The 57,671-nt window shown below is 66.8% G+C and carries 49 protein-coding genes (1 of these 49 running past the window's edge); 29 read left to right on the forward strand and 20 right to left on the reverse strand.

What is annotated here, in order from left to right; all coding sequences use genetic code 11:
• The coding region (locus tag QM618_RS00500; protein ID WP_428093278.1) for a hypothetical protein at window positions 1-845 on the forward strand (845 nt) is incomplete at its 5' end.
• Window positions 842-2,158 carry a DUF5719 family protein gene (locus tag QM618_RS00505; RefSeq protein WP_428093281.1) on the forward strand — a complete coding sequence of 439 codons (1,317 nt, stop codon included), beginning with the start codon at window positions 842-844 and terminating at the stop codon, window positions 2,156-2,158. The genes QM618_RS00500 and QM618_RS00505, both read left to right, overlap by 4 nt.
• Here QM618_RS00505 and QM618_RS00510 read toward each other — a convergent pair.
• Window positions 2,140-2,544, reverse strand: coding sequence for a metallopeptidase family protein (locus QM618_RS00510; protein ID WP_428093284.1), 405 nt, complete (start codon window positions 2,542-2,544; stop codon window positions 2,140-2,142). The genes QM618_RS00505 and QM618_RS00510 overlap by 19 nt on opposite strands.
• Before the next feature lie 64 nt (window positions 2,545-2,608).
• Here QM618_RS00510 and QM618_RS00515 point away from each other — a divergent pair, with 64 nt between their 5' ends.
• From QM618_RS00515 to ahcY, 5 genes are all read left to right on the forward strand, one after another.
• Window positions 2,609-2,968 (forward strand): DUF3499 domain-containing protein, encoded by a 360-nt coding sequence (locus tag QM618_RS00515; RefSeq protein WP_428093287.1) that lies wholly within the window; start codon window positions 2,609-2,611, stop codon window positions 2,966-2,968.
• A gap of 220 nt (window positions 2,969-3,188) precedes the next feature.
• Window positions 3,189-4,592: a phosphomannomutase/phosphoglucomutase gene (locus QM618_RS00520; RefSeq protein WP_428093290.1), complete on the forward strand. Its 1,404-nt coding sequence runs from the start codon at window positions 3,189-3,191 to the stop codon at window positions 4,590-4,592.
• Window positions 4,593-5,558, forward strand: a complete 966-nt coding sequence (locus QM618_RS00525; protein ID WP_428093293.1) for a cation diffusion facilitator family transporter — start codon at window positions 4,593-4,595, stop codon at window positions 5,556-5,558. It begins immediately after the preceding gene.
• Between the two features lie 95 nt (window positions 5,559-5,653).
• Entirely contained in the window at window positions 5,654-6,046 is a 393-nt protein-coding gene (locus tag QM618_RS00530) for a hypothetical protein (RefSeq protein WP_428093296.1), read from the forward strand.
• A 57-nt stretch (window positions 6,047-6,103) separates the two neighbouring features.
• Window positions 6,104-7,543: an adenosylhomocysteinase gene (gene ahcY / locus QM618_RS00535; protein ID WP_428093300.1), complete on the forward strand. Its 1,440-nt coding sequence runs from the start codon at window positions 6,104-6,106 to the stop codon at window positions 7,541-7,543.
• Between the two features lie 133 nt (window positions 7,544-7,676).
• Here ahcY and QM618_RS00540 read toward each other — a convergent pair whose 3' ends face one another.
• On the reverse strand, window positions 7,677-8,501 hold the full coding sequence (locus tag QM618_RS00540; protein WP_428093304.1) for an RDD family protein: 825 nt from the start codon (window positions 8,499-8,501) through the stop codon (window positions 7,677-7,679).
• 39 nt (window positions 8,502-8,540) lie between these two features.
• Here QM618_RS00540 and QM618_RS00545 point away from each other — a divergent pair, with 39 nt between their 5' ends.
• Window positions 8,541-9,536, forward strand: coding sequence for a stage II sporulation protein M (locus tag QM618_RS00545; protein ID WP_428093308.1), 996 nt, complete (start codon window positions 8,541-8,543; stop codon window positions 9,534-9,536).
• A gap of 192 nt (window positions 9,537-9,728) precedes the next feature.
• Here the strand turns inward: QM618_RS00545 and QM618_RS00550 are convergent, their stop codons facing one another.
• From QM618_RS00550 to QM618_RS00570, 5 genes are read right to left on the reverse strand one after another with little or no spacing between them, the layout of a single operon-like run.
• Window positions 9,729-11,021, reverse strand: coding sequence for a DUF58 domain-containing protein (locus QM618_RS00550; RefSeq protein WP_428093311.1), 1,293 nt, complete (start codon window positions 11,019-11,021; stop codon window positions 9,729-9,731).
• A gap of 1 nt (window position 11,022) precedes the next feature.
• On the reverse strand, window positions 11,023-12,078 hold the full coding sequence (locus QM618_RS00555; RefSeq protein WP_428093314.1) for an AAA family ATPase: 1,056 nt from the start codon (window positions 12,076-12,078) through the stop codon (window positions 11,023-11,025).
• Window positions 12,075-13,262 (reverse strand): DUF4350 domain-containing protein, encoded by a 1,188-nt coding sequence (locus QM618_RS00560; RefSeq protein ID WP_428093317.1) that lies wholly within the window; start codon window positions 13,260-13,262, stop codon window positions 12,075-12,077. Before QM618_RS00560 ends, QM618_RS00555 begins: the two co-directional genes overlap by 4 nt.
• Entirely contained in the window at window positions 13,259-13,927 is a 669-nt protein-coding gene (locus QM618_RS00565) for a DUF4129 domain-containing protein (RefSeq protein ID WP_428093320.1), read from the reverse strand. Before QM618_RS00565 ends, QM618_RS00560 begins: the two co-directional genes overlap by 4 nt.
• Complete coding sequence (locus QM618_RS00570) at window positions 13,890-14,978, reverse strand: hypothetical protein (RefSeq protein ID WP_428093323.1); 1,089 nt, start codon at window positions 14,976-14,978, stop codon at window positions 13,890-13,892. The genes QM618_RS00565 and QM618_RS00570 overlap by 38 nt, the downstream gene beginning before the upstream one ends.
• An 88-nt stretch (window positions 14,979-15,066) precedes the next feature.
• On the opposite strand from QM618_RS00570, the gene mtrA reads away from it, so the two are divergent.
• The 7 genes from mtrA (at window position 15,067) to secA (ending at window position 24,418) form a co-directional block, all read left to right on the forward strand.
• Window positions 15,067-15,750, forward strand: a complete 684-nt coding sequence (mtrA, locus tag QM618_RS00575) for an MtrAB system response regulator MtrA (protein WP_428093326.1) — start codon at window positions 15,067-15,069, stop codon at window positions 15,748-15,750.
• Window positions 15,747-17,393 (forward strand): MtrAB system histidine kinase MtrB, encoded by a 1,647-nt coding sequence (mtrB, locus tag QM618_RS00580; RefSeq protein ID WP_428093331.1) that lies wholly within the window; start codon window positions 15,747-15,749, stop codon window positions 17,391-17,393. The genes mtrA and mtrB overlap by 4 nt, the downstream gene beginning before the upstream one ends.
• The gene (locus QM618_RS00585; RefSeq protein WP_428093334.1) at window positions 17,390-19,129 is read left to right on the forward strand and encodes an LpqB family beta-propeller domain-containing protein; all 1,740 of its coding nucleotides are present in this window, start codon (window positions 17,390-17,392) and stop codon (window positions 19,127-19,129) included. Before mtrB ends, QM618_RS00585 begins: the two co-directional genes overlap by 4 nt.
• Window positions 19,130-19,162: 33 nt before the next feature.
• Window positions 19,163-19,861: a ComF family protein gene (locus QM618_RS00590; RefSeq protein WP_428093337.1), complete on the forward strand. Its 699-nt coding sequence runs from the start codon at window positions 19,163-19,165 to the stop codon at window positions 19,859-19,861.
• Window positions 19,862-19,999: 138 nt separating this feature from the next.
• The gene (hpf, locus tag QM618_RS00595) at window positions 20,000-20,662 is read left to right on the forward strand and encodes a ribosome hibernation-promoting factor, HPF/YfiA family (protein WP_428093340.1); all 663 of its coding nucleotides are present in this window, start codon (window positions 20,000-20,002) and stop codon (window positions 20,660-20,662) included.
• Window positions 20,663-20,685: 23 nt separating this feature from the next.
• Complete coding sequence (locus QM618_RS00600; RefSeq protein ID WP_428093343.1) at window positions 20,686-21,576, forward strand: DMT family transporter; 891 nt, start codon at window positions 20,686-20,688, stop codon at window positions 21,574-21,576.
• A gap of 37 nt (window positions 21,577-21,613) precedes the next feature.
• Window positions 21,614-24,418, forward strand: coding sequence for a preprotein translocase subunit SecA (gene secA, locus QM618_RS00605; protein ID WP_428093346.1), 2,805 nt, complete (start codon window positions 21,614-21,616; stop codon window positions 24,416-24,418).
• Here secA and QM618_RS00610 read toward each other — a convergent pair.
• Together QM618_RS00610 and QM618_RS00615 are read right to left on the reverse strand one after the other, a co-directional pair.
• Window positions 24,415-24,825, reverse strand: a complete 411-nt coding sequence (locus QM618_RS00610; protein WP_428093349.1) for an Rv3235 family protein — start codon at window positions 24,823-24,825, stop codon at window positions 24,415-24,417. The two genes, secA and QM618_RS00610, sit on opposite strands and share 4 nt — an antisense overlap.
• A complete protein-coding gene (locus tag QM618_RS00615; protein ID WP_428093352.1) occupies window positions 24,822-25,559 on the reverse strand; it encodes a LysM peptidoglycan-binding domain-containing protein in 738 nt (245 codons plus the stop codon). The genes QM618_RS00610 and QM618_RS00615 overlap by 4 nt, the downstream gene beginning before the upstream one ends.
• A gap of 122 nt (window positions 25,560-25,681) precedes the next feature.
• Here QM618_RS00615 and QM618_RS00620 point away from each other — a divergent pair, with 122 nt between their 5' ends.
• Window positions 25,682-26,182, forward strand: a complete 501-nt coding sequence (locus QM618_RS00620) for a hypothetical protein (RefSeq protein ID WP_428093355.1) — start codon at window positions 25,682-25,684, stop codon at window positions 26,180-26,182.
• Between the two features lie 12 nt (window positions 26,183-26,194).
• Here the strand turns inward: QM618_RS00620 and QM618_RS00625 are convergent, their stop codons facing one another.
• A complete protein-coding gene (locus QM618_RS00625) occupies window positions 26,195-26,419 on the reverse strand; it encodes a helix-turn-helix domain-containing protein (RefSeq protein WP_428093358.1) in 225 nt (74 codons plus the stop codon).
• Between the two features lie 103 nt (window positions 26,420-26,522).
• Between QM618_RS00625 and QM618_RS00630 the strand changes: the two genes are divergently transcribed.
• Genes QM618_RS00630 through QM618_RS00640 form a run of 3 tightly spaced genes read left to right on the forward strand, consistent with a single transcriptional unit; the run spans window position 26,523 to window position 28,822 of the window.
• Window positions 26,523-27,140, forward strand: coding sequence for an SAF domain-containing protein (locus QM618_RS00630; RefSeq protein WP_428093361.1), 618 nt, complete (start codon window positions 26,523-26,525; stop codon window positions 27,138-27,140).
• 19 nt (window positions 27,141-27,159) lie between these two features.
• Window positions 27,160-28,380 (forward strand): hypothetical protein, encoded by a 1,221-nt coding sequence (locus QM618_RS00635; protein ID WP_428093364.1) that lies wholly within the window; start codon window positions 27,160-27,162, stop codon window positions 28,378-28,380.
• A 4-nt stretch (window positions 28,381-28,384) separates the two neighbouring features.
• Window positions 28,385-28,822, forward strand: a complete 438-nt coding sequence (locus tag QM618_RS00640) for a DUF6912 family protein (protein ID WP_428093367.1) — start codon at window positions 28,385-28,387, stop codon at window positions 28,820-28,822.
• Between the two features lie 6 nt (window positions 28,823-28,828).
• Here the strand turns inward: QM618_RS00640 and QM618_RS00645 are convergent, their stop codons facing one another.
• The 4 genes from QM618_RS00645 to QM618_RS00660 all read right to left on the reverse strand — a co-directional run bounded on the left by QM618_RS00645 (window position 28,829) and on the right by QM618_RS00660 (window position 32,663).
• Window positions 28,829-29,629, reverse strand: a complete 801-nt coding sequence (locus QM618_RS00645; protein ID WP_428093372.1) for an inositol monophosphatase family protein — start codon at window positions 29,627-29,629, stop codon at window positions 28,829-28,831.
• Between the two features lie 69 nt (window positions 29,630-29,698).
• The gene (gene rsgA, locus QM618_RS00650) at window positions 29,699-30,781 is read right to left on the reverse strand and encodes a ribosome small subunit-dependent GTPase A (RefSeq protein WP_428093375.1); all 1,083 of its coding nucleotides are present in this window, start codon (window positions 30,779-30,781) and stop codon (window positions 29,699-29,701) included.
• On the reverse strand, window positions 30,778-32,145 hold the full coding sequence (gene aroA, locus QM618_RS00655; protein WP_428093378.1) for a 3-phosphoshikimate 1-carboxyvinyltransferase: 1,368 nt from the start codon (window positions 32,143-32,145) through the stop codon (window positions 30,778-30,780). Before aroA ends, rsgA begins: the two co-directional genes overlap by 4 nt.
• Window positions 32,142-32,663 (reverse strand): hypothetical protein, encoded by a 522-nt coding sequence (locus QM618_RS00660; protein ID WP_428093381.1) that lies wholly within the window; start codon window positions 32,661-32,663, stop codon window positions 32,142-32,144. The genes aroA and QM618_RS00660 overlap by 4 nt, the downstream gene beginning before the upstream one ends.
• 103 nt (window positions 32,664-32,766) lie before the next feature.
• On the opposite strand from QM618_RS00660, the gene QM618_RS00665 reads away from it, so the two are divergent.
• Window positions 32,767-33,426 carry a sigma-70 family RNA polymerase sigma factor gene (locus QM618_RS00665; RefSeq protein WP_428093384.1) on the forward strand — a complete coding sequence of 220 codons (660 nt, stop codon included), beginning with the start codon at window positions 32,767-32,769 and terminating at the stop codon, window positions 33,424-33,426.
• On the forward strand, window positions 33,413-33,652 hold the full coding sequence (gene rsrA, locus QM618_RS00670; protein WP_428093387.1) for a mycothiol system anti-sigma-R factor: 240 nt from the start codon (window positions 33,413-33,415) through the stop codon (window positions 33,650-33,652). The genes QM618_RS00665 and rsrA overlap by 14 nt, the downstream gene beginning before the upstream one ends.
• A gap of 323 nt (window positions 33,653-33,975) precedes the next feature.
• On the opposite strand, the gene QM618_RS00675 is transcribed toward rsrA, so the two are convergent.
• Entirely contained in the window at window positions 33,976-34,050 is a 75-nt protein-coding gene (locus QM618_RS00675) for a 50S ribosomal protein bL37 (protein WP_428093473.1), read from the reverse strand.
• A gap of 158 nt (window positions 34,051-34,208) precedes the next feature.
• On the opposite strand from QM618_RS00675, the gene QM618_RS00680 reads away from it, so the two are divergent.
• Entirely contained in the window at window positions 34,209-35,294 is a 1,086-nt protein-coding gene (locus QM618_RS00680) for a type IV pilus twitching motility protein PilT (protein WP_428093390.1), read from the forward strand.
• On the opposite strand, the gene QM618_RS00685 is transcribed toward QM618_RS00680, so the two are convergent.
• The 3 genes from QM618_RS00685 to QM618_RS00695 all read right to left on the reverse strand — a co-directional run bounded on the left by QM618_RS00685 (window position 35,291) and on the right by QM618_RS00695 (window position 42,751).
• Window positions 35,291-38,164 carry a beta strand repeat-containing protein gene (locus tag QM618_RS00685; protein WP_428093393.1) on the reverse strand — a complete coding sequence of 958 codons (2,874 nt, stop codon included), beginning with the start codon at window positions 38,162-38,164 and terminating at the stop codon, window positions 35,291-35,293. The genes QM618_RS00680 and QM618_RS00685 overlap by 4 nt on opposite strands.
• A gap of 364 nt (window positions 38,165-38,528) precedes the next feature.
• Complete coding sequence (locus QM618_RS00690) at window positions 38,529-39,125, reverse strand: GDSL-type esterase/lipase family protein (RefSeq protein WP_428093396.1); 597 nt, start codon at window positions 39,123-39,125, stop codon at window positions 38,529-38,531.
• The gene (locus tag QM618_RS00695; RefSeq protein ID WP_428093399.1) at window positions 39,122-42,751 is read right to left on the reverse strand and encodes a multifunctional oxoglutarate decarboxylase/oxoglutarate dehydrogenase thiamine pyrophosphate-binding subunit/dihydrolipoyllysine-residue succinyltransferase subunit; all 3,630 of its coding nucleotides are present in this window, start codon (window positions 42,749-42,751) and stop codon (window positions 39,122-39,124) included. The genes QM618_RS00690 and QM618_RS00695 overlap by 4 nt, the downstream gene beginning before the upstream one ends.
• A 175-nt stretch (window positions 42,752-42,926) precedes the next feature.
• Here QM618_RS00695 and QM618_RS00700 point away from each other — a divergent pair, with 175 nt between their 5' ends.
• From QM618_RS00700 to QM618_RS00725, 6 genes are all read left to right on the forward strand, one after another.
• Entirely contained in the window at window positions 42,927-44,216 is a 1,290-nt protein-coding gene (locus QM618_RS00700; RefSeq protein WP_428093402.1) for a hemolysin family protein, read from the forward strand.
• A complete protein-coding gene (locus QM618_RS00705; protein WP_428093406.1) occupies window positions 44,213-45,232 on the forward strand; it encodes a hemolysin family protein in 1,020 nt (339 codons plus the stop codon). The genes QM618_RS00700 and QM618_RS00705 overlap by 4 nt, the downstream gene beginning before the upstream one ends.
• A gap of 152 nt (window positions 45,233-45,384) precedes the next feature.
• The gene (locus QM618_RS00710) at window positions 45,385-46,374 is read left to right on the forward strand and encodes a M15 family metallopeptidase (RefSeq protein WP_428093409.1); all 990 of its coding nucleotides are present in this window, start codon (window positions 45,385-45,387) and stop codon (window positions 46,372-46,374) included.
• A gap of 372 nt (window positions 46,375-46,746) precedes the next feature.
• Window positions 46,747-53,193 carry an RHS repeat-associated core domain-containing protein gene (locus QM618_RS00715; RefSeq protein WP_428093412.1) on the forward strand — a complete coding sequence of 2,149 codons (6,447 nt, stop codon included), beginning with the start codon at window positions 46,747-46,749 and terminating at the stop codon, window positions 53,191-53,193.
• A complete protein-coding gene (locus QM618_RS00720; RefSeq protein WP_428093415.1) occupies window positions 53,190-53,396 on the forward strand; it encodes a hypothetical protein in 207 nt (68 codons plus the stop codon). Before QM618_RS00715 ends, QM618_RS00720 begins: the two co-directional genes overlap by 4 nt.
• A 94-nt stretch (window positions 53,397-53,490) precedes the next feature.
• Entirely contained in the window at window positions 53,491-53,907 is a 417-nt protein-coding gene (locus QM618_RS00725; RefSeq protein WP_428093418.1) for a hypothetical protein, read from the forward strand.
• Here the strand turns inward: QM618_RS00725 and QM618_RS00730 are convergent.
• Together QM618_RS00730 and QM618_RS00735 are read right to left on the reverse strand one after the other, a co-directional pair.
• The gene (locus QM618_RS00730) at window positions 53,882-56,071 is read right to left on the reverse strand and encodes an alpha-galactosidase (protein WP_428093421.1); all 2,190 of its coding nucleotides are present in this window, start codon (window positions 56,069-56,071) and stop codon (window positions 53,882-53,884) included. The genes QM618_RS00725 and QM618_RS00730 overlap by 26 nt on opposite strands.
• 20 nt (window positions 56,072-56,091) lie before the next feature.
• On the reverse strand, window positions 56,092-56,715 hold the full coding sequence (locus tag QM618_RS00735) for a hypothetical protein (RefSeq protein ID WP_428093424.1): 624 nt from the start codon (window positions 56,713-56,715) through the stop codon (window positions 56,092-56,094).
• Window positions 56,716-56,794: 79 nt separating this feature from the next.
• Between QM618_RS00735 and ald the strand changes: the two genes are divergently transcribed.
• A protein-coding gene (gene ald, locus QM618_RS00740) for an alanine dehydrogenase (protein WP_428093427.1) crosses the window boundary here: on the forward strand, window positions 56,795-57,671 show its 5' portion. The gene runs 218 nt beyond the window's last position; only the first 877 of its 1,095 coding nucleotides appear in the window; its start codon is at window positions 56,795-56,797; the stop codon falls past the right edge of the window.

The raw sequence follows: 57,671 nt of genomic DNA on the forward strand, positions 1-57,671 counted from the left end.
CGGCCGTGGGCGCCGCGGCTGGTGCGGTGCTCGTGTCCGCCACCGCCTGGTCCTGGCCGGGCCGGCCACTCGCCGGCGACGTCGAGGGCACCGACGTCAATGTGCTTCCGCTCGTCGCGGCCCTCGAACTCGAACCGCCTGCCTCGGAGCGCGTCCTCACGCTCAGCGACATCGACGGCGGAGTGGCTTACTCCGTGCTGACCGCGGATGGCTCGGTGGTGGTGTGGGGCAACGCGGGCTTCTCATCGTCCGGCGCCCCCCTTGCGCGTCCCGCCGCCACGTCGCTGCCATCGCCAGACGACCTCGCCGAGGCCGTCGGGACGCTCGTTGCGGCAGGTATAGGGGCCGATTCCGAACTTGCCGCGTGGGGCATCGGCGTCATCGTTGTGACGCCGGACTCGAGCCGCGCCCTGGCAGGGCTGTCGCAAGTGGACTCCCTTGAGCTGATGGGCGCAAGCGGGCTCGGCACCGCCTACCGGGTTACGCGAGACGGGGACGCTGTCTCGCGCGCGTGGGTGACCACCGACGACGCGAGCGTTGCCGTGGCGTGGGACGGCGCTGAGGGCGCCGCGCGCCTCACCGCTCAACAGGCGGGCACGCTCGTCATCGCCGCGCCGGCGGACCGTGGCTGGGCCGCCACCCTCGACGGCCGCACGCTCGACGCCGTCGACGATGATCTCGGCAGGCAGGCCTTTACCGTTCCCGCAGGCGGTGGCGAGTTGGACGTGCGGTTCGACGACACCGAGTACCGACGCTGGTGGTGGGCAGCTGCCGTGGCGTGTGGGCTCTCGCTGCTCGCCGCGCTTCCTTTCTTCGACCGCCGCATGCTGGGGGGCCGAGCATGATCCGCCGCATCATCTTCTCCGTGATCGCGTTCGCCGCCGCGTTGGGCGCCGTGTGGTGGGGTGCCACGCTCGCTCCAGCAGAGGTGCCGCTCAGCGCGGGTGTGACAGTCCCCGTGACGCCCGCGCGGCTCGACACCGCGTGCCCCGGCCCGCTCGTGACGCCCGCGGGCGGCACGGGCGCCGATCCCGAACTCGGCGGTGCCGCCACCGGGGTCACTCGCAAGACGTACCTCGACGGAGACATCCGGAACGTCGACAACGGAAAGGCGTCTGACGCGGCGCTCGGCGCGCAGGTTGAGCGCGTCACGGGTGGTGACATCACGGGGCTTGCTGCACTGACGTGCGGCACTCCGCAGACGGATCAGTGGATCGTTGCTGGCGCCACCACGGTGGGGGCGAGCGCTCGCCTCGTGCTCACCAACCCCGCGGCGACGGCCGTGGAGGCCAAGGTGGTTGCTCACGGCGCGCTCGGCGAACTCGACTCTCGCACGGTGGCGATCGGCCCCGACTCTCAGCAAGAGGTGCTCCTCGAGGGAGTCGCGGTGGACGTCTCCGAACTCGCCGTTCACGTGACCGCAACGGGAACCGGAGTGGTGGCCGCGCTGCAGGATTCTCGCCTCGATGGGTTCCAGCCCGTGGGTACCGACTGGGGCGCTCCCTCCGTGCTGGGAGAGGAACTCGCGATCGCGGGAGTGGGCACCGATGGCTCCGCAGGGCAATCTGGCATCGTTCGGATCGTGGCCCCCGAGGGCGCTCGGGTGTCGATGACCCTAGCCACTCCTGATGGCCCCGCGACGTGGCGCGGAGTCGCCTCCCTCGAGATAGAGGCCGGGGTGGTCGTGGAAGTGCCTATCCCCGCGGTGGATGTGGGAACCGTCGTCATCTCGGCGAACGCGCCGGTTGCCGCTGCGGCGGTCATGACACGGACGCGAGCCGCGAGCGCCGGGGTAGCCGGCGCCACCGCGAGCGAGTTGCGATGGGTGCCAGCCCAAGCGGTAGGCGACGCGGAGGAACGAGCCGCCGTGGCCGTCGGCTATTCCCAGCACGTGGTGGTGTACGCCCCAAAGCGCGGCACGTTCACGCTGACCGACGGCGAGGGCAGAACCGTCGCAACCGCGGAAATCGCGGAGGGCGGGGTGGTGGAGCTCCCGGTGACCGCTGCGGCCGGAGCGGTACTGACCGCCCAAGGCCGGTTCGTGTGGTCCGTGCTCGCGGAAGACGGGGACTTCATCACGGCATTCGCGCCCGTGCGCACCACGATCGATGACGTGGACGTGACGGTGGTGCAGCGGCCCTACGTGCCCGCGCCGTAGTCGGGGTCGATGTCCTCCGGCGGTTTTCCCAGCAGGTAGCCCACGTGCTCGGCGAGCACGTCGCGCACCAACGACGGCAGTTCCTGCGGCTCGCAGCGCTGCTCGATGGGCCGCCGGTAGAGCACGATGCGCGCCGTCTGGCCAAGGTCAGCGGGGAACAGCCGTCCAAGCGGCACCCCGCGCTCCCACGGCGACGGCTCCGACGGCGGCACGTCTTCGGTGCCGAACTCGAGGCGCCCCCACTCGTTGCCCCAGCGGCCCTCGAGGCGCTCCGCGCCCTCCAGCACGAGGTCGTCAAAGATCTCGCCCCTGCTGAGCGATCCAGGCGAGCCGAGCGGATGAAGCGGGCGGCGCAGTCCGCGGTCGTGGCGGTCTCTGCGGGTCATGTTCGCCAGGCTATCGCGGCGTGGCACCCCCTCCCGCTCAAGGCCGCGAGGTAACGTCCACAGCGTGATCTCCGTACGCCAGTGTTCCCGTCCGTCATGCTCGCTTGCGGCCGCGGCGACCCTCACGTACGTGTACGACGATCAGACCGTTGTGGTTGGCCAGTTGTCCGCCCATGCGGAGCCCCATGCGTACGACCTTTGCGCCCACCACGCGGACCGCTTCACGGCCCCGCGCGGCTGGGACGTGGTGCACATTCACCAAGAGCTGGTGGAACGCGGGCCCAGCGACGATGATCTTGATGCGCTCGCGCGCGCGGTGCGCCAGGCGGGGACCCCGCCCATGGTGGAGGAGGTCGTGGTGCGCCCCCCGCTCGCGTCTGAACCCCGCAGAGGCCACCTCCGCGTAGTCTCCGCTGATTCCTAACCCCCTCGTGTGTGTGCGTGAGCACCACTTTCGGAGGTGGCAGCGCTCCTGTGTGTGCGTGAGCGCCAGTTCTCGGGGAGACGGCCGCGTGCCGTCCGGGTCGCGGCACGCCAAGACCGTGACGCTACGACACACATGCGGCCGGTGTGGAGCCCATATGTGGTGCTCACGCACACACAAAGGGGGGTGGAGGCGTGTGGCGAGCCGATAACCTTGAGCCGTGCACTCGGCCCCCGATCTTTCCCAGCTCATCAAGTCTTATGACGTCCGCGGCGTTGTTGGCGAGGACCTGACCGACGAGGTTGCGGTGGCCATCGGTGCCGCCTTCGCCGACGAGATCGTGATCCCTGACGGCGCGCGGCACGTGGCGATCGGCCACGATATGCGGGACAGCGGTCCGGGGCTTGCGGCGGCCGTTGCGGCGGGCCTCACGTCCCGCGGAGTGGACGTCGTTGACATTGGCCTGTGCTCCACCGACGGTCTCTACCACGCGTCCGGAGTGCTCGATGTACCAGGCGTGATGGTCACGGCGAGCCACAACCCGGCCAAGTACAACGGCATGAAGTTATGCCGTTCTCGAGCGCGCGCGGTTGGCGAGAACAGCGGCCTGGCCGACGTTCGCTCCAGGGCCTCGCAGTTGCTCGCCGAGGGCGTGGCTCAGGTGGAGGAGCCCGGCTCGGTGACCTCGCGCGAGATGATCGGCGAGTACGGCTCCTTCTTGCGCTCGTTGGTGCCCCTTGAGGGGATCCGGCCGCTTCGCGTGGTGGTCGATGCCGCGAATGCGATGGCCGGCTATACGGTCCCCGCAGTGCTCGGCACCGAGGCTGGCCTTCCGCGGCTCCCGCTCGAGATCGTCCCGCTGTACTTTGAACTCGACGGCACCTTCCCCAACCACGAGCCCAACCCACTCGACGCAGAGAACCTCCGCGACCTCCAGGCCGCGGTCAAGGAGCACGGCGCCGACATCGGCCTCGCCTTTGACGGAGACGCGGACCGCTGCTTCGTCGTGGACGAGCGCGGCGAGGTGGTGCCTGCGTCGGCGATCACGTGCCTCGTTGGCCTGCGCGAGGCCGCGCGCGATGACGCGCCCACGGTGATTCACAACCTGATCTCGTCACGCGCCGTCCCCGAGCTGCTGACAGCAGCCGGTGCCACGCCCGTCCGCTCCCGTGTTGGCCACAGCTTCATCAAGGCGGACATGGCGCGCCTCAACGCCGTGTTCGGTGGCGAGCACTCCGCCCACTTCTACTTCCGCGACTTCTTCTACGCGGACTCCGGGATGCTCGCCGCGATGCACGTGCTCGCCGCGCTCGGCGCCCAAACCCAGCCCCTCAGCGAACTGCTCGCCGAATACTCGCCGTACGCAGCGTCGGGCGAAATCAATTCTGTGGTGACGGACGCGCGCGAGGCGACCGCGCGCGTGGTGTCCGCGCTCGCGGACGGGAGCGCCATTGACGAGCTCGATGGCGTGACGATCGACCATTGGGACGCCGAGCCGCGCTGGTGGCTCAATGTGCGTTCGTCCAACACCGAGCCGTTGCTGAGGCTTAACGTCGAGGCCGCGGACCACGCGGTGATGGAGCAGATCAGGGATCGCGCGCTCGCGATCATCAGGGAGGGCTAAATGTCCACAGAGGGTGGCACCAAGGCCGTCGTCGCGGCGCTAAGCGCCAACATCGGCATCGCGGTGACGAAGTTCGCGGCGTTCGCGCTCACCGGCGCATCGTCGATGCTCGCGGAGGCGATTCACTCCGTCGCCGATTCCGGCAATCAGGTGCTGCTGCTCGTGGGCGGCAAGCGAGCGCGGCGGGTGGCGGATAGGGAGCACCCGTTCGGCTACGCACGTACGCGGTACCTTTACGCGTTCCTCGTGGCGATCGTGCTGTTCACCGTTGGTGGCCTGTTCGCGCTGTACGAGGCATGGCACAAGTTCCACGATCCCCACCCCATCGACTCGTGGCGGTGGGTGCCCATCGTGGTGCTCGTGGTGGCGATCGGCCTCGAGTCCTACAGCTTCCGCACTGCCATTCACGAGTCCAACAAGGTGCGCCGCGGGCTCTCGTGGCGGCGCTTCATCGAGAAGTCGCGCTCGCCAGAGCTGCCCGTGATTCTGCTCGAGGACTTCGGTGCGCTGCTCGGCCTCGTGTTTGCGCTGTTCGGCGTCTCGATGACGCTCATCACGCACGACGGCCGCTGGGACGCGCTCGGCGCGGCGATGATCGGCCTGCTGCTGTGCGCCATCGCGGCCGTCCTTGGGCGAGAGACCAAGAACATGCTGCTCGGCGAGTCCGCAACCGAGGAAGACGTCGCCGCGATCACGGCGGCCCTCGCCGCGGAAGGCTTTGACGACGTCATTCACATGCGCACGGTGCACCTTGGGCCCGAGGACATCCTGGTCACGGCAAAGGTGGCGCAACGGCCCGACGCTACGGTCGCCGAGCACGCCGCGCAGGCTGATCGTGCGGAGGCCGCGATCCGCGCCGCCGTACCGGCGGTGCGGTTGATCTTCCTCGAGCCCGACGTTCGCCGCGAGGCGGGCGTCGTTGGCCAGGACGCCGACGACCTTGGAGCGCCCCCGCACGAGGTGTGACAAATCCGCCAAAGCGGACCTCGACACAAAGTTCGCATTTCTGCCAGGCTGGCGAGAGGCGCGAGGACGCGCCACGCGAGCGCGACGGAGGGCACATGGACCTGGTGATCGACGAGGATGCCGCCACGGCGCTGCCGTTCCGCAGGCTCACCCCACCGGCCGCCCTCGCGTGGCCCGTGTGTGGCCGCGTGGTCGATGTCTCTGGAGGCCCGAGTGGCCGCCCACTTCGTTGTCACCTCTCCCATGGGCATCGCGGCAATTGTGATGACCTTGGGTCCTCCGAGCTCGAGCACTGGCAGGCAAGCTCCACCACCCCGGCAACATCCGGAGAGACCCTCGACGGGGTGAAGGTTCTTGCGCTTGCGCAGGCCCGCACCTACGAGGCCGTGTCCCAGTGGAAGCGCGAACGCGGCGCCGACGAAGAGGCGGGCCAGCTGCTCGCGATGGCTGACGCCCTGCGCCGCCTCGTGCTGGTGCTGGACCGCTAACTCGCGCGCGCCGAGCGCGGGGCGAAGACCTCCGCGCGCAATGGGAGACTTGTCCCCATGACCGAACACGTTGTCGCTGACCTGTCCCTTGCCGAGGCCGGACGCCACCAGATTCGCCTCGCCGAGCAGGAGATGCCGGGCCTCATGGCCCTGCGCCGGGACTTTGGCGAGGCGCAACCTCTCGCGGGTGCCCGCATCGCGGGCTCTCTGCACATGACGACGCAGACGGCCGTGCTGATCGAGACGCTCACCGCGCTCGGCGCCGACGTGCGCTGGGCTTCGTGCAACATCTTCTCCACGCAGGACGACGCAGCGGCGGCAATCGTCGTGGGGCGCGGCACGTTCTCGTCGCCCGACGGAGTGCCCGTCTTCGCCGTCAAGGGCGAGACTCTCGCCGAATACTGGGACTACACGGACCGCATCCTCACGTGGGAGGGCCACGACGGGCCCACGATCATCCTCGACGACGGAGGCGACGCCACCCTCCTTGTCCACGAAGGGGTGAGGTACGAGCGTGAGGGGGCCGTGCCGTCGGCCCTTGAGGAGGAGGACCCCAACTACAACGCCGAGCTCGAGGCGATGCGCGCGGTGCTGCGTCGCTCGCTCGCCGCAGACCCAACGCGTTTCACGCGCATGGCTGCCGGCATCGTTGGCGTCTCCGAAGAGACGACCACGGGGGTGCACCGTCTTGACCAGATGCACGCGCGCGGCCAGTTGCTGTTCCCGGCGATCAACGTCAACGATTCGGTCACCAAGTCCAAATTCGACAATCGCTACGGCATCCGCCACTCGCTTCCGGACGGCCTCAACCGTGCCACGGACGTGCTCATGGGAGGCAAGGTCGCGTTCGTCGCGGGATACGGGGACGTGGGCAAGGGTGCGGCGGAGGCGCTGCGCGGCCAGGGCGCCCGCGTCATCGTGAGCGAGGTGGATCCCATCTGCGCGCTGCAGGCCGTCATGGACGGCTACGAGGTGGCGCGCATCGAGGACTATGTGGACCGCGCGGACTTCTTCATCACCACCACGGGCAACAAGGACATCGTCCGCATCGAGCACATGGCGGCGATGAAGGACAAGGCCATCGTGGGCAACGTGGGCCACTTCGACAACGAGATCGACATGGCGGGCCTTGCGCGCTCCGGCGCCAAGCACCAGCCCGTGAAGCCCCAGGTAGACGAGTGGATTTTCCCTGACGGCCACAGCATCATCGTGCTGAGCGAGGGCCGCCTCATGAACCTCGGTAACGCCACGGGCCACCCCTCGTTTGTTATGAGCACCTCGTTCACCAACCAGGTGCTCGCGCAGATAGAGCTTTGGACCAACCTTGCCTCGTACCCGCTTGGCGTCCACCGGCTGCCCAAGGTCCTGGACGAGCATGTTGCGCGACTGCACCTCGACGCGCTGGGCGTGCGGCTCACGGAGCTCAGCAAGGATCAGGCCGACTACATCGGCATTCCGGTGGAGGGCCCGTACAAGGCAGACCACTACCGCTACTGAGAGACAACCAAGGGTCTCAGTGACGCATGTGACCTATGTGGTCCTGGTACGCGGATATGCCGTCACTTTGTGCAGATGAGCCCCAGAGGCCCTTGTTTGTCACGAGCATGGGCGGCCGACGCTGGGGCCGGGTCTATTTCTCGGCGTCCACCACGCCGTAGGGGAGCGCTCCTACTCGAGCCGTCTCAGCGTCGGCCCGGCGAAGCCGCGAGACCTCCTGTGCGTACTCACGGTCCCTGCGTGACGTGAGCACCGCGGCGAGGAAGTATTCGGGGTGGGTGCCAGGAGGCGGGGGAGGCGAGACGTACTGGCCAACTTGGGCTGCGATTTGGCGGCCGATGCGGTCGCGAGATTCGGGGCGCATGCTCGCCGCGCGACCAAGGAAGAGGCGGCCGGTGAGCGCGAGAGAATCGGGCAGGCGCGCTATGTCCGCGGTGTTGGCCCAATGGGCGAGGTGCGGCGGCATCATGAGCGGCGCGAGGCGCTGGCCCCCGCCACGGGTGCGCATGGAGTACGTGCCGGCGAGATAGTCGCCGATGCGTTTTCCGCGCGACGAGAGCATCGACGTACCAACGGCGAGCATGCCCGCGGTCATGTAGATCTCGACAACGCCAACGAGGGCGCGGATGAACGCGTGGCGCACCGTGATGGGGCCTCCGTCGTCGCGCACCGTGCGCAGCCCAACCGCGAGCCGCCCCAGCGACTTGCCGCGTGTGAGCGTCTCCACGGTCATCGGGAGGAACACGAGGCACGTGAAGGTGATGAGGATGGAGATGGCCCCCAACCAGGCGTCGTTGAGGTTGAACGGGATGGCGTCGAAGACCGCGAAGGCGAAGTAGAGCGCGGCAAACGTGATGGCGACGTCGAGCAAGCCAGACAGCATGCGCAGCGTGACGGGCGCCGCGCCCGACTCGAGCGCAACCCCCTCACCAATGAGAATCTCGTCCGCGTCGCTCAAGACCCCTCCATCTAGCGGTTGTTATGGCATCGTAGCGGCGTGGACATTGATTCCTTTAGCGCCGTGCGTGAAGAGCGCTGGGCGCAGCTGAAGCAGCTGTCCAGGAGTCGCAAGCTCACCGGGGCGGAGGCCGATCAGCTCACTCGCCTGTATCAGTCCACCGCCGGCGATCTCTCCGCGGTGCGGTCCGCGGCCCCTGAGCCAAGCCTCATCTCTCGCCTGTCCGTGCTCTTGGCGCAGGCGCGCGTGTGGCTCACCGGGTCCCATGGATCCGCCACGGGTGACTTCCGACGCTTCTTCGCGCGCACGTTGCCCGCCGGCCTCTATCGCGTGCGGTGGTGGGGCGTCACTGTCTCGCTCGTGGTGCTCGTGTGCTCGTTCATCGCGGGGTGGTGGACGCTCAACCATCCGGATTCGCTAGAGCTCGTCGGTGACGCGCAATCTCGCGCAGAGTTCGCCAACGAGGCCTTCGCGAGCTACTACACCGACTACTCCAACGAGTCTTTCGCCGCCCAGGTGTGGACCAACAATGCGTGGCTCGCGTTGCTGTGCCTCGCCTTTGGTATCACCGCGTATCTGCCTCTCATGCTCATGTACAACACGGTGATCCAGTTGGGCGTTGCGGGCGCGATCATGGCCGAGGCGAACGGCCTCGACGTCTTCTTCTCCCTGATCATCCCCCACGGCCTGCTCGAGCTCAGCGCGGTGTTCGTTGCCGCAGGTGCCGGGCTGCGGCTGTTCTGGGTGATGCTCGTGCCGGGGAAGCGCTCACGCGGCCAGGCGCTCGCGGAAGAGGGACGCGTGACGTTCGCGGTGGGGATTGGGCTGGCGCTCGCCTTGTTCGCATCAGGCCTCATCGAGGGATTCGTGACGCCGTCGTCGATGCCGTGGTGGCTCAAGATCGTGATTGGGATCATCGCGTGCGCGGCCTTCTGGGCGTACGTGTTCGTTGGGGGCCGTGCTGCCGCACGCGAGGGCGTCACCGGCGACGTCGAGGGCGACTTCGCCACAGAGCTCGCCCCGGTGGTGGGCTAGCTCTTCTCCCGATCACCCCTCCACACACGCCGAACGCCCCTCCACACAATCCTGACGCTTGCGCGCGTCAGGATTGTGACGTCCCTGGTAGATCACATGTGCCCCGCGGAGACTCCCGGAATTGTGTGGACAGGCATTGGCCGTGTGTGGACAGGTGTTCGCGGTGGGTGGGGTAGCGGGCGTCCCCCTCGCCTACAACTTCCCCGCGGCCTTGAGCGCGAGGTAGCGATCGGCAAGCACGGGGGCCAGGTCGTCGGGCAGGGCGGTGAGCACGTCGGCGCCAAGGGACCGCAGGCGAGCGCCAACCGCGTCCACCTCGATCCCAGAGCGCGCCGCCGCCGCGGCCCCGTAGACGGCCTCGACGGAGCCGCGAGTGAGCAGCAGGTCTTCGACATCCGGGTCCGCGACAGACGCCACCACTACCTGGTGCCGGTGCGCGAGCGCCGCGGTGGCCTCGAGCAGCCCGGAGTCGATGGCAGAGACCTCCACGGTGGTCAGCAGCACCACGAGCGCGCGCTGCGACAGCCGCTCGCGCGTGAGCCGCGCAACCGCGGGCCAGTCGGGTTCCACGAGCCGTGACTCCACGGGAGCCAGGGAGGTGGCGAGGCGCGTCATGAGTGCGGCACCCGTGGTGGCTGCCGCGCGAGCCTGCTCCTCGCGGTCGAACGCGGAGACCTGCACACGGTCGCCCGCGCGCGAGGCAAGCGCGGCCAGGAGCAGCGTCGCCTCGATGGAGGCATCGAGGCGCGGCATGCCACCCACGCGTCCTGCGGACATGCGAGAGGTGTCGAGAACGATGAACACGCGGCGGTCGCGTTCCGGACGGAACGTCTTGACCACCACGTCCGCCCTTCGCGCGGTGGCGCGCCAGTCAATGGTGCGGACGTCGTCGCCGATCACGTATTCGCGCAGCGAATCGAATTCCGAGCCAGCGCCCTTGAGCTGCACCGCCGTGCGCCCGTCGATCTCCCGCAAGCGCGCAAGCCGTGACGGCAAGTGCCGCCTGGACTTGAACTCGGGAAGCACCCGCAGCGTGTCAATGAGCGGCATGGTGCGCTGGCGGCCCGCGAGGCGCAGCGGGCCATAGGTGCGAATGGTCACGCCAACGCTCTTGCGGTCACCGCGCCGCGTGGGCGTGAGTTCGGTGGTGAGTGGCAGGGCCTCACCGGGAGCCAGTGAGAAAGCGTGCCGCGTGTCGCTGGCCCCCGCGGAGGGCTGCCACGCGTCGCGAACGGCCCCGCGCACGCGGCGCTTGCCGATGTTGATGAGGTCAAGCTTGGCCGTGGTGGACTCGGTGAGGCGCACGGACGCGGGCACGCGCCGCTTTGCCCCAATGCGCTGCGGCGACGGCGCGATCCACACGTCGAGAGCCACGAGCACCGCCACCCCAAGCACCCAGAACCACGCGACGTTGCGCTGTTGCGTCAACGCCGCCGGTATCGCTCCGAGTACCGCGAGCAGCACGGTCCAACCAGTGATGAACATGTCAGCGCGGCACCGGCACCGAGGCGAGCACGTTGGTGAGCACCGCGGTGGCCGTCACGCCCTCAAGTTCGGCCTCCGCCCGCACCGAGATGCGGTGCGCGAGCGTCCAAGCGGCAAGCGCCTTGACGTCATCGGGTGACACGAAGTCCCTCCCACGCATCCACGCCCACGCGCGAGAGGTGGTCATGAGGGCGGCAGCCGCACGCGGCGAGGCGCCGAGCGACACGGAAGGAGCGTCACGCGTGGCCCGGCAGATGTCCACGATGTACGCGACCACGTCGTCGGAGATCTCGACGGCCGCAACCTCCGCGCGCGCCGCCTCGATGTCCGCGGGAGACGCCACAACGGTGAGCCCGGCCGCCCGGAGGTCCCGCGGGCTGAAGCCCGATGCGTGCCTGCGCACCACCTGCGCCTCGGCCTCACGCGTCGGCAGCCCCACCACCACCTTGAGCAGGAAGCGGTCAAGTTGCGCCTCCGGAAGGGGATAGGTGCCCTCGTACTCCACGGGGTTTTGGGTGGCGATCACCACAAACGGATCCGGCAGTTGGCGCGTCTCGCCGTCCACCGTGACCGTGCGGTCTTCCATTGCCTCGAGCAGCGCCGCTTGCGTCTTGGGGGGCGTGCGGTTGATTTCGTCGGCGAGCAGCAAGTTGGTGAACACGGGGCCTTCACGGAACGAGAACGCGGCCGTGCGCGCGTCGTAGATGAGCGAGCCCGTGACGTCGCCCGGCATGAGGTCGGGCGTGAACTGCAGCCGCGTGAACTCCATGTCGAGCGTGTGCGCAAGCGACCGCACCATGAGCGTCTTCGCGGTGCCCGGTACGCCCTCCATGAGCACGTGCCCCTTGCACAACAGGGCGATAACCAGGCCGGTTACCACCTGGTCCTGGCCAACCACGGCCTTGCCTAGCTCGCTGCGCAAGGCGCCAAGTACGGCGCGCGGTCCCGTTGGCACGTCCGACGGCGTGGCTGGCTCCGGCTCGGCAGTTACCTCAGGCGCAGGCTCGGCCGCCGCCTCTGGTGTTGGCTCATCCTGCGGGGTGGGGTTCTCTGTCACGACGTGTGCACCTCTCCTTCAAGAGCATCGAGTTGGTTGACGATGTCAAGCATTTGCGCCTCGCTCGTGGGCGCTGGTCCGTACAGAATTCGGGCGATCTCTTGCGGCGAGCGCGTGGTGACGCGCTCGATTGCGGCGACCATGCCTTCGCGCTCCGTGGTGCGCGGCACGCCTAACCGGACGCCAATGCGCCGCGCCGCCGCCGCGCGCAGCGCGGCCGTTGCCCGGCCGTACGCGCGTGCTCGCCGGTACAGGCGCGCCCTGCCGCGCGTCGCTTCCGAGGCGCTCACCACCACAGGCAACGGCTCGACGGCAAGGGGACCGAAGCGTCGGCCCCTCCACAGGGCGGCAACGAGCGCGGCGAGGCCGAGCGCGTACACGGCGGTGCCGAATCCTGGGGGCAGGAAGTCGGGGAGGTTCTCCACACTGGTTGGCGCCTCGCCTCCGCCGCCAAGGAGCGTGGAGTCGTAGCCGTCCGCGATGTACCAGGCCACGTTCTCGTGGTGTCCCGCCGTGCGTAGCGCGAGCGCCGCGTTGCCGTCGTTGAGCAGGAACTCGTTTTGGTAGATGCGCGGATTGGTGACCACGGTGCGCGTGTGGTCACCCGCGGTGATCACGGCCATTCCTGCTACGTCGGAGCGGTTCAGGAAGCACAGCTCGGCGTCGGTGTCGTCAACCGCCTGCAGCCCCGTGTACTCAACCCGGGCCCGCTCCGCGGCGACCGCGTCAGGGTCAGCACACGCGGCATCGACCGTCTCGGGGAGGAACTCGTAGGAGACGGCGATCGCGGGATCCAGCGCGTCCATGAGCGAGGACGAGGCGCCGATGAAGAGGATGTCGCCGTCGTACTTGAGGATCGACGCCACTTGGGCGTCCGTGAGGTATTCCGCGCCGGCGATCACGAGCGTGGTGGTGGAGGGTTCCGCGACGAACACGCGCCCCAAGGCGTCGAACTGTCGCAGCGACACGCCCTGGTCGCCAAGGATCTGGGCGACGGCCCTGCTGCCGTTGTCCGTGGAGTTCTCGATGGACAGGTCCCGGTAGTCCGTTGGCCGGGACGTGAGCGCGACGATCGCGATGAGCACCACCACCATCCCGATCCCGATGAGCCACCACCGGCTCCTGGAGGCACGTGATCCGATGCTCTCCGTCTTGCCGGGGGCTGTGTACACGGACGTGGTCACGCGGGTACCTCCGCGCGGGCCTTGCGGGCGGCGTCGCGAGTAGCGAGCACGTGCTCGTAATGCTCGCGATTCGCCGTGAGGTGTCCGTAGCGCACGGCGTCAAAGACATCGGCGTCTTCGTGAATGTCGCGAGCCATCGCGGGCACCGCTTCTGACGTGACAAGCGCCGCCTCGAAGGCCGTCATGCCCGGCTTGGCGTCGATGATCTCGCGCTCGGCGAGCGAGCGGATGAGGGAGCGATACGCCTCGATGACCGCGGTGTTCCAGTCTCCTGCCCTTGCCGCCGCCGCAGCGGTTGCCAACAGGTCAGCGGCGGTGAGCGCGAGGTCACCGAGTTCCTCGTCCACCGCCCGCGCCCTGCGCGAGCGCCGCAGCGGGCCCACGACGATCCACACGATCACGGCGAGAAGTGCGATGCCGATGACCACGGCGATGACGGGACCCCACCCGCCGCCGGTTCCACCAAAGCCGTTGCCGAGGTTCTCGATGATGTTGTTGATCCAGTCGAAGAATCGCTGCAGGTAGTTGGTGCCGGTGCCTTGCGTGTACTCGGATTTGGCGAGCTCTTCCCGCGCCCACTCGCGAGCGGTCTCTGCATCCGGATCCACCGGCACGTCGAACCGCATGTCAGGAGTGCCGCGCCTCTGCTGCGCGCGCCAGGTCAAGGTCAAAGCCCTCATGGCGAATGCGCGCATCGATGTACACGAGCGCATACACGCTTCCCATGTAGGCATAGGTGAAGACGTAGGTCACCACGAGGCTCAGGACGATGACGCCAACGCCAACCGCGATGCCCACCCACTCGCCCGTGAAGCCAAGTACCAGGGCAATCATCGCCACGAAGGACATGAGCTGCTGCACCACACCGGTGATGAAGCCGATGATCATCCCAGTCACGAAGATGATCAGCACCGACCACCAGAACCGGCCCTTGATGAGTCCAACGGTGCGGCGCACGGAACCGATCGCCCCCGTGCGCTCGAGCATGATCACGCAGCGCGCGATCGCCGTGATGATGTACACGGGAAGGCCGACGGCGAGGCCGAGCACCATCATGAGCAAGAATCCGATGCCCATGAGCGCGTCGTCCCCAGCCTGGATGCCCAAGATCCACATGACCAGCCCGGGCCCCAAGGCGAGCGTCAGCACCGCCGTCGACATCAGCCACAAGAGCAACAGCTGCCCCACGCGGGGCCCCATCGCCTTGAATGCGTCGCCAACCGTGATGCGCTCTCCGAGCACCGCGCGCGCCACGCCCGGCGCCAGCAACGCGCACGAGAGCGCATCCGCGAGCACCACAGCAAGCAGCGCGATGATGCCAACGATGACCGTCGAGGACTGCACCCCAGAGAACTGATCCGTTGGCGACACGAGCCCAAGCGAGGGATCGGTGAAGGCGAGCCACAGCGCGGCGGCCGTGATGAGCATCGAGGCGCCAACACACAGCAACGGTCCGCCGAGCACCACGGCCCTGTTGTAGCGCATCGCCTTGAAGGGAACGGAGATGAACTCGCCAAAGCCCATCGGGCGCAGCGGGATGATTCCCGGTTGCCACGAGCGATAGGTGGGAATCGCTTGGGCCGGTGCTACCGCGGTGAGCACCGCAGGGCCTGGCGCGGAATACGGAGCTGAAACAGCGTCGGGCACCTGCCCAAGAGCGGGTTCGCTGGAGCCTCCCGGCATGGCCCAATCCTGACCGCCTGCGGCGTCGTTCACGCTGAGTCCTCCCTGACGCGGCCCTTGCTGCCAGGCCCCCGGTTGGTGCACGAGCCTATTGCCGTGCCTTGCTGGGCATAATATCCGCATGACGGCACGAATCTTGGTGGTCGACGATGACCCGGCAGTGGCGGAGATGATTGGCATCGTTTTGCGAGCCGACGGCTTCGAGACGGAGTTCTGCGATCACGGCGACAAAGCGCTCGACATCTTCCGTGAGACGCATCCCGATGTGGTGCTGCTCGACCTCATGTTGCCTGGGCGCAGCGGCATCGACATCTGCCGTGACATCCGCGCCGAGTCTGGGGTGCCCATCATCATGCTGACCGCGAAGTCGGACACGGTGGACGTGGTGCTTGGGCTCGAGTCCGGTGCCGACGACTACGTGCCAAAGCCCTTCAAGCCGCGAGAGCTCATTGCCCGGGTGCGTGCTCGCCTCCGCCGCAACGACTCCGCCGCCCCTTCCGTAGTGCGCATTGGAGACCTTGAGATCGACGTCACCGGTCATCGCGTCACGCGAGACGGCGAGGTCATTCAGCTCACCCCGCTCGAGTTCGATGTGCTCGTCACGCTCGCGCGCTCGCCCGGCCAGGTGTTCACGCGCGAAGTGCTGCTCGAGGACGTGTGGGGCTACCGCCACGCGGCGGACACGCGGCTCGTCAACGTCCACATTCAGCGCTTGCGCGCCAAGATCGAGCGCGACCCCGAGAACCCTGAGATCGTCGTGACGGTTCGCGGCGTTGGCTACAAGGCCGGTGGCGTGTCGTCGTGAGTGCGCGCAAGCGCTCGGTGGGAGCTGCGGCGGCCGCGCAGCCGCGCCGCTTCGCCGGGCGGTGGCGCCGATCGCTCATGTTCAGGGTGGTCGTCACCACCCTCGTGATCGGCCTCGGCACCGTGGCCCTGCTCGGTGCCTACGTGACCTCGCAGATCCGCGATGGCCTCGTAGAGACCAGGGTTGACCGCATCCTGCAACAGAGCGCGCAGGACGTCGCGAGCGCACAGGCGGATATTGACGCCTCGCCTGCCGAGGGCCCTGCAGACCTCACCCAACTGGTGGTCGATATCGCCGCCAAGTTCTCCGTAGCGGGCGGCGAGGACCGCTACACGGTGCTGATCGAGAATCCGCAGAACAGCTCGGACGTGCCCATCGGCACTCAGGCTCCCAACCAGGAGATCGTGAACGTCATCACGCCTGAGATGCGGGACGCGGTGCAGGAGGGCGTCACACAACCGTGGCAGTTCGTGGCGCTGCCGGATGGCACCCCGGCCGTCACCGTGGGCAGCACGCTCGACATTAGGGCTGCAGGGGAGTGGGAGCTGTACTTCATCTATTCGCTCGCGGACGAGGAGCAGACCCTCACGCTTATCCAGCGCGTGCTTGGGCTTGGTGCGGGCATGCTCGTTGCTCTCGTCGTGTTCATGACCTGGTGGGTTGGCCAGCAGGCGGTGCGGCCCGTCCGTGACGCCGCGCGCGTGGCATCGCGCCTGGCAGAGGGCCGTTTGAGCGAACGCATGACGGTGCGCGGCAATGACGAGATGGCCACTCTTGCTCGCACCTTCAACGAGATGGCGGAGTCGTTGCAGCGCCAGATCACGCGCATGGAGGAGCTCAGCCGTCTCCAACGGCGCTTCGTTTCCGACGTCTCCCACGAGCTGCGCACGCCCCTCACCACGGTGCGCATGGCGTCGGACGTTCTCTATGACGCTCGACAGGACTTCCCGCCTGAGGTGGCTCGCTCTGCTGAACTGCTGAGCGGGCAGCTTGACCGCTTCGAGACCCTCCTCGCCGACCTTCTCGAGATCAGCCGCATCGATGCTGGCGCCGCGCGCCTTGAGTTCGAGGACATTTCCGTTGCGGACGTGGTGCGCGACGAGGCAGACGCGATCGCACACGCCGCCGCCAACGTTGGCGTGGAGGTGCGCCTGTGGATCGCCGAGGGCGAGCACGTGGCCTCGATCGACCGCCCCCGCGTTGGCCGCATCGTGCGCAACCTGCTGTCTAACGCCGTAGAGCACGCGCAGGATCACCCGGTGGACGTTGCCGTGGGCTCGAACGGGCGCGCTGTGGCCGTGGTGGTGCGCGATTACGGAATCGGCCTCACGGCCCAACAGGTGGATCGCGTCTTTGACCGCTTCTGGCGCGCCGACGCCGCCCGCGCGCGCACCATGGGCGGCACAGGTCTTGGCCTGTCCATCGCACGCGAGGACGCCCGCTTACACGGCGGCAAGCTCGAGGCGTGGGGTCGCCCCGGCAAGGGCGCCAGCTTCCGCCTGCTCTTGCCGCGCACCTCTCGCGGCCTTGGGCAAGACGCGCCGCTCCCGCTCGCCATGCGCGAAAGCGAGTTCGAGGCGCTCGGCACCGCAGAGGGCCTCGCGGTTCGCGACGACGAAGAGTTCACGGAGACCAGCTCATGACGGCCCGACGCTACGCGGCCTTGGTCGCTACCCTCACCGCCGCGGTGCTCGGTTTGGCGGCGTGCACGTCCATTCCTTCCTCGGGACCGGTGAACGAAGGCGATGGCGTGGTCTCGTCGTCCGATCCCGTGGTCCCCATCGCTGAGGGCCCGCGCAAAGACGACACCCCGTCAGGCATCGTCAACGGCTTCGTCATCGCCTCATCCGCGGGCTTCGACAGCGACTTCACCGTGGCTCGCGAGTATCTGACATCGGAGGCTGCGGCCACGTGGGACCCAACCGCCAACGTCACGGTCTTCGATTCCGGCGCCGTCGAGACCAACTTTGACGTGGACACAAACACGATGACGTACGACGTCCCCGTGCTCGCCACTCTCGATGATTCGGGCCGTCTCACCGAGGCCGCTGACGGCACGCGCGAGACGCTTACCTTCACTCTTGCTCAGGACTCCAACGACCAGTGGCGCATCGCGGAACTCGCCGATGGCGCGATCCTCGCGAAGCCCAACTTCGAGCGCCTCTTCACCCCGGTGAGCCTCATCTTCGCGAGCGTCGATGAGACCACGCAGGTTCCTGAGTTGCGGTGGCTCCCAGAGAAGAAGGCTGCCACCCTTGCTGCCCGCGAGCTCGTCGAGGGCCCGTCAGAGGCCCTCGCACCTGCCGTTCACACCGGCTTCCCCGCTGCGTCCGCCTTGGAAGTGGACTCGGTGATCGTGACCGACGGCGTCGCGGCCGTGCAGCTCACGGCCGGCTCCGCCGGTGACGCCGCCCAGCGCAGCCTTGCGGAGCAGCAGATGACGCTCACGCTTGCCTCCATCCCCGGCGTGCGCACGGTGACCGTGACGGTGGGTGGCGTGGCGCTCGGCGGCGACAACTCCGCCGATCTTGCGCCCGCGCCGTTGCCAGGGCCGGATGCTGCGGCGTTCGTCAATGACCGTCTTGGGCTGTGGGACGGCGAGGACGTGTGGCAGGCGACGGGCGACGCCGGTGGCCTGCCGCCCAACTCGCGGGGCCTCGCGCAGAGCTTTGACACCTCTCAAGCGGCCTGGGTGGTCGACGATTCGCGGCTCGTTGCTTCATCGCTTCTCGAGGACAGGGTGGGTTCGCTCGAGCCGTATGACGAGGAGGCCGCCGCCCCCACCTCACAGATGGAGACGGACTCGCTCTACCAAGGCACCAACCTGGTGGCACCCTCTGCGGATCGTCACGGGTGGTTCTGGACCACCGAGGTCTCCGACGCCACCGAATTGGTCGCCGTCACGCGCAAGGGAGAGGTCACCAAGCTCCCGGTCGATTGGCTGCGCGGAACGTCGGTTCAGGGACTCTCCGTCTCTCGCGATGGCGCCCGCATCGTCGTGCTCTCCCAGTCGGGAGGAAAGCAGCTGCTCGAGATCGCCTCGGTGGTGCGCGGCGAGGACGGCACGCCGCTGTCCGTTGGCGATCCCGTTGCCATTGGTGCGGACCTTGGCCCCGCGATCGATGTCACCTGGGTGGATGACCTCACCGTCGCCGTGCTCGGCGCGGGCGGCAACGAGGTGCCGAGCGAGCTGTGGTTCGTCGAGGTTGGCGGCCTCACCACCGCCATGAAGTCAGTCACTGACGCTGTGGACATCACGGCCCGCGAGCAAGAGCGCTCGCTCGTGGTCGTGGATACCGAACACGAGGCCTTCACGCGCTCAGGCGCCGTGTGGTCAAAGGTAGCCACCGGGCCAAGCGAGCTCGCGTACTCGGGCTGAGTTGTCCACAGGGGTGCCACGCGGGCGCCCCGCATGCCCGACGCTGGTGTCATGTTTGTCGCCGACCTCGCCAGGGATGCCGCTCGCCTTCTGGTGCCCGTTGCGTGCGCGGGATGCGGGCTCGAGGACGAGCCTCTGTGCGAGTCGTGCGCCGCGCCGTGGTGGGATGAGCCGTTCCGCGCGGAGGAGGGAGCGGGCAGGCTCGACGTGGTGGGCCGCGTGCCGCTCCCTGTGTGGGCCGTGCAGCCTCTCGACGGGCCCGTGCACCGAGCCATCGGGGTATGGAAGGACGGTCGCCGGCGAGATCTGGATGCGTTCTTCGCGAAGGCGGCCGCTCGCGCGGCCGCGCACCTTCGCGCGCACCTCCCGCCAAGCGTCACGGTGGTGCCCGTTCCCTCAAAGCGTCGCTCTGTCCGCAAGCGCGGAGTGGCGCTCAGTACGCTCCTTGCCACGGCCGTCGGGCGGGAACTGGGTGCTATCAGCAGCGATGCCCTGCGAGCCGCGGGCGCCAAGTCCAAGGGCCGTTCAAGCGTTGGCCGGTGGGACGCAGCCGGGGTGAAAGTGGCGCGTGCCGTGGGGCCCCAACCGGTGCTGCTTGTGGACGATGTGATGACAACGGGGGCCACGTTGGCGCGTGCCGCGGACGCCCTCGAGGCCGCGGGCACACCCGTCATCGGGGCGCTCGTGTTGGCCGCGACACCTCGGCGTGACGTGGGCGCAAACCGGGGCTAGGGTGGGGGAAAGGACGGCAACGTCACTCACTCTTCGATGCCGGGGAGGTGATGCTGAAGGCGCGCTGAACGCGCCGCAATCACCAACGCCGGGTCCACGCGGCCCGGTTCCCCTAACGAGCGTTGAAGGAGCATCGCCATGGACATCGCAATTGTCGGACGGCACACCAAGGTCTCGGAGCCACTGCGCACCCGCATTGAGGAGCGCATGGAGAAGATCACAGAGCTTGCACCGCGCGCCACGCGCGCAGAGGTGCATGTGTGCCACGAGCGCAGCCCGCGGGTAGCGAACGAGAAGGAGCGCGTGGAGATCACGCTGCACGGCCGCGGAGTAGTTCGCGCCGAGGCCTCCTCTACCGATCGCGAGGCGGCGTTCGACACGGCGTATGCGAAGCTCACCGCGCAGTTGCGGAAGATGCACGAACGCAAGGTTCACCGACACCAGGGGAAGCAGGGCCTGCGCGCGGTGCCAACCCCAGCGTCGGGCGTGCCGATTGTTACCGGGGACGCGCAAGCGAGCGACGCCGTGGAGAACGTGGAGCGTTGGGAGGGCGCGCCGGAGGGGGCCACGCGCGAGGTGCCCATTGACGGCACTCCCATCGTGATTCGCTCCAAGACGCACGAGGCCGCGCCCATGACGGTTCCCGACGCGATTGACCAGATGGAGCTCGTTGGACACGACTTCTTCCTGTTCCACGACGTTGAGAGCGACCTGCCATCCGCGGTGTACCGGCGTCGCGGCTGGACGTACGGCGTGATTCACCTCGCCGCCGAGGGTGAGCAGTCTAGGGAGACCGCATAAGTACCGTCGGCGCATCCTCAGGGATGCGCACTCGCGACTTTCTCTTCGCCGTCGCCGCCGCCTGTCTTTGGGGCGGCGGCGGTGTTGTGGGCGTGCTCTTTGGCGAGCGCGAGCACCTCGAACCCGTAGGTATCGCCACGTGGCGCATGGCGCTCGCGGGCCTATCGCTGCTGCTCGTGGTGCTGTTCATTCGCGGGGCGGGGCCGCGCTCGTGGACCAGGCCCATGTGGGTGCGCATGCTCGTCACGGGCGCGCTCACGGCGGGGTTCGAGTACGCGTTCTTCACGTCCGTGACCCTGGCGTCCGTTGGGCTTGCCACGCTCATTGGGATCGGCTCGGCGCCCGTGGTGGTGGCGGGGTACGACGCTGTGGTGACCCGGTCGCGCCCGCCAGCGCGGTCGGTGGTTGCTTTGGGGCTATCGCTTTCTGGGCTACTGCTGCTCGTTGGCGGGAGCATCGGGCAGGGGTCTTCGATGATCGCGGGCTCTCTCGTGGCCCTTGTGTCTGGCGTGACGTTCGCGGCGATCACCATTGTCAATCGCACGCCCGTGCCACGGCTGCATCCGGTGGCGCTCACAGGAGGTGCGTTCACGTCTGGTGCGATCATGCTCTTGCCTTTCGCGATCATGGCTCACACGGGCATGCCCGACGACGTGGCTGGGTGGGCATTGGCGGTGGCACTTGGGGTGGGGATTACCGGGCTGGCGTATGTGCTCTTCCTCACCGCTTTGCAGACCGTGCCGCCGTTTGTGGCCACGATAGTCACGCTGTTGGAGCCGCTGCTTGGCGCGATTCTGGGGGCTATCGTGTTCGGCGAGCGACTAGGCGTGCTCGGTGTGATCGGTGGCGCGCTCATGGGAACGGCGATTCTGCTGTTGCGCCCACAGCGTGACGAACCAGAGACCATCCACTGACCGCCTACGATGGTTCCCGACCCAAGGAGGAGTACCAGTGGCTGTCATCGACCGCATCATCCGCATCGGCGAGGGGCGAGAGCGTCGCCGTCTCGAGAAGGTCGTCGCCCTGACCAACTCCCTCGAGGACGTCTACCGCGACTTCAGCGATGAGGAACTGCGCGCGCTCACGGACGAGTTCAAGCAGCGCCACGCGGACGGTGAGAGCCTCGAGTCCTTGATGCCGGAGGCGTTCGCCGCGGTGCGCGAGGCGTCTGCACGCACCCTTGGCCTTCGACACTTCGACGTGCAGATCATGGGTGGTGCGGCGCTGCACTTCGGCAACATCGCGGAGATGAAGACCGGTGAGGGCAAGACCCTCGTCGCCACGTTGCCCGCGTACCTCAACGCGCTCAGCGGCAAGGGCGTGCACGTCGTCACGGTGAACGACTACCTGGCCTCGTACCAGTCCGAGCTCATGGGCCGCGTGTTCCGCTTCCTTGGGATGGAGACCGGCTGCATCCTCGTTGGCCAGAACCCCGCCCAGCGTCGCGAGCAGTACGCCGCGGACATCACGTACGGCACCAACAATGAGTTTGGCTTTGACCACCTGCGCGACAACATGGCGATGGAGCCGGAGCAGCTGGTGCACCGCGACTACAACTTCGCGATCGTTGACGAGGTGGACTCGATCCTCATCGACGAGGCCCGCACGCCGCTCATCATTTCCGGCCCCGCCTCTGGTGACAACAACCGCTGGTACGTCGAGTTCGCTCGCCTCGTCGACGGTATGAAGGTGGACGAGGACTACGAGGTTGAGGAGAAGAAGCGCGCCGTTGGTGTGCTCGAGCCCGGCATCGAGAAGGTGGAGAAGGCGCTCAACATCGAGAACCTCTACGACCCCGCCAACACGCCGCTCATCGGCTTCCTGAACAACGCCATCAAGGCAAAGGAGCTCTTCAAGCGCGACAAGGACTACGTGGTGCAGGGCGGCGAAGTGGACATCGTCGACGAGCACACGGGACGCCTGCTCAAGGGCCGCCGGTACTCCGAAGGCCTGCACCAGGCCATCGAGGCGAAGGAAGGCGTGGCAATCCGCGCCGAGAACCAGACCTACGCCTCGATCACGCTGCAGAACTACTTCCGCCTCTACGACAAGCTGGCCGGCATGACCGGTACGGCGCAGACCGAGGCCGCGGAGCTCAACGGCACCTATGGGCTTGGGGTCATCCCGATCCCCACGAACAAGCCCATGATCCGTGAGGACCAGCCCGACCTGTTGTACAAGACGGAGGCCGCCAAGTACGACGCCGTCATCGAGGACATCCTCGAGCGCAACCAGAAGGGGCAGCCGGTGCTCGTTGGCACCGTGTCCGTCGAGAAGTCCGAGCGGTTGTCGAAGGAACTGCGCAAGCGCGGCATCCGCCACAACGTCCTCAACGCCAAGCAGCACGCGCAAGAGGCCACCGTGGTGGCCGACGCTGGGCGCAAGGGAGCGGTGACGGTCGCCACCAACATGGCTGGCCGTGGAACCGACATCATGCTTGGTGGTAACCCCGAGTTCCGCGCGGTGGCAGAGATGCAGGCGCGTGGCCTTGATCCGCACGAGAACCCGGAAGAGTACGAGAAGGTTTGGGACTCGGTGTTCGAGGCGGCCCAGGAGGCCGTGAAGGCCGAACACGACGAGGTGCTCGCCGCCGGCGGCCTGTACGTGCTTGGCACCGAGCGCCACGAGTCTCGCCGTATCGACAACCAGCTCCGCGGCCGCTCGGGCCGTCAGGGCGACCCCGGCGAGTCCCGCTTCTACCTGTCGCTCGAGGATGACCTCATGCGCATGTTCCAGTCCGGACTTGCCGCGTCGGTCATGAACTCCTCTGCGCTCCCCGATGACCTGCCGATCGAGTCGAAGGTGCTCACGCGCGGAGTGCGCAGCGCCCAGGCGCAGATCGAGGGCCGCAACCACGAGATCCGCAAGAACATCCTCAAGTACGACGACGTGATGTCCGATCAGCGCCTCGTCATCTTCGCCGAGCGCCGCCGCGTGCTCGACGGCGAGGAGATGCGTGACCAGGTGGTCCAGTTCGTCGACGACGTGGTGTCCTCCTACGTGCGCGCGGCAACGCTGGCGGGCTCCCCGGATGACTGGGACCTCGACGCCCTGTGGAAGGACCTCCGCACCATCTACCCCGTGTCCCTCACGGTGGACGAGATCATCGCGGAGGCAGGCGGCCTCTCTGGTGTCTCGCAGCAGTTCCTCATCCGCGAACTCACCGCAGACGCGCGAGTGCAGTACGAGGCCGTGGAGCAGCGCATCGATCCCGAGATCATGCGCCAAGTGGAGCGCCAGGTGCTGCTGCAGGTGCTGGACTCCAAGTGGCGCGAGCACCTCTACGAGATGGACTACCTCAAGGAGGGCATTGGCCTGCGCGCGATGGGCCAGCGCGACCCCCTCACGGAGTACCAGCGCGAGGGCTACCAGCTGTTTGAGGCGATGACCGACTCCATCAAGGAGCAGTCCGTACAGGTGCTGTTCCGGGTGGAGAAGCGTCTTGTTCCCGCCGACGGCGAAGAGGCGCCGGCTGCTCCCGCTGGCGCCGCGGGCCCCGCCCAGCGCGTGCCCGCCGCGAGCGGTGCCACGTCAACCGGTGGTGGCGGCGGCATGACCATGAACATGGGCGCGCTGACCTATTCGGGGCCGTCCGAGGACGGCTCCGGTCAGGCGGCCACCAAGAAGACGCCCGCGAAGAAGGCCGCCCCTGAGGCCGACGGCGGCACCTTCCCCGGTACGCCTAAGAACGCACCGTGCCCATGTGGATCCGGCAAGAAGTACAAGATGTGCCACGGCAAGAACGAGGCCGCCTAGACAATCTCGATCACGGTCGCGAGCCAGCGACCGTGGATGTCCTCGAGCCGCATCGCGATCGCGAGCGCTCTGCCGCGCACGAGCGCGACGATGCTCACCTCCGCCGCGCGGTGCGAGACCCTGCATACCCGCGCGCGCTCGATGCGTGCGGTGGCGCCCCGGTGTCCGGCCCTGCGCGAGAGGCTGCACTGCGCAGCGAGCGAGTCGCGCACATCCTGCGCCACCCACGGCGTCAGCGTCGTGAGGCCTTCCCCACCCATTGCCACCTCCGCCGCTGTCTTCGCGACCGTGCACGCGAGCGCGGTGGGATCGCCAAGCTGCTCGCGCTTCACCCCGTAGCGCGGTACTTGCTGACCGCCGGGTATTGCCCTCAGACCGCCCGACGCTACCGCGGCTTCCGCGCTCATGCCGCCACCTCCTTGGGGATGGTGAGCTGCTGGCCGGGCAGGATGAGGCCGGGATCGTCGCCGATGGTGGAGCGATTGGCCTGGTAGATGAGCGGCCAGGCATCTGCGATGGCGGCGTTGCTCGCATCAGGTCCCAGCAGCTCGGCGGTGATGCGCCACAGGGAATCGCCGCGCTCCACGGTGTGGGATCCGGCGCTCAGGCGTTCTGCATGCGACCCGTCTGAGTGCTGCGCTGGCGGCGTCGATTGCTCCGGCTCCTCGTCGATCGGACCCGCGAACGACTCGTCGTGGAGCTCCACAACGGGCTCCTCGGTGACCACGGGAGAAGGTGAGGGCGACGGCGCGGGTGCGGTGGCCGTCGGGCTGGGGGACGCGGAGGCAACCGGTACCGCTGGCGCCCAACCCGGATATGACTCTTCCGCGGTGGCCGGTGCCGCCATGCCAGCCAGCACTGCGGCCGCCACCGAGCCCACGAGGAACCGACGCAGGGGAGCAGGGAGCGCGCCCAGGGCGCGGGGACGCCAGCCAAGCGTGGATTCGGCAAGTGCCGCGAGCGCGAGCACTGCGAGCCCAAGGCACGCGGCGGCGCCGGTAAGCGTGACGGCCGCGACCACCACGCCGTCGAGCGTGACGGCGGCCGCTTGCGTGGCCCCAAGAGTCGCGAGCCACCACCCGGCGCCGCCGCTTGCGCCGGCAAGGGCAGTGGCCCTCAGTGGATTGACCGGAACAGCCATTGTCAGACCCCCTTAATAGCGTTTGACCTACTTTGATGAAAGAAGGTCTACATGAAGATAGTTAGGTTGTCCAGCGCTAGAGGGGGATTCTGTGGAGGAACGCCTGCCGCTACGGTTGGCGCATGCGGTGGCACAGGCTCTTCGACGATCTCGAGGCGCAAGTGACGCGCGCCGAGAGGGAAGAGTTCGAAGACGAGGTCCGCGAGCGGGCCCACGGAGAGCGGGCCGCGGTCACCTTGGGGGCCGTGCTAGCTGCGAGCGAAGGCGCGAGGGCGCGCGTCACGCTGCGCGATGGCGCCGTGCTGGCCGGTACGGTCGTTGACTGCGCCGCGCAGTGGCTGCACCTGGGCGATGGTCCGCGCGAGTGGCTCGTCCCTGCGAGCGCGATCTCCACGATCGAGGGCCCAGCGCCCGCAGCTCCGGAGCCAGGGGTCATTGCAAGCCGACTCACGCTGGGGCACGCCTTGCGCGCGCTCGCGGAGGATGGGGGCGATGTGGTGGTGAACGCCTCAGGCACTCAGGCGCGCGGGCGCATCACCGCGGTGGGCGCGGACTATCTGGTGCTCGGTGACGCACACGTCATCCCGTACGGCGCGGTGCTTTCAGTAGCCCCGGCCCCATGACCGGGTGAGGGGCTACGAGGAGGCGTGTTCGCCGTCGGGCAGGGAAAAACGCTCCCTGGTGGCGACGTATTGGCGCTGAATGTAGGCCTCAAGTTCGGTGGCCTCAATGCGCCACTGGTTGCGCCCGCCAATCTGAATAGCAGGCAAATCGCCGTTGCGAACCAGCGAGTACGCCTGCACCTGAGAGATGTTGAGCGCCTCTTGGACGTCGGGGAGGGTGAGGAATCGCTTGGCCACGTCCCCATTCTGGCACGCGCCACTGACAGGGCGCAGTTATCCACAGCGGTAGCGCTCGCGGCGCTCTCGCGGCATGATGGGCGCAACCTCAAGGGGGTGGGTGATGGCAGCGTCGACCGACGCCGTGGTTGGCAGGGTGAAGCGGCCCTCGTGGCGAGACCCGCGATTGCTGGTGGGGCTCGCGCTGATCGCGATTGCCGTGGCGGCCGTGGTGGCGATCGTGCAGCGCGCCGACACCACGCAGCCGTTCTACGCCGCCGCGCACGACCTCGCGCCTGGGACGGTGCTCACTGACGACGACCTTGTGGTGGTGCACGTTCGGGTGTCCTCTGGCGAGTACGTGCCGCAGTCCGACGGCGTGGCCGGCAAGGTTCTCGACCGCGCCGTTGGCGAGGGGGAGTTGGTTCCCGCGTCGGCTTTAGTGAGCGCCGACGGCTTTGGCGCGCGGGCTATCGCGGTGGAGAGTTCTCTGCCGCTCGCCGACGGCGTTGGGGTGGGTTCCCGGGTGGACGTGTGGGTGACGACCCCGGGTGACGCAGGGCCGACGTCTGTGCTTGTTGGGTCCGACCTCGCCGTGACGGACGTGCGGGAGGCGAAGGCGTCTCTTGGGTCCGATGGCGGGCAGACCGTGTATGTAGCGGTGCCCCTCGCGGACGTGGCGGATGTGCTCAACGCCGTGTCGTCTGATGGCGATATCGCGATAGTCGCGGCGGGGAGCTGAGCGTGGCGGGAGCGCGGCCGTGACGGGCGTTGTCATCGCGGTCTCATCGCAAGCGGAGGACGCGATCGCTGCGGCCATCGCGGCGCATCCGGATCTGACTCTGGTGCGCAGGTGCGCCGACCTCGCGGAGGCGCTCGCGGCTGCTTCCGCAGGGGTCGCTGGGGTGGCGGTGGTGTCGCCGCAGCGGCACCTCGACCGGGTGACCTTGGGCGAGTTGGCGCACATGCGGGTGCGCGTGGTGGGGGTTGCGGGGGACGATCGCGAAGAGCGTGCGCTTATGGCGCTGGGGCTGAACGTGGTGCGCGCCGATGACCCCGCGGGAGTGGCCGAGGCGGCGGCAACCGCGCGGAATGCCGTGGTGGTGGAGACGCCTGATCCGGAGCCAGTTGTGGCCACCGGACGGATGGTTGCTGTGTGGGGGCCAACGGGAGCTCCGGGACGCACGTCGGTGGCGGTGAACCTCGCGGCTGCCGTTGCGCGGGAGCGATCGGCATTACTCGTGGACCTCGACACGTACGGCGCGGCGGTGGCGCAGACGCTCGCCATCCACGACGACGCGCCTGGTATTGCTGCCGTTGCTCGCGCGGCTGCGCAAGGCGAGGCCGATGCCGCGACGGTGCGGAGGCACTCTCACATGGTTCACGAGAACCTCGCGGTGCTCACGGGACTTCCGCGGCCCGGTCGCTGGGCCGAGATCCCCGCGGCAGCCCTCGAGGCCGCCTGGCCCGCCATGCGGGCCGCCGCGGCGGTGACGGTCATCGACTGTGGCTTTGGGCTAGCGGGGGCGGAATCCGCCTCAAGGAGAGACGCAGCAACGATTGCTGCGCTCGCGGAGGCGGACGTGGTGGTGGCGGTTGGTACAGCGGAGCCGGTGGGGATGCAGCGCCTCGTGGATGCGCTCGGCGATGTGCGTGACGCGGTCCCTGGGGTGCGCGAGAAGACCATCGTGGCGGTGAACAGGGTGCGGCGCTCGGTCGCGGGCCCAAATCCGGAGCGCCAGGTAGCGGATGCGCTCGCCCGCTACGCGGGCGTTGGTCAGGCCTGGATGATCCCGTGGGACCCGCGCACCGCCGACCTCGCGGCGCTGCGCGGCGCAACCTGGCGTGAAGTGGCGCCTAGGGGAGCAGCCAGCCACGCCGTCGGGCGGCTTGGTGAGGCGCTGCTCGTGGCCCTTGATGAGCGTGACCTTGGCGACACTCCGGCGCGGTCGAGCGAGGCAGAGCCCGCGCTGACAGACTGAAGGCATGCGAGTTTTTGTGCCGGGGGTTGTCGCGGACATCGCGCACTACACGTCTGGCCATTGGGAGCCCGAGCGCGGCTACGCGGTGACCGAGCGGCTCATGGACATCAGCGCATATGACGACCCCGATGAGCTTGCCGAGCAGGCGCGGGATGCGGCGGCCGAGGACTCAATCGTGGAGCTGGGATCGCCGTTGCGGCTGGTGGTGGCGATCGATGTGTCTCGCGCCGATGTCGCGGCCGTGCCGGATGCGCACCCTGCGGCGGTGACGGTCTCTGGGCGCGTGATGCCCGACTCGATCGCGTGTGTCTTCTTGGATGAGGCTGAAGCGGCGGATGACGCGCGCGCGGCGGCCGGGGGTGACGAGGACGCGCTCGAGCGGCTCGAGGAGCGAGACCTGCTCTGGTACGACGTCAGCGAGCTCGATCGCTTGCCGGTCTAGTCGCTGCTAGACGTCCGCCGTGCCAATGATCTCGAGCGCGGCCTCGTGCAGGATCCCGTTGCTCGCGATCGCGTCAACGCCCCACGGACCCGGCGCTCCCGTGAGCGAGGTGAACACCCCGCCGGCCTCTTCGATAATCGGCACCAGCGCCGCCATGTCGTAGAGCGCGAGCTCGGGCTCGGTCGCCACCTCCACCAGGCCCTCGGCCACCATCATGTAACTCAGAAAGTCACCAAAGCCCCTGGTACGCCACATGCGGCGGGTGAGTTCGAGGAAGTCGGGAAGTAACCCACGCTCCTCCCAACCCGAGAGCGAAGAATAGGAAAGCGTAGCGTCGGACAGCGGTTGGCGAGCCGAGACGTGGATGCGCTCCGCGCGGCGAAGCGAGAAGCCCTTCCACGCGCCGTCGCCCTTCGCGGCGAACCAGCGCATGCCAAGCGCGGGCGCGCTGACCACGCCCACGGCGGGCGCGCGGTCGTCGTAGAGCGCGATGAGGGTGGCCCACACCGGGATGTCGCGGATGTAGTTCTTGGTGCCGTCAACGGGATCGATGATCCACTGCCGCGCCGAGCCGCCCTTGGAGCCGTATTCCTCGCCATAGACCGCGTCGGTGCGGCGCTCCTCATCGAGGAGGGTGCGCACGATCCGCTCGGCCTCGCGATCCACCGCGGTGACCGGGGTCTCGTCGTCCTTGAGTTCCACGGTGAGGTCCTCGCCCTGGAAGCTCTTGAGCGTGTACTTGTCCACCGCGTCGGCGATGCGCATGGCGAGTTTGAGATCGTCCGCGTAGGGGCCGGTTGGTTGCATGGTTCCAGGGTAGTGCGGCCCGACGCTGTGGCTGGCTAAGGCAGGAGCCTCGCCGTGGACGGAGAAGGGTCAGTAGGTCTCGCCCGCGGCTCGCGAGGCGAGCAGGCGGCGGATCGAGTCGATGCGCGCGTGGCGGTCGGGATCGTCGGAGGCCCAGACGTCGAGCTCGCAGCCCAACTCCGCGGACTCATGCGAGCACCCGCGCGGGCACAACTCATCTGCGGCTGCGGCCACGTCGGGGAAGGCCAAGATGAAGTGCGCCGGGTCCACATGCGCGAGCCCAAACGACCGCACACCAGGGGTGTCGATGATCCACCCGCCGCCAGGCAACTCGAGCATGACGGAAGAGGTAGACGTGTGTCGCCCCCGGCCCGTCACGTCGTTCACTCGCCCAACGGCCCTGTCCGCGTCCGGCACCAAAGCGTTCACGAGAGTCGACTTGCCAACCCCGGAGGGTCCAACAAACACCGTCGTCTCATCGGCAACAGCCGAGCGCAAGAGTGCAACGCCCGCATCGGCACCCGGCCCTCCGGAGCGCCTGACCGAGGTCTCGATCACCACCACCCCCAACGGCTCATACATGGCGCGCAACGCATTCGCAGAAGCCAGATCCGCCTTGGTGAGCACCAGCAGCGCGCGCATGCCACCGTCGAACCCGGCGACGAGGCACCGATCGATGACCCGCGGGTTCGGCTCGGGATCGGCAACCGCCGCAAAGATCGCCAGCTGGCCGGCGTTGGCCACCACCACGCGCTCGGCGATGTCGGTGTCATCCGCCGTGCGCCGCAGCGCCGTCACGCGCTCCTCGCGGCGCACGATCCGCGCTAGCGTGTCCGGCGCCCCCGAGACGTCGCCCACGAGCCCCACCCAGTCGCCAACAACGAGCCCTCGCCGCCCCAACTCGCGCGCCTTGACGGCCATCACTACGGCGTCGGACGCGCCGACAGCGCCGGCCGAGCCGCTCGTCATGCCCGCCACGCCCGCGTCGGCCGCGCCGCCCGTCACGCGAACGGTGTATCGCCCACGGTCCACCGCGATGACCACACCAGCCACCGCGTCCGCGTGGGTGGGCCGCACCTTGGAGCGCGGGCGGGATCCCCGGCCGGGACGCACCTTCGCGTCGGACTCGTCGTAGCGGCTCCAGTCCGTCACTCGGGTGCGGTCTCCGAGAGCATCGTCGCCCACATCGCGGGGAAGTTCGGCATGGTCTTTGACGTGGTCGCGATGTCACGCACCTGCAACCCAGGGATAGCAAGCCCAAGGATTGCCGCAAAGGTCGCCATCCGGTGATCGTGATAGGTCTCCATCACCGCCGGCCGCAAGCCCTCAGCAGGCATACCGCCAAACTCCAGCCAATCCTCACCCTCGTCGCACACGCCACCAAGACGCTCTACCTCGGCCGCGATCGCCGCAAGACGGTCCGTCTCATGTCCGCGCAAGTGCCCAATGCCCGTCAGCTTCGACGGCCCAGAGGCCAGCGCGCACAGTGCCGCAATGGTGGGCGTGATCTCGCCCGCGGCGCCCAAATCCGCCTCAATACCAGCGATAGCGCCAGTTCCCGTTACCGTCAGCACATCACCCTCAAGCGACACGGAAGCCCCCATCCGCTCCAGGATCTCGGGGAAGAGCGCCCCAGGCTGCGTGGTCGCGGACGGCCACCCAGGAATCGACACCGAACCGCCCGCCACCAGGGCAGCGGCGAGGAACGGGCCGGCATTCGAGAGGTCGGGCTCCACGCGAACCGAGCCCACGTGCAGCGCACCGGGGTGCACAATCCACGTGCGCTCGTCCGGCTGATCCACCCGCACCCCGGCGTCCCGCAGCGTCGCCACCGTCATGTCGATGTGCGGAAGCGACGGCAACGTCTCCCCGGTATGCCGAATCTCAAGCCCATGCGGCAGCCGCGCCGCCACCATCAGCAGCCCCGTCACAAACTGCGACGACCCCGACGAATCGAGCGACACCGAGCTGATCACCGGAGGCGCCACGTCCGGCAAAGCAGTGAAGATTTCGCCCGACGCTGTGCTCGCCTCTGGCACGGGCGTCACTGTGAACGGCAGGGTTCCGGTCCCGCCGTCATCCACGGTGGCACCGATGTCGCGGAGGGCGCCAAGCAGCGGCCCCATGGGCCGCACGCGAGCGCCCTCGTCCCCGTCGAAGGAGACCGGCCCGTCCGCGAGCAGAACGAGCGGCGGCACAAAGCGCATCACCGTGCCGGCGAGCCCGCAGTCGATGCGGCCGCCACCTTCGAGCGGGCCGGGCGTGACCACCCACGCGTCGGGGTCCGCGGTGGACACCCCAATGCCGAGCGCGTCGAGAGCGCCAATCATGAGGGAGGAATCGCGAGAGGCAAGGGCGCCGCGAATGGTGACGGGGCCGTCGGCCAGTGCGGCAAGTACAAGGAACCGGTTGGTCAAAGACTTAGAGCCGGGAACCGAGACGGTGGCTGCCAGGGGGCCGGTGGCGGGCGGCGCGTTCCAGATTTCGCCCGGTGCCGTGCCGGGCGCGGCCGTCACCTGAAGTACTTCTTCAGTTGGGCTGACGCGGTCTTCTGAGCCTTCTCCACCTTGGCGTGGTGGGCGGCCTTGTGCGCCTGGTGAGCTTTGTCCTTCTTGGCCTTGGCGTGCTTCTTGTGGCGCGCAGAGTGGCCCGCCGTGGACGCGATGAGCACGCCTCCGATGAGCGCCACGCCCTTGAGGAACTGCTCAAGACCCTCGCGACGCTTCGCCGGGTCCGTTTCCTTCCAGAAGGGATAGTCGACGGACACGGTGCCGGCCGACAGTGCGGCAAGTACCAGGGCGGACGTGCGAGGCGTGCGGGACAGCGCGAGCGACGCGGCCGCTCCCGTGGTGGCGATCGCGTGCGCCTTCACTACGTCCGTGGCGCTGAGGTCCGGGACACCAAGATCGGTGAGCGCGGGCTCGAGGTCCGGTGCAACCTTCGCCGCGCGCCCTTCGGGAGCGAGGTAGTTCGTCACGCCCTCGTAGATGAACCACGATGCCAAGAGGGGCCTAGCCAGATGCCGGAAAACCATAGCCCCAGGCTATCAAGCGATGCGCGCGGTGGTGAGGGGGCCGTCGGGCAGGAGCGAACGCAACACAATACTTAGCCGGAATGCCCCGCGAAGGGAAAGTGTTATGCCCACCATGACGCTCACGCTCGAACGAAACCCGGGGGTACCCTCTGAGGTGATGACTACCGAGCAACTCACCTTCGAAACCGAAGCGTTGTCCTACATGGACCAGCTTTACGCCGCGGCCCTGCGCATGACGCGCAACCCCGCCGACGCCGAAGACCTGGTTCAAGAGACGTACGCCAAGGCCTTCGCGGCCCAAGACCAGTTCCAGATGGGCACAAACCTGAAGGCGTGGCTGTATCGCATTCAGACCAACGCCTTCATCAACACGTATCGCAAGAAGCAGCGCGAGCCCAAGCGCTCCGACGCCGAACAGGTGGAGGATTGGCAGCTGGCCGCCGCCGCGGAGCACACCAGTTCCGGCCTTGCGAGTGCCGAGGATGCGGCGCTTGACGCACTTGGCGATGACGACATCAAGCGAGCCCTCATGGAACTGTCTGAGGACTTCCGCATGGCGGTGTACCTCAGCGACGTCGAGGGATTCGCGTACAAGGAAATCGCGCAGATCATGGACACCCCGGTTGGCACGGTGATGTCCCGCCTGCACCGCGGGCGAAAGCTGCTGCGCGACAAGCTGAAGGACTACGCGGCGGAGCGTGGTCTCTATGAGAAGGGCGCCGGCGAGTGCTCAACTGGGGAGCAGTGCAATGGCAAAGCATGAATGTGAAGAGGCGCTGGACCGCCTCTTCGAGTACATCGACGGAGAGCTGACGCCCTCAGAGTTGGAGCATGTGGCGGAGCACCTCAAGGAGTGCCCACCCTGCGAGGCCGAACACAAGCTCAACGAGAAGATCAAGACGCGTGTTTCCGCCACCGGCGGCGAGTGCGCCCCAGAGACGCTCAAGCTCAAGGTCCTTGAGACCCTTCGCACCGCCCGCGAGGGCTAAGAGTTCCACCTGGCAGCCCAGCCCGGCAGCCCACCCGGCAGCCCACCCCGGCAGCCCCCGAATCACCCCTCCACACACGGTGAACACCCCTCCACACAAGATCCGCGATGGTGTCCGGTTTGACCCGGTTTGAGAGCCTTAATCACCCGATTGACAAGAGAGTTGTGTGGAGAGGCGTTGCGCGTGTGTGGAGAGGTGACCCGTAAACCCGCCGCCGTCATGCTGCGCGAAGCCGCAGCACACAGCAAAGCCCGCTTCCCGGGTGATCTCTCACAACAGTGAGATCTCACCGCACGGGATGCGGGCTTACCGGTGACGCTGGCTTAGGCGTTGGGACGCTTGCCGTGGTTGGCGCCGGACTTTGCACGCGACTTGCGCTTGCGGCCCTTCTTGCTCACGGGGATCCCCTTTCTTGTGACGCTGAATCATGCCCTGTGGACATGTGAAGACCATCAATCATCCCACACGCGCCGGATTAGTCACACCGGCTTTGTGCGGGACAAGGCGGCCCGTACCCTTCCTCAAGAGACATAGCGGACATGCCGATGGAGGAACCGTGAGCGATCAGCCGGCTTCTGTGATCCCGTTCCTGCACGCCCTGGCTTCCACGGGCGGCTCCGACCTGCACTGCAAGGTGGGCTCTCCGCCGCGTGTGCGCGTCAACGGCCGCCTGCGCAAGCTGCAGGTGCCGCCGCTGCGCCCGGAGGACACCCGCAACATGGTTGCCCAGGTGCTCCCCGAAGATCTCGTGGCGAACTTCCGCGACACCCACGAGGCCGACTTCGCCTTCTCGTTGAGCGGCGTTGGCCGCTTCCGCGTCAACGCCTACGTGGCGCGCGGCACGGACTGCCTGGTGTTCCGTCGCGTTGCCGTTGGCGCCCAGAGTTTCGAGGAGCTTGGCGTACCCGGTGTTATCGCTGACCTTGCGCTCGAGCCGCGCGGCCTGGTGCTGGTCACCGGCCCCACCGGTTCCGGAAAGACCACCACGCTTGCCGCGATGATCGACCTCATCAACACATACCGCGAGGTCAACATCATCACGATCGAGGACCCCATCGAGGTGCTCCACGCGGACAAGAAGGCGATCATCTCGCAGCGCGAGATTCGCTCTGACACTCTCGACTTCACCAACGCGCTCCGTGCCGCGATGCGTCAGGACCCTGACGTCATCATGGTGGGTGAGATGCGTGACATCGAGACGGTGCGCGCCGCGCTCACCGCCGCCGAGACCGGCCACCTGGTGCTCGCGACGCTCCACACCGTGGACGCACAGGACACGATCAACCGCATCGTCGACTTCTTCACTCCGCACGAGCAGGGCCAGGTGCGCGCCACGCTCTCGCAGACGCTCCGCGGCATCGTGTCGCAGCGCCTCGTGCGCAAGTCCGACGGCACGGGCCGCACCCTCGTCGCCGAGGTCATGGTCAACACGGGCCGCACGCAAGAGGCGATCGTCGACCCCGCGAGCCAGCCGCCCATCACGGACCTCATCGCCGAGGGCGAGTACTACAAGATGCAGACGTTCGACCAGCACTTGTTCCAGCTGGTCCGCGACGAGGAAGTCACGTTCGACGATGCCCTCGCGATCGCCTCGCGTCCGCACGACCTCTCGGTGGCGCTGCGCACCTCAGGCGTCGTCTAGCGCTCGCGGGTAAGCCTGGCCCGTCGCGGCGTCCCCGCCGCGAGCAGCGCAGCGCCCAAAACCGTCAGTGCGAAGGCGGCAGCCAGTTGCTGTGAGATCGGCGCTCCCGTCCCGGCGAGCTCCCCGTCACCGCCACCGTCGCCACCGTCACCTCCGCCGCTCGGATCGCAACCCTGCGGATAGAGCACCTGCGTGGCGCGAACCTCGTAGATCCACGCACCACCACCGTCGTAGTCATCGGTGGGCACTCGCGCGAAGCACGGCGACCCCCAGTCGTTGTCTCCCCGCGCATCGACTGCGGCATTGCCGTTCGTGAAGGTGCCGCTCGCATCCGCGTCCAGCCCGGTCTCGGCGTCGTCAACCGTGACGATTGCGGTGGAGTTTTGCGGAAACACATTGCGGGAGACCTCGACGGTGGAGCGGAGCGCACGCATCGCGGCGGGGTCGTCGGGTGCGTTGGCGCTTCCCACATCGACGTCGCTCACGCTTCCCACCCCGATGAAGGGTCCATCTCCAGAGAAGTCGTTGTCCAGCACGGCGATGGCATCGCTCGATGCCGACTGCGTATCCAGGTTGAACCACGTAGGCGTGATCCAGATCGCCGAGGCCGCCGAGGGCGGAGGGTCCTCTCCGTCAATGAATGCCGCCGCAAAGGCCACCGACTCGATATCGGGAGGCGGCAGGATTTCCCACGGTGGCTCGTCAGGCGGATCGCCGAGCGGGGGCAGAGCGCCCAGCTCGAGGGCAAGGTCGAGGCCGCTCGGATCGTGCGTGTAGTCGATGACGTTTTTGGACACGTTGACGTCATGAGCGGGGGCCGCGTACAGAACGAAGGTATGTGTGCCGGTGACCGTATTGCCGGTGAAGTCGAATCCGAACGCTCCCAACGGCAAGTAGACGCCGGCAAAGTTGTCGACGAAGCGGTTGTTTCGGAACGCGATGTCGCTCGAGACCTGCCTGTGGTCAATGGCATCTAGCGACGACGGGTTGATAGTGAGGTTCGCTATCCCGGCGTTGTCGTGGAAGTACGAGTCTTGGAGCGTGTAGCCCGTAATCGACTCTGCATACGTGCCGTACCAAGTGGCTCCGGAGACATCGAGCCCGGTCGCGACGGCGTCGTACGACATGTCCAGGTAGAGGCCAGTGGAGCCACCGACGGTGGTTAGGTCGTCCACGGTCATGCCGTCGGTGTAGTAGAACCGAACCGCGTTGGTGCCGGAACTTTGGTTGCCGGTGCCGTTGTGCCCGGTGACTGTCGCCCCCGAGAGCGTGAAGTCCGCATCCTCGTGCCCGGCGATGCCTTCTCCATAGGCGTCGACCACCACGTCCTGGACCGTGGTCCCCTGGGTGTTGGCCGTGTAGATGCCGATCCCTACGTCCTCAATCTGCGCATCGGTGATGAGGTGGCCCGCTAGAGGAGTTCCACTGAGCCGCACCCACGTGCCCGTGATGCCCTGTCCCACGTCGCTGATCACCGCGCCATCGATCACGGCACCCTGCGCCCGTGAGGTCGTGATGCCGATCTTGGAATCCGAGCGCCCAGCGCCCGTGATGTGGGGGTCTGTCACCACGGGCCCAACCGTGCCGCCGAGTTCTATCGCCGACGTTGCCGCGCCCGCAGGAACCGTGAACTCGCCCCTGACAATTCGCAACCCGGTCGACGTGTTCGCGGGTGCGACGACAATGCCCTTCCGCGGCCCGTCCGAGACGAGGTCCGTGATCGTGGCACCGGTTGCGTTGAGCACGTTGACGCCTGTGGTCGCTACCACGCCAAGCCTCTGCTGGCCCCTAACGGTGGTTCCGCTCACAGTGGGCGCGGCCGCCGCACCAAGCGTGATGGCATTGCTGACGGCAGCTATGTCGCCACCGACCACAGCGATCCCGCTGGCCGTGCTCGCATTGGTCACGCCGATGCCGGTGGCGAATCCGGAAGCCACCACATCGGTGACCGTCACATTGCTCGCGTTGTTGATGTTCACCCCCACAGCGGCGGCGTTGTTGGTGGGCACCTCGCACGTCAGTTCCGTGCCCGTCACCCTCGCGCCCGTGGTGGCAGCCAGGTTGATGGCGTTGCCGGTTGCGGTGATGGAACCGCGCAGGATGGTGGGTCCAGCGTTGGCGTTGGTGAGAGTCCCCGTGCTGATGCCAGCAAGCACACCCGAGATCTCTGTGTCGGTGATCGATGCGCCGCTACCTCCGCCATAGTCAATGCCCATGGTCCCCGAGCCGCCCGGCCCGGTGAGTTCGCTGCTTGAGACGCTCGCACCGGAAGAGCTGCCAAGCGCGATCCCCTTGGCCAGAAAGTCGATGGTCACGCCGCTGATCTGAGGCCCCGCACCGGTGTTGCCCGCGGCCACGGCAATCCCCGTGGACATCTTCGTTATCAGCGAGTCCGAGACCTGGGCGGCGGCCGACGACGCCAGATTGACGCCGATGAGATTGGCCCCGGTGCGGTTGTCGGGATTCGCTATCTGCAGATCGGTGAGCACGGCGCTCGACGCTGTGGTCACCGTGATGACCGATTGCTGGTTTGCGCTTGGGCTGAGCACGATTCCACTCGTGGTCAACGACGTTCCCGAGAGCGTCACTCGACCAAAGATCTGTGTTGTGCTGGCCGCAGTGAGCGTCACCGCCTTGGGCACCGTGAGAATGCTCGTGAACTGATACGCGCCGGGCGTGACGTGCACGGTGCCACCAGCGGGGGCATTCGTCAGCGCTTGCTGCAAGGTGATCTTGGTGCCTGGCTCGGGCTCTCCGATCCATGCGATGAGCGCACTGTCCGATACCGGAGCGGCGTCGAGGCCCACTAGACCTGCCTCGTCGATAGGGGCCGCCAGCAGCGACACTGGAGCCTCAAGATCCGCAGCCACTTCTGGCGGCTCAGGTGAAACTGAAGGTAACGCCGAAGGGGATGCTGCAGGCGATGGATCGGGCGTGGGCGTCACTCGGGCGACGGACTCCGCGGCTGTTGGTGGCGAAGCAGACGGGGAGGGCGACGGTGTTGGCGTCGCCGATGGGCTGACCGACGCGCTCGGATCGGCGGGGTCCTGCTCGGCGGCTAGCGCGGGCGCGGTAAGAAGTGCGCCGGTCGCGATCACGGCCCAGACTGTCGCGATCGTGCGCCGTCGGCGCATTGCACGTGTCCCCCCGGACGGCAACATGGATCCTCCCCCTGTAGCCCGTTCATTTGAGGCTACTCCCCGTAGCGGGCGCACGCTAGGGGGAACTCGAAAGCTAGACCGCCGGGGCTTCGATCCCCAGCCAGTCGTGCCACGCGGAGTTCAGCACCAGCCACGCCATGAGCCCGTATCCGGCCTGCAGCGGCAACGATCCGTCACCCAGAGTCATGTCATGCAGCCACTGCTCGTGGCGCGCAAGCGGCCCGTACATGTCCACGTAGGGCGCGCCCCTGCGCGAGGCTGCGTCATCGCACAGCGCGGCAAGCTCGGCGATCGCCTGGTTCTCATCTCCGCTCGTTGGCGGCGGCCCCACCACAAGTGCGGAGAAGCCAAGCGCCTGCGCGCGGTCAAGCGCGTTCGCCAGGTTGAGCCGCGTCATCGTGGGGCTCACCCCCCGCCGCAGGTCCGCCCGTCCCACCGCGAACACCACGTAGCGAGAGCTGCCGTCGTCTGACGCCAAGCGCCGCAGCGCCTCGTCGTCCCACCGCGCCGTCATCTCCCCGGTGGTCTCGCCGGGAACGGCGAGCGTGTGGAAGCGGCAATCGGGCGCCACGGCGAGCGTGCGCGCCGCAACGCGCCCCGCCCACCCCAGCGCCTTGGGGTCGCCGTGCCCGGCCACCAGCTCGTCGCCCACCAGGAAGATGTTTCTCATCGGTCAAACGCCTTTGCAACGAGTTCGGCCTGTTCGGCGGCGTGTCGGGAGGAAAGGCCCGACGCTGTGGAGGCAGAGCGCGGACGTGACACTACCGAGATGACGTGGGAAATTTCCTGCGGCAGCGTGGTAGTGATGTGGCCCCAGAACCCCTGGTTGAGGGGCTCTTCTTGGACCCAGTAGAGGTCCGCGTTGGGGTAGCGGCCCACTTCTGCGCGCAGGGCGTCTCCGTCGAGCGGGTAGAGCTGCTCTAGCCGCACCACGGCAGTGGCGGTGTCGCCGCGCTTCTCACGCTCGGCCACGAGGTCGTAGTAGACCTTGCCGGCACATAGCAGCACGCGGTCAACACCGGCGGGGTCGATGGGATCGGGAATCACGGGAAGGAAGGTGCCCGTGGTGAAGTCCTCGACGGAGCTCTGAGCGGCACGCAGGCGCAGCATCGACTTGGGGGTGAAGACGATGAGCGGACGCCGCGGGCGGTCATAGGCCTGGCGCCGCAGCAGGTGGAAGTACGAGGCGGGCGTGGTGGGCGCTGCCGCGATCATGTTGTCCTCGGCGCACAACTGCAAGAAGCGTTCGATGCGCGCCGACGAGTGGTCTGGGCCCTGGCCCTCGTAGCCGTGGGGGAGTAGCAGCACCACCGAGGAGGACTGGCCCCACTTCTGCTCCGCAGAGGAGATGAACTCGTCGATGATGGTTTGCGCGCCGTTGACGAAGTCGCCAAATTGCGCCTCCCACAGCACCAACGCGTCGGGGCGCTCCACGGAGTACCCGTACTCGAATCCGAGGCACGCGTACTCGCTCAGAGGGGAGTCGAAGATGTGCAGCCGTGCCTGGTCGGAGGCCAAGTACAGCAGGGGCGTCCATTCGGAGCCGGTGTTGCGGTCGTGGAACACCGCGTGACGCTGCACGAAGGTGCCGCGCCGGGTGTCCTGCCCGGCGATGCGCACCGGCACGCCCTCTTGGAGCAGCGAGCCGAACGCCAGGATTTCGCCGTAGCCCCAGTCGATGCCGCCCTCGCGGCTCATCTCCTCGCGACGCTCCAAGAGCTTCTCGAGCTTGGGGTGCACCGCGAAGCCCTCTGGCGGGCGCACATGCGCCCGCCCAATGCGCTCAACCTGCGCCGCGGAAACGGCAGTCTTCCAACCCACCATGACCCCAGCGTCGGACGACTGCGAAGCAGGAAGCTCAAGACCGCGGATGTTTTCCGCGTCCCCACCTGGCTTGTAGCCCTCTCGTGTCTCGAGGAACACGCGCTCCAGCTGGGCGAGGTAGTCGCGAGACACCGCCTCAGCCTCGTCCGTGGTGATGTCGCCGCGGCGAATCAGGGCCTCGGTGTAGAGGTGACGCACGGAGCGCTTGGCCTCGATGAGGTCGTACATGCGCGGCTGCGTCATCGAGGGGTCGTCGCCCTCGTTGTGGCCGCGGCGGCGGTAGCAGACCATGTCGATGATGACGTCACGCCCAAAGGCCTCGCGGTACTCGAAGGCCAACCGGGCGGCGCGCACGCACGCCTCGGGGTCATCGCCATTCACGTGGAACACGGGGATCTGGTAGCCCTTGGCAACGTCGGTGCTGTACCGCGTGGAGCGGGACGACTCGGGTCCGGTGGTGAATCCCACCTGGTTGTTGATGATGACGTGGACGGTGCCGCCTACCTTGTAGCCCTTGAGCAGGGCCATGTTGAGCGTCTCCATCACGATGCCCTGGCCCGCGAAGGCCGCGTCCCCGTGGATGAGGATGGGCAGGATGGGGTAGCCGTCGGTGGCGGGGTCGGCGCCAAGCACGTCGAGCTTGGCGCGCACGATGCCCTCAAGCACGGGGTTGACGGCCTCGAGGTGGGACGGGTTCGCGGCCAGATACACGGACGTCGTAGCCCCGGATTCGGCCGTGAACACGCCTTCCGTGCCCAGGTGGTACTTGACGTCTCCGGAGCCCTGCACCGAGCCGGGCACCGCGGTGCCGTCAAACTCGGAGAAGATCTGCGAGTACTTCTTGCCTGCGAGGTTCGCGAGCACGTTGAGGCGCCCGCGGTGCGCCATGCCGATGCACACCTCTTGGATACCGGACTCGGCCGCGGAGGACATCACGGCATCGAGCAGCGGGATCAGCGACTCTCCACCCTCGAGCGAGAACCGCTTCTGGCCCACGTACTTGGTCTGCAGGAACGCCTCGAACGCCTCTGCGGCGTTAAGCCGGTGCAGGATTCGCAAGTGCTCTTCACGAGCGATCTTGGTGTAGCCGTATTCAAGCCGCTCCTGGAACCATGCGCGCTGCGTGCGGTCCGCGATGTGCATGTACTCAAGGCCGATGGTGCGGCAATACGCGTCACGCAGGCGCGACAGCACCTCGCGCATCTTCATGCGCTCCTTGCCGCCAAACCCAGGGGTGGGGTAGACGCGGTCAAGGTCCCACAGCGTCAGGCCGTGCGTCTGCACGTCAAGGTCGGGGTGCTTGCGCGGCCGCGAGGACAGCGGGTCCACGTCAGCCATGAGGTGCCCGCGAGAGCGGTACGCGTGGATGAGTTCGGCGATGAGTGCTGGCTTGAGAGTCTCCGCCTCAAGCGAGGTGGCGGAATCCTGCACCCACCGCACCGGCTCGTACGGCACGCGCAGCGCCAGGCACACGCGGTCGTAGAAGCCGTCAAGCCCAAGGAGCTTCTTGTGCACCAGCCCAAGGAACTCGCCGGACTGCGCGCCCTGAATCACCCGGTGGTCATACGTGGACGTCAGCGACATCACCTTAGAGATGCCAAGACGAGTGATCGTTTCGTCAGAAGACCCCTGGTATTCCGCGGGGTAGTCCATGGATCCCACGCCGATGATGGCGCCCTGACCGGTCATCAGTCGCGGCACCGAATACACGGTTCCCAACGTTCCCGGGTTAGTCAGCGTGATGGTGGTGCCTTGGAAGTCCACCGCCTGCAGCGCGCCGGTACGCGCGCGCTTGATGAGGTCGTCGTACGCCGCCCAGAACTGCGCAAAGTCCATCTGGTCTGCGCCCTTGATATTGGGCACCAGCAGTTGCCGGGAGCCGTCGTCCTTGGCGAGGTCGATCGCGAGCCCAAAGTTCACGTGCTCGGGAGTGAACACGGCGGGCTTGCCGTCCTCGAGCGCGTAGGCCACGTTCATCGCGGGGAACTCGGCGAGCGCCTCGACGATCGCGAACCCAATGAGGTGCGTGAACGAGACCTTGCCGCCGCGCGTGCGCGCCAAGTGGTTGTTGATGACCACGCGGTTGTCCATGATGAGCTTGGCGGGCACGGTGCGCACGGACGTCGCCGTTGGCACCTCGAGGCTCGCCTCCATGTTCTGCACCACGCGCGCCGCGGGGCCGCGCAGTCGCGAGACGCCCTCTTCCACGTCCTTGGCGCTCCGCGCGTGCGAATCGTCTCGCTGCAGGTACGACGCTGTGGGCGCCTGCGCGGTGGCGATGGGTTGGGTTTGGGCCACCTCGGGTTCAGGGCCCGACGGCGCGGCCGGCTCGGGCGCTGCTGCCGGCTCCGGCGAGGTCGAAACGGGAGCCTCAATAGCGTCGGGCCTGCCGCCGCCAAGGACAAGCGAGGCAACCGAGGGCGCTCCTGGCGCGCGAGTAATAGCTGTGCGGTCTGTGGTGTCTGGGGACACGGGCTATGCGGTCACTTTCTACGCGCGAGCGCGGCAATGGGCTTCTCTATCATCCAGCCTAAACGGCTGGCGACACCCCAACGTCACCGGGTTTGGCGAAATCGTTACCCTGGGCGCGAGAACCGCGGCCAGGTATAGTGGCTCCACCCATGGACGACCATAGACGGGCCCACCCGTGACCCCCTGGCTGCTCATCGGTGCTGGCGTGCTTCTGACGCTTGGCACCGCGGTATTCGTTGCGGCGGAATTCTCGCTCGTTGCGCTTGATCCCTCCCACGTTGATGGCAAGCGTTCCGGCCGCGTGAAGCGCGCGCTCGCGACGCTGTCGACGCAATTGTCGGCGGCTCAAGTGGGCATCACGCTTACGACGATTCTGCTCGGCTACACCGCTCAACCGGCGATCACCGAGTTGCTGCGCATCCCGCTTGATGACTCGTCGCTGAGCCGCGCGGCAGTTGGCGCCATTGCGGGCACCGTCTCGCTCATCGTGGTGAACGCGTTCTCGATGATCATTGGCGAGTTGGTGCCCAAGAATCTTGCGCTCGCGGAGCCCATGCGGACGGCCAGAGTTGCCGCGCCGCTGATCATGGCGTTCACCACGGCGCTTGGGCCGCTGATCCGCGGGCTTAACTCTGCTGCGAACGCGATCCTGCGGGCCATGGGCATTGAGCCCAAGGAGGAACTCAGCGGCGGCCGTTCGCCGCAAGAGCTCGCCACGTTGGTGCGCCGCAGCGCCGAGGCGGGCACACTCGATGCGGATACGGCGAGATTGCTGACCAACACCATCGACCTTGACTCTCTGAGCGCGGTGGACGTGATGACGGACCGCACGCGGGTTGTCATGCTGCCGGCCAGCGCTAAGGCGAGCGACGTGCTTGCGGCGGCCCGAGCGTCGGGCCATTCGCGGTTTCCCGTCACCGGCGACGGCCCTGACGACGTGCTTGGCATCGTCACGCTCGCCGGCGCCATTGGAGTGCCCGTTGCGGGCAGGGACGAGGCGCCCGTCACCGAGATCATGGCCGCCACACCGCGCGTGCCAGAGACTATCGGGTTGCGGCCGCTCCTTGTTGAGTTGCGTGGGCTTGCGCTGCAGTGCGCGATCGTCGTGGACGAATACGGCGGCACGGCAGGGCTGGTGACGCTCGAGGACCTGGTGGAGGAGTTGGTTGGCGACGTCTCCGACGAGCACGACCGCCGCCGCCCTCCCATGCACAAAGCTCCTGGTGGCGCCTGGATTGCGCAGGGCGATTTGCGGCCCGACGAGGTGGTTGAGTATTCGGGAATCGAGATTCCGGAGTCGCCCGCCTACGAGACGATCGGTGGCTTTGTGATGGCTCGCCTTGGCCGTGTCGCGGCAGTTGGCGACGTGGTGGAGGCCGACGGCGTTCGCGTCACCGTGGAGCGCATGGAGGGGAGGCGCATCGACAGGGTGCGTCTGGTGCGCGCCGAGGGCGGTGAGTCATGAGCTTTGGGCTAGTGCTCGGCGTCATCGCGCTGCTGCTCGTCAACGCGTTCTTTGTGGGCGCTGAGTTTGCGATCATCTCCGCTCGCCGTTCCTCTATTGAGCCGCGCGCTCTCGCGGGGTCCCGTGCGGCCAAGACGGTGCTGTGGGCGATGGAGCATGTGTCGCTCATGCTCGCGTGCGCCCAATTGGGCATCACCGTGTGCTCGGTGTCGCTTGGTGTGGTTGCCGAGCCGGCGATCGCGCACGCGCTGGAGCCGGTGTTCCATAACCTTGGTCTTCCGGAGTCTGCGTCTCATGTGGTGGCGCTGCTGATTGCGCTTGGCATCATCGTGTCGCTGCACGTGATCGTTGGCGAGATGGTGCCCAAGAACGCTGCCGTGTCCAACCCGGATCGTGCAGCGATGCTCTTTGGGCCGCCGCTTGTGGTGGTGGCGCGCGTGCTCAAGCCCATCATTGTGGCGCTCAACTGGATCGCGAACTGCATCGTCAGGGCGCTGGGAGTAGAGCCGCGCGATGAGGTGGCAAGCGCCTTCACCGCCGATGAGGTGCAGTCGATCGTGTTGCGCTCGTCCGAGGAGGGCACCATCGACGACACCTCGGGCCTGCTGACTGGTGCCATCGAGTTCTCCGAGCACAACGCGCAAGACGTCATGGTGCCGCTCGCCAAGGTGGTGAGCGCCCCAGCGGGCGTCACGGTGGAGGGGCTTGAGGACCTCGCCGTTCAGACGGGCTTCTCTCGCTTCCCCGTGGCGAACGAGGACGGCTTCGTAGGTTACCTCCACATCAAGGACACGCTCTTCGCGCGTCCCACGGAGCGGGAAGAGCCCATCCACGCATGGCGGGTGCGGGACCTTCCTGTGGTGGGCGCCACAGATGAGGTGGAGGACGTGCTGGTGCTCATGCGCAACTCGGGCGCCCACATTGCGTTGGTAGTGGGAGCCGACGGCCCAACGGGCCTGGTATTCCTGGAAGACATCCTCGAGGAGCTAGTTGGCGAAGTGAGCGGCACACTTTAGGGCCGTGTGAGATGTGCGACATCTGAGGTTTACTCGCCTGGCACGAATCGTAACCATTCGGTTACCATGGACAAGTTGTCCAAACGTTGCGAGTGCTCTCACCGCGCGTCTGGAACGGTACTGAGGCGGATACGTGGCGGAACGGAGGTGACATGAGTTCGCTCGTCGAAGCGCCGGTCACCACCGGCGAGATCGCGGTCGGCACCCGCAAGGAGCGCCGCATCGTTGAGACGCAAGAGATCCGAGTTCGCTCCACCCACCGCCGCCGCAAGGTCCTTACCCGCGGCGGCATTCTTGTGGGCTTTGCGCTCGCGATGATCGTGTACCCGGTATTCGGCACCATCGCTCCCTACGCGGATGCGGCGGAGTCGCTTCCCGGGGTAGTCAAGGGCCAGTCGCCAACCACGGCGGCGGCCCTTCTTGGTGGTGGCCCCCAGTTGCTGTCTTCGGACTTGCCCCTGCCCGACGTTGACGCCACCACCGCGATGCTCGCCGCGGACGCGGAGAGCATCTCCGGCCCGCTACCCAAGTGCAACCCCGCGGCCAAGCTCAAGGGCACCAACGGGCGCCTGTCCTCGTCGTCGATGTGCGCTCTCCGCCAGAGCGGTGAGCAGTTGCAAGCGGAGGCCGCGGTCGCCTTCACCGCGATGAACGACTACTACCGCACGGTGTTTGGCCGCAACATCTGCCTCGACGACTCCTACCGCTCGCTGTCCGAGCAGTACGGCACGCGCGCCACGCGCGGCTACATGGCGGCCACGCCGGGCACCTCGATGCACGGCTGGGGCCTCGCCGTCGACATCTGCAAGAAGGACCTCAACGGCGCCTCCGGCAAGTGGATCAAGGCCAACGCCGCCACCTTTGGTTGGGTGAACCCGCAGTGGGCGAAGACCTCCAAGTACGAGCCGTGGCACTGGGAGTACGAGGAGCTGACCGCTAAGTACTACGACTCGTCGTGGGGCGGTAACTACTCCGACGGCGGCTCGTCCTCGAGTTCTTCAAGTTCCTCGTCGTCCTCATCGTCTTCGTCGTCGAGCAAGTCTTCTGGCTCTAAGAGCACCACTAAGACGGACACCACCACCGAGGACGACACCCAAGAGACCGAGTCCGAGCCGGCCCCCACGGCCACTGCGGGGTCGTAGAACCCTTCAGGCCGGTGCCATGCCGCGCGGAATCGCGGCATCTGGCGCGGTTCCTTGTCGATACCAGGTATTCCCGATACGTTTTGCTCACCTGGCAATGTCGCCAGGGGGGACTCGTGTGGGGTTTGGGTGGCTGTTGTGCGTGGTGCGCGTGGTGTTGTTGCGCTGTGTGTGGCGTTGTTGACGGTGGTGGTTGCGGCTCCTGCGGGAGCGGATGAGGTGTTGCCTGGCCCGTCGGTGAGTGCTGTGCCTGATGCGGTGGGGCAGCCGTCTGTTGCTCCGAGTGTGGCGCCTTCTCCTTCCCCTTCTCCTTCTGTGTCGGGTGATCCGGTGCCGTTGGTGTCGCCTACTGCTGAGCCGTCGCTTGCGCCCGTGGTTGATCCGTTGTCGGTGGGGGACAGGGTTGCAGCTGAGGTGAGCGAGGTTCCTTCGGCACGCGTTGGTGCGCGGGGGGATGCGTTTGAGGTTGGGCCGGTTGCGGTGCCCGAAGAGGTGAATCTTCCTGAGGCGTCTGCGGTGGTGCTTGGGCCTGGTGAGGTTGCTGATGGGGTGGTGTTGCGTGTTGATGCTCCGTCGGATGCGGAGATTGTGACGCAGATTGGGTCGCTGCCGGCGTTGAGTGTGGGGCGTGCGGATTTGGTTCTTGCTGACACGGATGCGGTGGGTGAGGATTCGCGGGTCGTGGTGCAGACGCTGCCGTTGGCTGAGGAGTCGCTTCCTGGTGCGGTAGTGGCGTTCAGGGTTCGTGCGTTGGATGGTGCGGATGATCAGGCGTGGGCGCGGTTGACAGTGGATGCGTCGGGGTTTGAGCACGCGTTTGGCGCGGATTATGGGTCGCGGTTGCGGCTGGTGGAGTTCCCGGAGTGCGCGTTGACGACTCCTGAGGTGCCGTCGTGTGTGACGGGTGTGGATTTGGCGGAGGTTGTTGAGGAGGGGGTGGCGTCTCCGAGTGGTTTTGTGGAGCTTGATGTGCCGCAGCTTCCTGGGGGTGGTGCGGGTGTTGCGGTGGCGGGGTCTGGTTCGGGGTCGATTATTGCTGCGGTGTCGGGTGCGTCGGGGGCCACGGGGACGTTCACGGCGACGGATTTGGGTGCTGATTCGCAGTGGCAGGTGTCGGAGCAGTATGGGTCGTTTGCGTACTCGGTGCCGCTTAGGCTTCCCACGGTGCCGGTGGGTCCGGTGCCGGATGTGACGGTGTCGTATAACTCTGGTGCGGTGGATGGTCAGGGTTTGTCGACGAATAACCAGCCCGGGTGGGTGGGTCAGGGGTGGTCGCTTGGCACCCCGTATGTTGAGCGTCTCTATAAGGGGTGTGCTGCGGATGGGTACACGGCGCGAGGTGCGGAGTTGTGTTGGGATTCGCCGTATGAGGATGAGCCTGGTCTTGCGGCGTATGTGTTGTCGTTTGGTGGGTCCACGCAGCAGTTGATTTGGGATGGGGGGAATCGGTATCGCACCCAGGCGGAAACGGGGTGGCGTATGGTGCGCGAGACTCGCTCCACGTCACCCAACGGTGATAACGACGGTGAGTATTTCAAGCTGATGTTGCCTGATGGTTCGGTGTATTTCTTCGGGTTAGGGTATGTGCCGCAGACCGGTCAGGCGGACGTGGACACGAACTCGGTGGCGACGGTGCCGGTGTATGGGGATGATACGGGCGAGCCGCGTTGCGGGTCGGCGCAGTCTAGTTACTGCATGCAGGGGTACCGGTGGATGCTGGACTTGCAGGAAGATGCGAACAATAACGCGATCACGTACTTTTACGCGCCGGAGACCAACAGGTATGCGCTTGGTGGTGATCCGTCAAAGTCGGTGACGTATACGTCGGCGTTGGTGCCGTCGGAGATTCGGTATGGGGCGACGACGTCGACGCGCACCACCGGGTACACCGCGAAGGTGGTGTTCACCACGAAGTCTCGGTGTGTGGAGACAGCGAACGGTGATTATGACGCGTTGGGTGGTGACGCCGAGGAATGCCTGCCTGCGACGGTGGCGAATGCGTCGTCGTATCCTGACACCCCGTTGGACTTGCGGTGCACGGGCACGTGTACGTCTGCCCAGGATTCACCGGTGTTTTTCACGTTCAAGCGACTGAACTACGTTAGTGCGTTTGCCAAAGTTGGTGCGAGTAATTGGGACACGGTGGTGCGTCACCAATTTGAGTTCACCTATCCCAGCACTGATGATGGGGGTGCGCGGGCGTTGTGGTTGAAGACGATTCAGTCGCGGTATTACGGGGACACCGCAGACCCTGACGACAACATCACGGATTATGTGTATGCGTTCGGTGGTACGAACCTCAACAACCGGGTTGACTACACCTCGGCCGTGCGTGCCATGGATAAGCAGCGCCTGACGACGGTGAAGACCCCGGATGGGCTCACCATCTCCGTGTCGTATCAGACGCAGAAGACGTCCGCGAACAATCACTGCCCCACGACAGGGTCCTCCGGTGCCGGGTTTACGAGTTGGTATGCGTCGGTGGATGAGAACTGGGATGACAACGAGTGGGATTGTGCACCGCAGCTGTTCACTCCGGCGGTGGGCGCTACCGGGTTCGCGATATTCCACCGCTATCTCGTGGACGAGGTGGTGCTTGACGATGCGGTGATGGACACGCCAAGTCAGACGCTGACGTACACCTATGTGGGTAACCCGGCGTGGGGTTACCAGAACAGCATCCTGTTCAGCGCGGGGGCGGGAAACCAGACGTGGAACTCGTGGCGCGGCTATGAGAAGGTGCGGGTCACGACAGGGTCCGGTGCCACTGAGTCGACGACCACCACCCAGTACCACAGGGGCATGGACGGGGACCATCTTTCCGGTAGTGGCACACGCTCGGTTTCGATCACACCGATTAATGATGATCGGCTGCCGTTGTCGCCCGTGGCGGACACGTTCGCACGGCAAGGTCTCGTCATCGGGTCTGTCACTGAAGACGCCGGCGAGGTGATTCGCAGCCGCACCCAGAACGTGTATGTGGGTGCCACGGTGAAGGACGGTCCGGGGGTGTATAAGTCGGCGTTCATCGCGGTTGAGGACGCCTATGTGTTGACGCGGCTTGTCAACAAGGATGACGGCTTCCGCTCATACCGGACGGCGAAGACTCACACCGAGTATGACGTCGCGCGCCGTGTCAAGAGCGTCTTGACCGCCCCTGACACCGACGACGCGGCGCTGACGTCATGCGCCACTTACTCGTACGCGCAGTCCGCAAGTGCGTGGGGTGAGGGGCAGTACGTGGTCGTCCCGACGCAGGTCATGACCACCAAGGCGACGTGTGCAGGGATCACAACGGGCCGGACGGACCTGTTCTACGACGGTGCGACCACGGCTGCAGCGAACATTCCTGTGAACGGCAACGTGACCAAGGAAGTGACGTACGCGACGAGCGCAGCGACTGGTACTGCTAGCACCGCGTCGTATGACACGCGGGGGCGGATCGTGACCGCAACGCTTCCTGACGGGGTCTCCAAGTCCAAGTGGGCGTATGGGACAGAGTCGGGGATGACGAAGGTGACGTACACGAATGCCCCGAATGTCTCTGAGACAGCGTGGTTTGACCCGGTGTTCGGGAACACCATGAAAGTCAAGCGTGTGAACGGGTTGTTCGATCACTATCGGTATGACGCGGCGGGTAGGCCTAAGGAGGAGTTCGCGGCTGCCCAGTATGGGGATGAGGCAACGCCGCCTGCGACTACCAAAGCCAGCACGACATTCCTGTATGACTCGCAGGCTGCGCCGTTGGAGCGTCGGACGGTCCCGAACCAGATACGCACCCGCGTGCTGAAAGACGTTGATGGCAACGCGGACTCGTTACGCACGTACACGCTGTATGACGCCTTCGGCAACGAGGTCCAAACGTCGTCGCCTCGCCAAGATGGCGGCGTAGGACGAGTTGTGGTCGTCAAGTCATACGACTCGGTGGGAAACCTTGTGGTGGTGAGTTCTCCACTGGTAAACCCGAACCCTGTTGGTATGGACGCTGTCCCGGCCAGTTCGAATCCGGCCGCGATGCAGAACTACACGCTCACCACGTACGACTGGGCCGGGCGCCCCACGAAGGTCGAGCACAAGTCGCTCACCGTCGTGCTGTCCAAAACGACGTCCACGTACTTTGGTGACGGATCGCTCGTACAGTCGCCGTCGACACGCACGGTCACGATGACGGACGGTGCGGGAAGAACGGTGAGCACCGTCACCGGTGACGGAACGGTGTTCACGAAGGCAACGTACGCTTACGAGTCCGGTGCCGACGGCACGGTCACCACGGTCAAAGATGCCGCCAATGTCAAAACAGTGTTCACGGCAGACCGTTTGGGCAGGACCGTGAGGATGGTAGACCCCAACGCGGGTGAGACGTCGTATCAGTACGATACGAACGGTCGTGTGGAGAAGGTGACGTCGCAGGCTGGGGTCGTGCGCACCACGTATGACGCGCTGGGGCGTGCCCTGACGCGCACGACGTACGGGTTAGAGTCCGCTACCACCGCGCAATCTACAACGACGTACACGTATGACACGTCCGGCTCGGTGACGTCCCCGGGTCAGCTCCTCAAGACCGAGTTCACGTTCCCCGGTGCCACTACGTCGTATAAGTCTGAGGTGACCGCCGTTCATCCCCGGACCCAGCTTCCTACCGCCACGAAGGTCACGTTGCCCACGATGACGGGCCTGGGCGCGTTCTCCGGTAAGGACTACACCACCACGGTCGCATACGACGACTCGGGCAGGGTCACGTCCACGACGCTGCCTGCCGTCGCCGGGTTCCTCGCGGACGAAGTCACCACCGGGTATACGTCGTTCGGTGCAGTGAACTCGCTGACGTCGACGGTTTCGGGGCCGATCCTCACCTCCGTGACCCGGAAGTTCGACGGTCGCGTCACAGGCCGCAGCCTCGCGAACTCGGTCTCACGGTCGTTGGTGTGGGACGAGGGGTATAGGAGAGTCACCGGGGTTGTTGCTACTGCCGGTGGTGCGCTGGTGCAAGGTGACACATACGAGTACGACACGGCGGGCAGGGTGCACACCATTGCTGACGCTGTCACTCACGTCAAGCAGTGCTATACGTACGACGATGGGAACCGTCTCAGTGCCGCCTGGACCCAGACCGCCGTCGAAGGCTCACCCGCGTGTGCAAGCTCGGCCCCCACGGACGGGACATGGAACGTCACGGACGAGCCCTCGTCATACCGCAGTTCGTGGAAATATGACCCTGCAGGTCAGATCTCGTCAGCGGTGACCGCCACTTTCGCCGCGCCGACACCGTCGACCACGACCTACGAGTACTGCAACCTCACGCACCCGAACGCTGTCACGTTCACATCCAACGCGACGGCACCGGATGCTGCGTTGTGTGTCACGGCCACCCACGACGCGGACCTCGCCAACGTGAACGTCGATGCCGGCGCATATGAGTATGACGCCGCGGGCAGGATGACATCGCGTCCCAACCCCACCGGAAGCGGCACTCAAACCCTGAGCTGGGACGTGTTGTCCAACCTCACGACGATCACCCCCATCGCCGCGGATGGCACGACAGGTGTGGCGACAACGTACTTGTATGACGCGGCCGGTCAACGCTTCGCTGCGCTGACGGGCACCACAGCCACCATCTACATGGGGTCGTGGGAAGCGACCGATTCCAACACGGGTGCCAACCCTGCCACGGGCGCAGATGACATTTCGGTGACCCGCTTCTACAGTGCTGGCGGCGTGCAACTGGCCTCCAAGACCACCGGTGGGCAGCTCCTGATCACGTTGGGTGATGTGCAAGGCTCCGCACAAGTCACCGTGGACCCCACTGGGGTCACCACCTCCAACGCGTATACCCCCTACGGGGTCAAACGTGACGGCTCCACGGTCGCTTCCGCCCACGGCTGGCTCAACCAAATCGCCGACCCCACCGGGCTGACCTACTTGAACGCCCGCTACTACGACCCCGTCCTGGGCCGGTTCATCTCACCAGACCCCCTGATGAACCCCGCCGACCCTCGTACGTTGGACCCTTACCGGTATGCCGACAACAACCCCATCGTCTATACCGACGCGACAGGACTCAACCCGGGATGTCAGCAATACACGGGGAAGGACTTCACGACGTGCTTCCAGTCGTACGGCGACATCGTTCAGCCGGCTTACAAGAAGATGCGCGACGAGCAGTACGCCGCAGCATACGCCGCACGAAAGACAACCGTCGATGGTAAGAAGTTGGTCATTCTCGGCGTTTCCGTCGCCGCAGGCATTGGTTGCGGCTTCGTGACCCTCGGGACCGCTGCCCTGGCGTGCGCCGGGGGAACGGGCAGTGCGATCTCCGCTTTGGCGTATGGCATCAATACGCCCCAAGACCAGTGGACCGTCAAGGGTTACACCGTCAGTGCGCTGCAAGGCGCGGCCGTCGGGCTCGTGGGCTGGGGACTCGGCCAGGGTGCTTCTTTGGCCATCAAGAGTGCCGCGGCCGGGGCGGTCAAGACGGCCACGGCCCCGGCCACAAACACAGGAGTGCGAAGTTTCGGCGGCTTTGGCCAAGCAGAGCTCCGGGCTGCCGCGCAGGCTGCAGACCGCAACGGGCTGACACAAGTTGGACGCGCCCTTCAGAAGCACTCGGGCCGAGATGGGAGCGTGTTCAACGGCCTGTCGAACGGAACCGCGACGGCGAGAAACCAACAGGGCCTGCAAGTGCTCGACGAGATACTGGCCGACACGGGTGGTCGCACGGAGGTCCTGGATCGGGTGACAAACATCTGGGACTCGACCGGACGCGGTGTTCGCTTCAGCAACGATGGGTCATTCATGGGATTCTTGGAGCCGCTCGGATGAACGGCTACAAGTTATTGCTGGCGAGCGCTGTCGGAGAGCGCGACGGAATGGCTGTGGAGCTGGCGGTGGAGTCGGGCGAGCGACTCGCCGAGGTCTTCGAGGATGACCTGACTAAGGAGCGCACGGTCACGTTCTTCACGGTCGAAGCTGTGCCGCTTGCGGTCGTTGAATGGTTCCTTACCGAGGCGGCGCGTCGGCTTTGAGGCGCAACTCGACGTGACCCCGCGATCTAGCAGCGACCCTTGTGCGCATTTCGCGACCAAGTCTGCTGTGCGCTCGCCTGGCACGATAGACCCCATGACCGCGCCCGCCACCCCCCACACCCTTGGGGCCGTGGTGCGCTGTTTCCTAACTGCCGTTGTTGCCATCGGGCTCCTCGCCGACATCACCGCAACCGCATCCGCGACCACCAGCACCGCAGCCCAAAACGCCGTTGGGGACCAAACCCCAGCCCTCGCCCCGCTCGTCGGGCCCGGCATGGACGTTTCTCCTCCTACGCACCCAGACTCAACAAACCCACAGCCCAAAACCGTGGTCGCTACCGCTGTTGCCACAAAGTCCGTTGATGACGTCACCAACGTCCTTGACGTGTCCCCACTTTGGTGGACTCTTGGCGTCGGGTTGCGACCCAATTCCGGGCGCATCGTCGCAGGGCGTCCGATCGAATCGTCGCCAGCAGAGCCTGGCCTTACTGAACGGCTTCCACCCGAATGATCACCACTTCATCGGGGTCCAGCCCGGGCGCCTGCACCCCATGAACTGACAGCGCGCGGCCGGTGAGTTGCACGGGAGACCCGGCCTCAGCGTCGGCCCACCAGGGCGGTGTGGCGCGTGGGCCAGCCGAAGCCAACCGCACCGGTCCCACTGGCATCACGCGATAGGTGCGCGCAGGATCCAGTCCCGGTAGCCGCAGCAGCCCCGTGGGCTGCTCCACCACCGAGTCAAGCGAGGCGAACGAGTACAGCGCTTGTGACTGGTCCCGCGCCACCACGCCTTGCAGCACGCGCCCCGCCACCGGCAGGTCAGAGCGCACCACGTCTCCCGTGTGCAGCAGCTCGCGGTACTGCTTGTGCAGCGCCACCCATTCCGTGATGGCGCCGCGCACCTCGGGCGCGGACGCCTCCGGTCCCGCGACGTTCCACTCGATGCCAAGGTGCCCCCAGAACGCGGTGCCCGCACGGAAGTTCAGCGACGACGCGCGATGCGTGGTGTGCGCAACGGGCGGCCCAATGTGCGCACCCATGTACTCGGGCGGCACGATGAGCGACGTCCACAACTGCATGCGCTGACGCTCCAAAGGGTCATTGCAATCGGACGTCCACACGCGCTGCGTGCGCTCCAGCACGCCCAAATCAATGCGCGCCCCACCCCCGGAACACGACTCGATCTCCAGGTCAGGGAACGCCGCATGCAGGCCATCCAGCAGGCGGTAGAACGCGAGCGTCTGCTCGTGCCCAATGGGCCGGCCCGTGTGCGTGTTCGCGGCCTCCAGTAGATCGCGGTTGTGGTCCCACTTGATGTACGTGGGCTGGAGTTCGCCGATCACCGCGTGCAGTCGCTCCTCGATGTAGGCAAACGCCTCTGGGTGAGTGAGGTCCAGAACTTGTTGCGTGCGAGCCTGGATGGGCCAGCGCCCTCCGCCCAGCTCAGGCTGGGCAATCCACTCCGGGTGCGCCCGCGCCAGGTCCGAGTCGCCGTTGATCATCTCCGGCTCAAACCAGATCCCGAACTCGAGCCCCTTGCCGCGCACATACTCGGCGAGCCACCCAAGGCCGTCCGGGTAGATCTCCTCATCAACGAACCAGTCGCCAAGGCCCGCGTTGTCCGCGCGGCGGTGCCGGAACCAACCGTCGTCAAGCACAAAGCGCTCGGCGCCCACCTCGGCGGCCGCGTCCGCGAGCGCGCGCAACGCATCGTGATCGTGGTCAAAGTACGCGGCCTCCCAGGTATTCACTAGTACGGGCCGCCTGCCCGACGGGTGGGCTGGGTGAGTGCGCAGCCACCGGTGGATCCGGGTTGAGGCCGTGTCGAGTCCCGCAGGGGAGTACGACGCGTAGACCCACGGGCTTTCGTACGTCTCGCCGGACGCCAGGCGCACCTCGCCGGGCAGCAGAAGTTCGCCGCCGCCGATGAGTCCGCTGCCGTCGTTGGCGCGTTCGGCGAGGTGCCGCGAGTTGCCCGACCACCCCACATGCGTGAGCCACACCTCGCCGCTACGGAAGCCAAATCCTTGTGTACCAGCGGCGATGAGGAACGCGGAGTCGTGACCAGGCTTGCCGCGGCGCGACTCGCGCAGGTGTACCCCGGTGTTGAACGGTCCGCGCTGCGGGGTGCGTTCGCGAATCCAGCGGCCCGTGAAGTCCAGCAGTTCCGTGGCCTCGCGCGGCACCGGGAGGAGGAGCGTGAGCTGTTCCAACTGATACGGCTCGGCGTCGGTGCTGCCGGAGCCCGTGCTCGTCACCGCGGCGCGAGCTCTCACCAGTCCCGTGCCAAGCATCTCGATCGTGACGGCTAGTGCCAACCCGGCCACGGCGTCGGCCGCCTCGGTGACCACGCGGTCAACGGAACCGTCGCCGCTGCCCTCGCTGGACCGCTCCACCGAGGTGACCTCGAAGCGCGAGAAGGTGTCGCGGCCCGCGCGGCTGCCGCTGAGGCCGGGGGTGTGCATCCAACCCCACGAGTGTTCAGGCAGCACGGACAGCGCGTGCCGTTCGTCGAGCTCGCCGCCTACGCGCGGCTCCGTGGTGGCGCGCGCGATGCCCGCCAGATCGCCGTCGCCGAGTTCCGCGCCCCAGTGGACCACGCGCGGCAGGCGCCCGTCGCCAACGTCGAGCAGAAGGGAGGCGCCGGCGGCCGTGAGGTGGAGGAGTTCTGGCATGCGTCAAGCCTAGGGCCGGGCTAGGATCCCTTGACCTCAACTCCGTGGGCACGCGCCGTCTCAATGATCGCCGTGATGGGGTCGCCTTTGCTCGAGACCGAGTCTTCAGCGAGTCGCTTGTCCCAGTCAGAGGCACGCGGCGCGCGGAGCTTGTTCCCCACGGCCTCTAGCGGGCACCAGTAGGCCTGCGCGGACGTGCAGAAATACCCCCAATCGTCAGCGGGGCCACTCAAGACGAACACGGTGGTGGCTTTGGGCAGTGGTGCGTCTTCGATCGCCTTCACTGTGGCGTCCGCCAGATCCGACGCCACAGACGAACTGATGGATACGGCGATGGCATCCTTTGAGCCTTCCGGAGTGACGTACACAGTGGTCTTGAGGTCAACGAGCAAGAACTCTGGTGCCACGTCGCCCGCTGCCGCGGTCGGTTTCGAGGCGGTGACATCGACGTCGGTTACGCGTCCAACGACCACGAGTTCAGCGCGCGAGACCAAGTCTGTGATGTCTTCTACGGGATTGTTCTCTGATCCGTTGACGATTGGCACCGCGTCCCACATCGAGGTGTCGCCTCCGCCGGAGCTGCAGGATGCGAGCGCAGTGGCCATTGCCAGCAGCACAGCCGCCTGTCTGACCTCGCGCCGCACGCGTTCCCCTCTCGTCGTCCTCCCGAGTCTATTGGCCTTGTGGAGAGCGCGGACGGCTACCAGGGTGAACACTGGGATCATGCTCATCACCGTTCCGGCAGAGACAAAGGTGGCGGAGACGCGCGTGGCGCTCACTCCGCATGGTGCGCGCGAGTTGGTTGCGGAAGGACACGACGTCTGGGTGCAGGCCGGCGCCGGGGCAGGTTCCGCGATGACGGACGCCGAGTACGAGGCAGCGGGCGCGCGTCTCGTAGGTCTTGAGGACGCGTGGTCGGGCGAGCTGGTGCTGAAGGTCAAGGAGCCCACCCCCGCCGAGTACCCGCTGCTGCGCGACACCACCCTCTTCACATTCCTGCACCTTGCCGCCAACGAGCCACTCGCCCGCGCGCTCATCGACGCGGGCACGTTGGGAATCTCGTACGACACCGTCCAGCTCGAGGACGGCTCACTCCCGCTGCTGGCTCCCATGAGCGCGGTCGCGGGCCGCATGGCACCGATCGTGGGGGCGTATCACCTGCTGTCCTCCGAGGGCGGGCGCGGAGTGCTGCTCGCCGGCGCCCCCGGCGCCCCCGCGGGAGACGTGGTGGTCATCGGTGCGGGTGTTGCCGGATCCTTCGCCGTGGAGGAGGCCCTTGGGCTTGGCGCTCGCGTCACCGTGCTCGACGTCTCGCAACCGCGCCTCGACGCACTCGCCGCCCAGTACGGCGACGCGCTCACCACTGTCTTCTCCACGCCCGATGCTGTGGCCGAGGCCGTAGCGCACGCCGACCTCGTCATTGGTGCAGTACTCGTGCCTGGCCGCCCCGCACCCAAGGTGGTCACGCGCGCGATGGTGGAGGCGATGAAGCCGGGCTCGGTGCTCGTGGACATAGCTATTGATCAGGGTGGCTGCTTCGAGGACTCGCACCCCACCACCCACGCCGACCCCGTTTACCAGGTGGCCGGCTCCCAGTTCT

It is taken from the genome of Demequina sp. (assembly GCF_049841215.1).
GTDB lineage: Bacteria > Actinomycetota > Actinomycetes > Actinomycetales > Demequinaceae > Demequina.

Excerpts from the sequence above, each read along its gene's own strand:
- QM618_RS00505 (WP_428093281.1), top strand. The coding sequence starts at position 842 with ATGATCCGCCGCATCATCTTCTCCGTGATCGCGTTCGCCGCCGCGTTG.
- QM618_RS00510 (WP_428093284.1), bottom strand. The coding sequence starts at position 2,544 with ATGACCCGCAGAGACCGCCACGACCGCGGACTGCGCCGCCCGCTTCAT.
- QM618_RS00525 (WP_428093293.1), top strand. The coding sequence starts at position 4,593 with ATGTCCACAGAGGGTGGCACCAAGGCCGTCGTCGCGGCGCTAAGCGCC.
- QM618_RS00530 (WP_428093296.1), top strand. The coding sequence starts at position 5,654 with ATGGACCTGGTGATCGACGAGGATGCCGCCACGGCGCTGCCGTTCCGC.
- ahcY (WP_428093300.1), top strand. The coding sequence starts at position 6,104 with ATGACCGAACACGTTGTCGCTGACCTGTCCCTTGCCGAGGCCGGACGC.
- QM618_RS00550 (WP_428093311.1), bottom strand. The coding sequence starts at position 11,021 with ATGTTCATCACTGGTTGGACCGTGCTGCTCGCGGTACTCGGAGCGATA.
- mtrA (WP_428093326.1), top strand. The coding sequence starts at position 15,067 with ATGACGGCACGAATCTTGGTGGTCGACGATGACCCGGCAGTGGCGGAG.
- QM618_RS00585 (WP_428093334.1), top strand. The coding sequence starts at position 17,390 with ATGACGGCCCGACGCTACGCGGCCTTGGTCGCTACCCTCACCGCCGCG.
- QM618_RS00590 (WP_428093337.1), top strand. The coding sequence starts at position 19,163 with ATGCCCGACGCTGGTGTCATGTTTGTCGCCGACCTCGCCAGGGATGCC.
- hpf (WP_428093340.1), top strand. The coding sequence starts at position 20,000 with ATGGACATCGCAATTGTCGGACGGCACACCAAGGTCTCGGAGCCACTG.
- QM618_RS00600 (WP_428093343.1), top strand. The coding sequence starts at position 20,686 with ATGCGCACTCGCGACTTTCTCTTCGCCGTCGCCGCCGCCTGTCTTTGG.
- QM618_RS00610 (WP_428093349.1), bottom strand. The coding sequence starts at position 24,825 with ATGAGCGCGGAAGCCGCGGTAGCGTCGGGCGGTCTGAGGGCAATACCC.
- QM618_RS00615 (WP_428093352.1), bottom strand. The coding sequence starts at position 25,559 with ATGGCTGTTCCGGTCAATCCACTGAGGGCCACTGCCCTTGCCGGCGCA.
- QM618_RS00620 (WP_428093355.1), top strand. The coding sequence starts at position 25,682 with ATGCGGTGGCACAGGCTCTTCGACGATCTCGAGGCGCAAGTGACGCGC.
- QM618_RS00630 (WP_428093361.1), top strand. The coding sequence starts at position 26,523 with ATGGCAGCGTCGACCGACGCCGTGGTTGGCAGGGTGAAGCGGCCCTCG.
- QM618_RS00640 (WP_428093367.1), top strand. The coding sequence starts at position 28,385 with ATGCGAGTTTTTGTGCCGGGGGTTGTCGCGGACATCGCGCACTACACG.
- QM618_RS00645 (WP_428093372.1), bottom strand. The coding sequence starts at position 29,629 with ATGCAACCAACCGGCCCCTACGCGGACGATCTCAAACTCGCCATGCGC.
- QM618_RS00660 (WP_428093381.1), bottom strand. The coding sequence starts at position 32,663 with ATGGTTTTCCGGCATCTGGCTAGGCCCCTCTTGGCATCGTGGTTCATC.
- QM618_RS00665 (WP_428093384.1), top strand. The coding sequence starts at position 32,767 with ATGCCCACCATGACGCTCACGCTCGAACGAAACCCGGGGGTACCCTCT.
- rsrA (WP_428093387.1), top strand. The coding sequence starts at position 33,413 with ATGGCAAAGCATGAATGTGAAGAGGCGCTGGACCGCCTCTTCGAGTAC.
- QM618_RS00690 (WP_428093396.1), bottom strand. The coding sequence starts at position 39,125 with ATGAGAAACATCTTCCTGGTGGGCGACGAGCTGGTGGCCGGGCACGGC.
- QM618_RS00705 (WP_428093406.1), top strand. The coding sequence starts at position 44,213 with ATGAGCTTTGGGCTAGTGCTCGGCGTCATCGCGCTGCTGCTCGTCAAC.
- QM618_RS00710 (WP_428093409.1), top strand. The coding sequence starts at position 45,385 with ATGAGTTCGCTCGTCGAAGCGCCGGTCACCACCGGCGAGATCGCGGTC.
- QM618_RS00720 (WP_428093415.1), top strand. The coding sequence starts at position 53,190 with ATGAACGGCTACAAGTTATTGCTGGCGAGCGCTGTCGGAGAGCGCGAC.
- QM618_RS00725 (WP_428093418.1), top strand. The coding sequence starts at position 53,491 with ATGACCGCGCCCGCCACCCCCCACACCCTTGGGGCCGTGGTGCGCTGT.
- QM618_RS00730 (WP_428093421.1), bottom strand. The coding sequence starts at position 56,071 with ATGCCAGAACTCCTCCACCTCACGGCCGCCGGCGCCTCCCTTCTGCTC.